General features: G+C 68.7%; 47 protein-coding genes and 8 pseudogenes (2 of these 55 cut by a window edge). 36 read left to right on the top strand and 19 right to left on the bottom strand.

All coding sequences use genetic code 11. From position 1 onward, the window contains the following. Both ACU6WZ_RS08860 and ppgK read left to right on the top strand, forming a co-directional pair. Positions 1-833, top strand: the 3' portion of a protein-coding gene (locus ACU6WZ_RS08860) for a 4-hydroxy-3-methylbut-2-enyl diphosphate reductase (protein WP_447033937.1). Its footprint begins 157 nt before the window's first position; only the last 833 of its 990 coding nucleotides appear in the window; its start codon lies off the left edge, out of view; its stop codon occupies positions 831-833. A 43-nt stretch (positions 834-876) separates the two neighbouring features. After that, positions 877-1,617, top strand: a complete 741-nt coding sequence (ppgK, locus tag ACU6WZ_RS08855; protein ID WP_447032566.1) for a polyphosphate--glucose phosphotransferase — start codon at positions 877-879, stop codon at positions 1,615-1,617. A 426-nt stretch (positions 1,618-2,043) separates the two neighbouring features. Here ppgK and ACU6WZ_RS08850 read toward each other — a convergent pair whose 3' ends face one another. Beyond that, positions 2,044-2,712: a DUF6542 domain-containing protein gene (locus ACU6WZ_RS08850; RefSeq protein WP_447032565.1), complete on the bottom strand. Its 669-nt coding sequence runs from the start codon at positions 2,710-2,712 to the stop codon at positions 2,044-2,046. A gap of 192 nt (positions 2,713-2,904) precedes the next feature. Here ACU6WZ_RS08850 and ychF point away from each other — a divergent pair, with 192 nt between their 5' ends. From ychF to ACU6WZ_RS08830, 4 genes and pseudogenes are all read left to right on the top strand, one after another. Further along, positions 2,905-3,993 carry a redox-regulated ATPase YchF gene (gene ychF / locus ACU6WZ_RS08845; protein ID WP_447032564.1) on the top strand — a complete coding sequence of 363 codons (1,089 nt, stop codon included), beginning with the start codon at positions 2,905-2,907 and terminating at the stop codon, positions 3,991-3,993. Positions 3,994-4,334: 341 nt separating this feature from the next. Then, positions 4,335-4,901 (top strand): annotated as a pseudogene (locus ACU6WZ_RS08840) (PDDEXK family nuclease); the annotation flags it as partial. Positions 4,902-4,947: 46 nt separating this feature from the next. Then, positions 4,948-6,153: an IS4 family transposase gene (locus ACU6WZ_RS08835; RefSeq protein WP_447032563.1), complete on the top strand. Its 1,206-nt coding sequence runs from the start codon at positions 4,948-4,950 to the stop codon at positions 6,151-6,153. Between the two features lie 4 nt (positions 6,154-6,157). Then, entirely contained in the window at positions 6,158-6,400 is a 243-nt protein-coding gene (locus tag ACU6WZ_RS08830; RefSeq protein WP_447032562.1) for a hypothetical protein, read from the top strand. Positions 6,401-6,489: 89 nt separating this feature from the next. On the opposite strand, the gene ACU6WZ_RS08825 is transcribed toward ACU6WZ_RS08830, so the two are convergent. Both ACU6WZ_RS08825 and ACU6WZ_RS08820 read right to left on the bottom strand, forming a co-directional pair. Next, the gene (locus tag ACU6WZ_RS08825) at positions 6,490-7,137 is read right to left on the bottom strand and encodes a dihydrofolate reductase family protein (protein WP_447032561.1); all 648 of its coding nucleotides are present in this window, start codon (positions 7,135-7,137) and stop codon (positions 6,490-6,492) included. 161 nt (positions 7,138-7,298) lie between these two features. Continuing rightward, positions 7,299-7,544, bottom strand: a complete 246-nt coding sequence (locus ACU6WZ_RS08820; protein ID WP_447032560.1) for a DUF4277 domain-containing protein — start codon at positions 7,542-7,544, stop codon at positions 7,299-7,301. Between the two features lie 143 nt (positions 7,545-7,687). Here ACU6WZ_RS08820 and ACU6WZ_RS08815 point away from each other — a divergent pair. Beyond that, positions 7,688-8,026: pseudogene (locus ACU6WZ_RS08815) on the top strand (DUF5655 domain-containing protein); the annotation flags it as partial. Between the two features lie 28 nt (positions 8,027-8,054). Here ACU6WZ_RS08815 and ACU6WZ_RS08810 read toward each other — a convergent pair. From ACU6WZ_RS08810 to ACU6WZ_RS08780, 7 genes and pseudogenes are all read right to left on the bottom strand, one after another. Further along, positions 8,055-8,664, bottom strand: a pseudogene (locus tag ACU6WZ_RS08810) (DUF317 domain-containing protein); the annotation flags it as partial. Between the two features lie 62 nt (positions 8,665-8,726). Continuing rightward, a pseudogene (locus ACU6WZ_RS08805) lies at positions 8,727-9,859 on the bottom strand (DnaB-like helicase N-terminal domain-containing protein). After that, a pseudogene (locus ACU6WZ_RS08800) lies at positions 9,859-10,911 on the bottom strand (DNA cytosine methyltransferase). Before ACU6WZ_RS08800 ends, ACU6WZ_RS08805 begins: the two co-directional pseudogenes overlap by 1 nt. Before the next feature lie 495 nt (positions 10,912-11,406). Then, entirely contained in the window at positions 11,407-12,132 is a 726-nt protein-coding gene (locus ACU6WZ_RS08795) for a dienelactone hydrolase family protein (RefSeq protein WP_447032559.1), read from the bottom strand. A 430-nt stretch (positions 12,133-12,562) separates the two neighbouring features. After that, positions 12,563-13,060: a hypothetical protein gene (locus tag ACU6WZ_RS08790; RefSeq protein ID WP_447032558.1), complete on the bottom strand. Its 498-nt coding sequence runs from the start codon at positions 13,058-13,060 to the stop codon at positions 12,563-12,565. Positions 13,061-13,076: 16 nt separating this feature from the next. After that, positions 13,077-15,227, bottom strand: a complete 2,151-nt coding sequence (locus ACU6WZ_RS08785) for a site-specific integrase (protein ID WP_447032557.1) — start codon at positions 15,225-15,227, stop codon at positions 13,077-13,079. After that, complete coding sequence (locus ACU6WZ_RS08780; RefSeq protein ID WP_447032556.1) at positions 15,224-16,735, bottom strand: hypothetical protein; 1,512 nt, start codon at positions 16,733-16,735, stop codon at positions 15,224-15,226. Before ACU6WZ_RS08780 ends, ACU6WZ_RS08785 begins: the two co-directional genes overlap by 4 nt. Before the next feature lie 128 nt (positions 16,736-16,863). Here ACU6WZ_RS08780 and ACU6WZ_RS08775 point away from each other — a divergent pair, with 128 nt between their 5' ends. Together ACU6WZ_RS08775 and ACU6WZ_RS08770 are read left to right on the top strand one after the other, a co-directional pair. Beyond that, positions 16,864-18,288, top strand: coding sequence for an IS1380 family transposase (locus ACU6WZ_RS08775; RefSeq protein WP_447029810.1), 1,425 nt, complete (start codon positions 16,864-16,866; stop codon positions 18,286-18,288). Between the two features lie 355 nt (positions 18,289-18,643). After that, on the top strand, positions 18,644-19,846 hold the full coding sequence (locus tag ACU6WZ_RS08770) for an ISAs1 family transposase (RefSeq protein WP_447032555.1): 1,203 nt from the start codon (positions 18,644-18,646) through the stop codon (positions 19,844-19,846). Between the two features lie 259 nt (positions 19,847-20,105). Here ACU6WZ_RS08770 and ACU6WZ_RS08765 read toward each other — a convergent pair whose 3' ends face one another. After that, the gene (locus ACU6WZ_RS08765; protein WP_447032554.1) at positions 20,106-20,498 is read right to left on the bottom strand and encodes an ATP-binding protein; all 393 of its coding nucleotides are present in this window, start codon (positions 20,496-20,498) and stop codon (positions 20,106-20,108) included. Positions 20,499-21,503: 1,005 nt separating this feature from the next. Here ACU6WZ_RS08765 and ACU6WZ_RS08760 point away from each other — a divergent pair. The 7 genes from ACU6WZ_RS08760 (at position 21,504) to ACU6WZ_RS08735 (ending at position 25,874) form a co-directional block, all read left to right on the top strand. Continuing rightward, positions 21,504-21,839: a helix-turn-helix domain-containing protein gene (locus tag ACU6WZ_RS08760; protein ID WP_447032553.1), complete on the top strand. Its 336-nt coding sequence runs from the start codon at positions 21,504-21,506 to the stop codon at positions 21,837-21,839. A gap of 248 nt (positions 21,840-22,087) precedes the next feature. Continuing rightward, positions 22,088-22,231, top strand: a complete 144-nt coding sequence (locus ACU6WZ_RS08755) for a cold-shock protein (protein ID WP_514132736.1) — start codon at positions 22,088-22,090, stop codon at positions 22,229-22,231. Continuing rightward, entirely contained in the window at positions 22,186-22,290 is a 105-nt protein-coding gene (locus ACU6WZ_RS29280) for a cold shock domain-containing protein (protein ID WP_514132737.1), read from the top strand. Before ACU6WZ_RS08755 ends, ACU6WZ_RS29280 begins: the two co-directional genes overlap by 46 nt. Before the next feature lie 559 nt (positions 22,291-22,849). Next, positions 22,850-23,053: a cold-shock protein gene (locus ACU6WZ_RS08750; RefSeq protein ID WP_447032552.1), complete on the top strand. Its 204-nt coding sequence runs from the start codon at positions 22,850-22,852 to the stop codon at positions 23,051-23,053. 322 nt (positions 23,054-23,375) lie between these two features. Next, on the top strand, positions 23,376-24,887 hold the full coding sequence (locus ACU6WZ_RS08745) for a DEAD/DEAH box helicase (protein ID WP_447032551.1): 1,512 nt from the start codon (positions 23,376-23,378) through the stop codon (positions 24,885-24,887). A gap of 209 nt (positions 24,888-25,096) precedes the next feature. After that, the gene (locus tag ACU6WZ_RS08740; RefSeq protein ID WP_447032550.1) at positions 25,097-25,507 is read left to right on the top strand and encodes a CBS domain-containing protein; all 411 of its coding nucleotides are present in this window, start codon (positions 25,097-25,099) and stop codon (positions 25,505-25,507) included. 55 nt (positions 25,508-25,562) lie between these two features. Next, positions 25,563-25,874, top strand: a complete 312-nt coding sequence (locus ACU6WZ_RS08735; RefSeq protein WP_447032549.1) for an SCO5918 family protein — start codon at positions 25,563-25,565, stop codon at positions 25,872-25,874. A 105-nt stretch (positions 25,875-25,979) separates the two neighbouring features. On the opposite strand, the gene ACU6WZ_RS08730 is transcribed toward ACU6WZ_RS08735, so the two are convergent. Both ACU6WZ_RS08730 and ACU6WZ_RS08725 read right to left on the bottom strand, forming a co-directional pair. Next, positions 25,980-26,339 carry a GvpU-like protein gene (locus ACU6WZ_RS08730; protein WP_447032548.1) on the bottom strand — a complete coding sequence of 120 codons (360 nt, stop codon included), beginning with the start codon at positions 26,337-26,339 and terminating at the stop codon, positions 25,980-25,982. Positions 26,340-26,620: 281 nt separating this feature from the next. Then, positions 26,621-27,892 (bottom strand): PP2C family protein-serine/threonine phosphatase, encoded by a 1,272-nt coding sequence (locus tag ACU6WZ_RS08725; protein ID WP_447032547.1) that lies wholly within the window; start codon positions 27,890-27,892, stop codon positions 26,621-26,623. A gap of 122 nt (positions 27,893-28,014) precedes the next feature. Here ACU6WZ_RS08725 and ACU6WZ_RS08720 point away from each other — a divergent pair, with 122 nt between their 5' ends. Next, positions 28,015-28,161 carry a hypothetical protein gene (locus ACU6WZ_RS08720; RefSeq protein ID WP_447032546.1) on the top strand — a complete coding sequence of 49 codons (147 nt, stop codon included), beginning with the start codon at positions 28,015-28,017 and terminating at the stop codon, positions 28,159-28,161. 1,140 nt (positions 28,162-29,301) lie between these two features. On the opposite strand, the pseudogene ACU6WZ_RS08715 reads toward ACU6WZ_RS08720, so the two are convergent. Further along, positions 29,302-29,602: pseudogene (locus ACU6WZ_RS08715) on the bottom strand (IS3-like element ISRhosp5 family transposase); the annotation flags it as partial. A 320-nt stretch (positions 29,603-29,922) separates the two neighbouring features. Continuing rightward, positions 29,923-30,903, bottom strand: coding sequence for an AraC-like ligand-binding domain-containing protein (locus ACU6WZ_RS08710; RefSeq protein WP_447032545.1), 981 nt, complete (start codon positions 30,901-30,903; stop codon positions 29,923-29,925). Positions 30,904-31,131: 228 nt separating this feature from the next. Here ACU6WZ_RS08710 and ACU6WZ_RS08705 point away from each other — a divergent pair, with 228 nt between their 5' ends. From ACU6WZ_RS08705 to ACU6WZ_RS08695, 3 genes are all read left to right on the top strand, one after another. Beyond that, positions 31,132-33,474, top strand: coding sequence for a hypothetical protein (locus ACU6WZ_RS08705; protein WP_447032544.1), 2,343 nt, complete (start codon positions 31,132-31,134; stop codon positions 33,472-33,474). Positions 33,475-33,850: 376 nt separating this feature from the next. Continuing rightward, positions 33,851-35,263, top strand: coding sequence for a PrsW family glutamic-type intramembrane protease (locus ACU6WZ_RS08700; protein ID WP_447032543.1), 1,413 nt, complete (start codon positions 33,851-33,853; stop codon positions 35,261-35,263). Continuing rightward, complete coding sequence (locus ACU6WZ_RS08695; RefSeq protein WP_447032542.1) at positions 35,260-35,592, top strand: hypothetical protein; 333 nt, start codon at positions 35,260-35,262, stop codon at positions 35,590-35,592. The genes ACU6WZ_RS08700 and ACU6WZ_RS08695 overlap by 4 nt, the downstream gene beginning before the upstream one ends. Positions 35,593-35,784: 192 nt before the next feature. On the opposite strand, the gene ACU6WZ_RS08690 is transcribed toward ACU6WZ_RS08695, so the two are convergent. Further along, positions 35,785-36,525 carry a DUF6292 family protein gene (locus ACU6WZ_RS08690; protein WP_447032541.1) on the bottom strand — a complete coding sequence of 247 codons (741 nt, stop codon included), beginning with the start codon at positions 36,523-36,525 and terminating at the stop codon, positions 35,785-35,787. A 909-nt stretch (positions 36,526-37,434) separates the two neighbouring features. Between ACU6WZ_RS08690 and ACU6WZ_RS08685 the strand changes: the two genes are divergently transcribed. After that, positions 37,435-37,701 (top strand): type II toxin-antitoxin system Phd/YefM family antitoxin, encoded by a 267-nt coding sequence (locus ACU6WZ_RS08685; protein ID WP_447032540.1) that lies wholly within the window; start codon positions 37,435-37,437, stop codon positions 37,699-37,701. Next, positions 37,698-37,952 (top strand): Txe/YoeB family addiction module toxin, encoded by a 255-nt coding sequence (locus ACU6WZ_RS08680; protein WP_447032539.1) that lies wholly within the window; start codon positions 37,698-37,700, stop codon positions 37,950-37,952. Before ACU6WZ_RS08685 ends, ACU6WZ_RS08680 begins: the two co-directional genes overlap by 4 nt. 149 nt (positions 37,953-38,101) lie before the next feature. On the opposite strand, the gene ACU6WZ_RS08675 is transcribed toward ACU6WZ_RS08680, so the two are convergent. Further along, complete coding sequence (locus tag ACU6WZ_RS08675; protein WP_447032538.1) at positions 38,102-38,644, bottom strand: Uma2 family endonuclease; 543 nt, start codon at positions 38,642-38,644, stop codon at positions 38,102-38,104. 362 nt (positions 38,645-39,006) lie between these two features. Here ACU6WZ_RS08675 and ACU6WZ_RS08670 point away from each other — a divergent pair, with 362 nt between their 5' ends. The 8 genes and pseudogenes from ACU6WZ_RS08670 (at position 39,007) to ACU6WZ_RS08635 (ending at position 51,295) form a co-directional block, all read left to right on the top strand. Continuing rightward, positions 39,007-42,327 carry an RHS repeat-associated core domain-containing protein gene (locus ACU6WZ_RS08670; RefSeq protein ID WP_447032537.1) on the top strand — a complete coding sequence of 1,107 codons (3,321 nt, stop codon included), beginning with the start codon at positions 39,007-39,009 and terminating at the stop codon, positions 42,325-42,327. 513 nt (positions 42,328-42,840) lie between these two features. Beyond that, positions 42,841-43,067, top strand: a pseudogene (locus ACU6WZ_RS08665) (IS701 family transposase); the annotation flags it as partial. A 457-nt stretch (positions 43,068-43,524) separates the two neighbouring features. After that, positions 43,525-44,988 (top strand): xanthine dehydrogenase small subunit, encoded by a 1,464-nt coding sequence (locus ACU6WZ_RS08660; protein ID WP_447032536.1) that lies wholly within the window; start codon positions 43,525-43,527, stop codon positions 44,986-44,988. Then, positions 44,985-47,369 carry a xanthine dehydrogenase molybdopterin binding subunit gene (gene xdhB / locus ACU6WZ_RS08655; RefSeq protein WP_447032535.1) on the top strand — a complete coding sequence of 795 codons (2,385 nt, stop codon included), beginning with the start codon at positions 44,985-44,987 and terminating at the stop codon, positions 47,367-47,369. Before ACU6WZ_RS08660 ends, xdhB begins: the two co-directional genes overlap by 4 nt. Before the next feature lies 1 nt (position 47,370). Beyond that, positions 47,371-48,180 (top strand): xanthine dehydrogenase accessory protein XdhC, encoded by an 810-nt coding sequence (gene xdhC / locus ACU6WZ_RS08650; protein ID WP_447033935.1) that lies wholly within the window; start codon positions 47,371-47,373, stop codon positions 48,178-48,180. A gap of 80 nt (positions 48,181-48,260) precedes the next feature. Further along, a pseudogene (locus tag ACU6WZ_RS08645) lies at positions 48,261-48,413 on the top strand (transposase); the annotation flags it as partial. A gap of 366 nt (positions 48,414-48,779) precedes the next feature. Further along, positions 48,780-50,087 (top strand): phytase, encoded by a 1,308-nt coding sequence (locus tag ACU6WZ_RS08640; protein ID WP_447033933.1) that lies wholly within the window; start codon positions 48,780-48,782, stop codon positions 50,085-50,087. A gap of 137 nt (positions 50,088-50,224) precedes the next feature. Then, on the top strand, positions 50,225-51,295 hold the full coding sequence (locus ACU6WZ_RS08635; RefSeq protein ID WP_447032534.1) for a class I SAM-dependent methyltransferase: 1,071 nt from the start codon (positions 50,225-50,227) through the stop codon (positions 51,293-51,295). 94 nt (positions 51,296-51,389) lie between these two features. Here ACU6WZ_RS08635 and ACU6WZ_RS08630 read toward each other — a convergent pair whose 3' ends face one another. Beyond that, the gene (locus ACU6WZ_RS08630) at positions 51,390-51,824 is read right to left on the bottom strand and encodes a nuclear transport factor 2 family protein (protein ID WP_447032533.1); all 435 of its coding nucleotides are present in this window, start codon (positions 51,822-51,824) and stop codon (positions 51,390-51,392) included. Positions 51,825-51,871: 47 nt separating this feature from the next. Here ACU6WZ_RS08630 and ACU6WZ_RS08625 point away from each other — a divergent pair, with 47 nt between their 5' ends. Beyond that, complete coding sequence (locus tag ACU6WZ_RS08625; protein ID WP_447032532.1) at positions 51,872-52,039, top strand: hypothetical protein; 168 nt, start codon at positions 51,872-51,874, stop codon at positions 52,037-52,039. Positions 52,040-52,408: 369 nt separating this feature from the next. Here the strand turns inward: ACU6WZ_RS08625 and ACU6WZ_RS08620 are convergent, their stop codons facing one another. Next, positions 52,409-53,032 carry a threonine synthase gene (locus tag ACU6WZ_RS08620; RefSeq protein ID WP_447032531.1) on the bottom strand — a complete coding sequence of 208 codons (624 nt, stop codon included), beginning with the start codon at positions 53,030-53,032 and terminating at the stop codon, positions 52,409-52,411. Between the two features lie 232 nt (positions 53,033-53,264). Between ACU6WZ_RS08620 and ACU6WZ_RS08615 the strand changes: the two genes are divergently transcribed. The 5 genes from ACU6WZ_RS08615 to ACU6WZ_RS08595 form a co-directional block, all read left to right on the top strand. After that, entirely contained in the window at positions 53,265-54,839 is a 1,575-nt protein-coding gene (locus ACU6WZ_RS08615; protein WP_447032530.1) for a S8 family peptidase, read from the top strand. 292 nt (positions 54,840-55,131) lie between these two features. Next, entirely contained in the window at positions 55,132-55,887 is a 756-nt protein-coding gene (locus tag ACU6WZ_RS08610) for a GntR family transcriptional regulator (protein ID WP_447032529.1), read from the top strand. A 553-nt stretch (positions 55,888-56,440) separates the two neighbouring features. After that, complete coding sequence (locus ACU6WZ_RS08605) at positions 56,441-56,623, top strand: SPOR domain-containing protein (protein WP_447032528.1); 183 nt, start codon at positions 56,441-56,443, stop codon at positions 56,621-56,623. A gap of 52 nt (positions 56,624-56,675) precedes the next feature. After that, positions 56,676-57,071 carry an NUDIX hydrolase gene (locus ACU6WZ_RS08600; RefSeq protein ID WP_447032527.1) on the top strand — a complete coding sequence of 132 codons (396 nt, stop codon included), beginning with the start codon at positions 56,676-56,678 and terminating at the stop codon, positions 57,069-57,071. Between the two features lie 280 nt (positions 57,072-57,351). Beyond that, positions 57,352-57,671, top strand: partial view of an ATP-binding protein gene (locus ACU6WZ_RS08595; protein ID WP_447032526.1) — the 5' portion only. The gene runs 145 nt beyond the window's last position; the window shows 320 of its 465 coding nt (coding positions 1-320); the start codon lies at positions 57,352-57,354; its stop codon lies off the right edge, out of view.

The following is a 57,671-nucleotide window of genomic DNA, read 5'->3' as shown; positions in this document are numbered from 1 at the left end:
ACGTCGTACAGACCCTGGAGAAGAAGGGCGCGATCTTCGTCGACGTCACGGCGGAGGTCCCCGAAGGATCGATCGTCATGTTCTCGGCGCACGGCGTGGCCCCGACCGTCCACGCGGAGGCCGCCGAGCGCAAGCTCGCGACGATCGACGCGACCTGCCCGCTGGTCACCAAGGTCCACAAGGAAGCGGTCCGGTTCGCCAAGGAGGACTACGACATCCTCCTGATCGGCCACGAGGGCCACGAGGAAGTCATCGGCACCAGCGGCGAGGCCCCCGACCACATCACCCTGGTCGACGGTCCCGAGGACGTCGCGAACGTCTCGGTGCGCGACGAGTCGAAGGTCGTCTGGCTCTCCCAGACCACGCTGTCGGTCGACGAGACCATGGAGACCGTGGACGCCCTCAAGGAGAAGTTCCCAAACCTCCTTTCCCCGCCCAGCGACGACATCTGCTACGCCACGCAGAACCGCCAGATCGCGGTGAAGAAGCTGGCCGAGGACGCCGAACTCGTCATCGTCGTCGGCTCGAAGAACTCCTCCAACTCGATTCGCATGGTCGAGGTCGCCCTGGACGCGGGCGCCCCCGCGGCGCACCTGGTGGACTTCGCTGACGAGATCGACGAGAGCTGGCTGACGGGCGTCACCACGGTCGGTCTCACCTCCGGCGCCTCGGTGCCGGACGTGCTGGTGGACGGCGTACTGGAGTGGCTGGCCGAGCGGGGTTACGGCGACGTCGAGACGGTCAAGACCGCCGACGAGTCGATCATCTTCTCGCTGCCCAAGGAGCTGCGGCGAGACCTGCGCGCGGAGGCGGCGGAGCTCGCCGGAGAGTGACTTTCTGGGGTCACTGTCAGCGCCACCCCGTAACGTTGTGTCCATGAACGTCTTCGGAGTGGACATCGGCGGATCCGGCATCAAAGGCGCACCCGTGGACCTGGAGCGCGGCGCCCTGGCCGAACCGCGGCACAAGGTGCTGACCCCGCACCCGGCGACGCCGGACGACATCGCCGGGGTCGTCCAGGAGGTCGTCCAGCACTTCGGCTGGAGCGGCAGGGTCGGTATCACCTTCCCGGGCGTGGTCACGGACGGCGTCACCCGCACCGCGGCCAACGTCGACAAGGCCTGGATCGACACCGACGCCCGCGCCCTGCTCGGCGACCGTCTGGGCCTGCCGGTCACGGTGCTCAATGACGCCGACGCGGCGGGCATCGCCGAGATGACCTTCGGCGCGGGCGCCGGCCGCAAGGGCACGGTCTTCCTGCTCACCTTCGGTACGGGCATCGGCAGCGCGCTCTTCCTCGACGGCCAGCTCGTGCCCAACACCGAACTCGGCCACCTGGAGCTGCACGGTCACGACGCGGAGAAGCACGCCTCGACGAAGGCCAAGGACGACGGCGACCTGTCATGGGAACACTGGGCGCACCGCGTGCAGAAGTACCTGGCGCACGTCGAGATGCTGTTCTCGCCTGAGCTGTTCATCATCGGAGGCGGGGTCAGCCGCAAGGCGGACAAGTTCATCCCGCTGCTCCAGGGCATCCGGGCCGAGGTCGTCCCGGCGCAGCTGCAGAACAACGCGGGGATCGTGGGCGCGGCCATGGCGGCGGCGGCCGGCTCCTAGCTTGAGATTTTACCTCGCCGCTCGAACACGACCGCAAGTCGGCTTCACGGAACCAGCATGTGCACCGTTTGTCCCGACTTGCTTAGATTTCCGACTGTGCTGCGGGGCCTGCTCGTGCGGCAGGAAGGGCTGGCCGGAGCTGTTCGAATCCGGAGGTTAAATCTCAAACTAGGGGGTGTCTGACGATTCCCCGCGGCGTCGCGGCGTCCGGCACGCACGCTCGCAGCGTTGCCGAAAAGCCCTGGTAGCTCCGCTACGAGGACTGTCCGGCGCCTTGCGATCGCACGCACCGGACGCCGCTCCTTGACCCACGGGGAATTGTCAGACACCCCCTCGTGCCGTGAGGGGCACTAGCTACGGGCTGTCCGCGTCGGGGCCGCGTCAGGGCTGTGTCGGGGGCTGTGTCCGGACCATGAGGGCCGCTGATCAGCGCGCTTTGGCCCTCGCACCGCCCCTGCTGGCCGTGTGCTGCTGGGCGGTGTGCTGCTCGGCCGTGTGCTGCCGAGCGGTGTGCTGCCGGGCCGTGTGCCGGGCGGCGGCCTGTGCCGGGCGCCGGGTCATCAGACGCACCTTGCGTACGGTCGTGATGAGGCCGGCTACGAGCGTCCCGCCGTACAGCCAGCCCGCGTGCACGGCGAGACCGGTCACGAGCGCCATGACGCGGCTGCCGAACCCGTTCGCGCCCCCGGCGATCGGCACCAGCCCGGCCGCGAACGCGATCGGCACGGCGATCGGGGCGGTCACCAGGTCCGCAGGCCGCACCCACAGTGCGGTCACGGCGCTGACCGGCAGGAACAGCAGCCCGTACACCAGTGGTGAGCCGTCGAGGAGGAGCTGGTCCAGGCACCCGAGTACCAGCATCACGGCCGAGGCGAACAGCCCGCTGCCGAGCCCGGTCAGGCGCGGATTGGGCAGCCGCCGTAGCGCCAGGACGACGGGGGGTACGGACCGTGCCGGCTCCGCCGCCACGCGTTGGGCGGTCGCCGCCTCGGTGCGCGTGTCGGTGCGGGCGCCCGGCGGGAGCAGGGGGGTCCGCAGGAGGGGGGTCTGCGACCGTTGCTGGTGACGAGGGGGACGTGTCCTGTGTTGCTCCACCCGGACAACGTAGGTCGCAAGGAGGGACGAATCGGGCGCAGGACACGCGTTTTGGTCGACCTTGGCCTGGCGTTCGATGCGCCGCCCGTACCCCGCCCTCTGTCCCTCCCGTCGTCGGCGCCCTCGGCCGCGCCCGTAAACTGGGCGATCGGTCCACTCCCGGGCCAGTCCTCACTCCAGGAAGTCGCCAACGTGTCGCTCACGATCGGAATCGTCGGCCTGCCGAATGTCGGCAAGTCGACCCTGTTCAACGCCCTGACCAAGAACGACGTGCTGGCGGCCAACTACCCGTTCGCCACCATCGAGCCGAACGTCGGCGTCGTCGGCGTACCCGACCCGCGCCTGGCCACCCTGGCGGGGATCTTCAGCTCCCAGAAGATCCTCCCCGCGACCGTCGACTTCGTCGACATCGCCGGCATCGTCCGCGGCGCGTCCGAGGGCGAGGGTCTGGGCAACAAGTTCCTGGCGAACATCCGCGAGTCCGACGCGATCTGCCAGGTCATCCGTGCCTTCAAGGATGAGAACGTGGTCCACGTCGACGGCAAGGTCTCGCCCAAGGACGACATCGAGACGATCAACACCGAGCTGATCCTCGCGGACCTGCAGTCCGTCGAGAAGGCCGTCCCGCGCCTGACGAAGGAGTCCCGCCTCCAGAAGGAGAAGGTCGCGGTCCTGGCCGCGGTCGAAGAGGCGCAGAAGATCCTTGAGGCGGGGACCACCCTCTTCGCGGCCGGCATCACCGCCGCCACCGAAAAGGGCCGCCTGCTCCACGAGCTGCACCTGCTCACCACCAAGCCCTTCCTGTACGTCTTCAACGTCGACGAGGACGAGCTGGTCGACGAGGACTTCAAGAACGAACAGCGCGCACTCGTCGCCCCCGCCGAGGCGATCTTCCTCAACGCGAAGATCGAGTCCGAGCTGATCGAGCTCGACGACGACGAGGCCCTGGAACTCCTCCAGTCGATGGGTCAGGAAGAACCCGGCCTCGCCACCCTCGGCCGCGTCGGCTTCGCCACCCTCGGCCTCCAGACGTACCTGACGGCAGGCCCCAAGGAAACCCGCGCCTGGACCATCAAGAAGGGCGCGACGGCCCCCGAGGCGGCCGGTGTGATCCACACCGACTTCCAGAAGGGCTTCATCAAGGCCGAGGTCATCTCCTTCGCCGACCTCGTCGAAACCGGCTCGGTCACCGAGGCCCGCGCCAAGGGCAAGGCCCGCATGGAGGGCAAGGACTACGTCATGCAGGACGGCGACGTGGTGGAGTTCCGCTTCAACGTGTAGTGGGTGACTTACCACCACGTCGCTGATCTGGCAAACATGCAGGTCAGAAGGGGTCCGACTCTCCGGGGTCGGGCCCCTAGCTTTTTCCCGTGCTGGGATGGTGCTGGGAGATCTGACCCCTCGTCACCTCTCATCACCCCTGCTCACCCCTACCGTGCTGGGATCGTGCTGGGATGCCGGTGAGGCTCCCGTGCTGGTTCGTGGGCCGCAGCTTCGCAAGAGGGGGGATCGGGTACCGACGAGTGACCTGCGCTCACAACTTCTTCACGGCTCCGAAGGCCCTCGCGGAAACAAATCCGCACCTGCCCGACGTTCTTGATCTCCGAATCGAGGAGGGGAAGGTGTCGGGCCTGAAGCTGTTCCGCACGACGAAAAGCGGCGTGACCGAGGTCACGCCGCGTCTTGCTGAGGTCGAGGCGGATGTGCAGGGCCTCGTCGAGGCGCACATGGAGACGCTGCTGGGCGTCCGTTTCCTGGCGAGCGAGTACGGCACGGGGCCGGTCCACGGGGGCCGGATCGACTCGCTTGGCCTGGACGAGAACGGGTCGCCGGTCATCGTGGAGTACAAGCGGGGCGTCGACGCGGGCGCCATCAACCAGGGGTTGTTCTATCTCTCGTGGCTGATGGACCACCGGGCGGAGTTCGAGCACCTGGTCCGCGACCGGCTCGGGGCTACGGCCGCGTCCCAGGTGCTGTGGAGCGGACCGCGTCTGATCTGTATCGCCGGCGACTTCACGCGCTACGACGTTCACGCCGTACGCGAGCACCGGAGGTCGATCGACCTGGTCCGCTACCGACTCTTCGGCAGCGACCTGTTTGGCCTTGAGACCGTGGCGTCCGTGAGTGGCGGGGCGCAGGCACCCCGCCGTGCGCGTCGGCAGGCGGTCGCACTAGCCTCAATACCAGTGACTTAAGGTTTGTCGCTGGTAGGGTGCCTGTTCAGGAGGTGCCGGGATGCCACGCCCTGGGCAGGTTAAGTCTGAGACGGATGAGCGGTTGTCGGACCGGATCGCGATCGGGTTGCTGACGCGGTCGTTTCCGCCGGAGCTGGTGGATCGGATCGTGGAGGAGAGCGGGCGGTCCGGGCAGCGTCAGCGGCTGCTGCCGCCGCGGGTGGTGGTGTACTTCGTGCTGGCGATGTGTCTGTTCTCCGGGCAGGGGTACGAAGAGGTGGCCCGGATGCTCACGGAGGGGCTGGCATGGGCGCGGCGCTGGTCGGGTTCGTGGCAGGTGCCCACCACCGCCGCGATCTCCCGGGCGCGGGTCAAGCTTGGACCGGAACCGCTCAAGGCGCTGTTCGAGCAGTCTGCCGGGCCTGTCGCCACGCGGGCTACACCTGGTGCCTGGTACGGGAGTTGGCGTCTGATGGCGGTCGACGGGACCACGTTCGATGTGCCGGACAGTGCGGAGAACGACGCGCGGTTCGGCCGCCCGAAGACCCACCGGGGGGAGCGGTCCGCGTTCCCGCAGGTGCGGGTGGTGGCCCTGGCCGAGTGCGGCACCCACGCGATCACTCACGCAGCCCTTGGACCGTTCACAACGGCCGAGTCGGTCCTGGCAGCGGAACTGTTCGAGGCCCTCGGGGTGGGTGACCTGCTGATGGCCGACCGGGGCTTCGCCGGCCTGGTGCAGTGGCGTGCGGCATCGGCCGGCGGTGCGGATCTGCTGTGGCGCATCAAGTCCAACGCGGTGCTGCCCGTGCGCCAGGAGCTGCCCGACGGGTCCTATCTGTCCGACATCGCCGCTGCGGGCGACCGCAAGCGCGCCGACGCGACCATCGTGCGTGTCATCGAGTACACCCTGGACGACCCGGGCCGCCCGCAGCGCGACGCCCCGTACCGGCTGATCACCACCATCCTCGACCATGAAGCGGCGCCTGCAACGGAGTTGGCGGCCCTTTACAACGAGCGTTGGGAGATCGAGACCACGCTGGATGAACTCAAGACACACCAGCGCGGCCCCGCCCAGGTCCTGCGTTCCCGTTCGCCCGACGGCGTTGAGCAGGAGGTCTGGGGCCACCTGCTCGTCCACCACGCGATCCGCCAGCTCATGCACACCGCCGCCGAAGGCATCGACACGGATACCGACCGGCTCTCCTTCACCCGCACTCTCCGCCTCGCCCCACGCCAAGTCACCGCGCAGGCGGCCTTTTCCCCCTGAGCGCATGGCCGCAGCACTCACGGACGGACTCCACGAGATAGCCCGCCACCTGCTACCCAAGCGCCGCCGACGGTCCCATCCCCGCGTCGTCAAACGCAAAATGTCCAACTTCGGCGTCAAACGCGCCAAGCACCAGCTCTGGCCCCAGCCCACCCTCGATCCAACCGACGCAGTAGCCATCGCCCCGCACTACAAGACCGCCCCGATCAACCCACCGCTCCAAGTCCCACCCGTCCGGGACTCTTAAGTCACTGGTATTGGGGCTAGCACGCCGCTGGGCGGCGGCCATGCCGCGGGCGCCGGTGACGGAACCCGCGTCGGCTGGCTGGTCCGGCCTCACTTCCGCCAGAACAGGTGGTGCGTCACGCCGCTCGGGCTGGGCACGACGTCCTGGTGGAACCGGTCGAGCAGCTCATCGGAGGACTCCCACAGCCGGGCCCCGGAGCCGAGCTTCGTCGGCACGACCACCACATGCAGGGTGTCGACGAGGTCGGCATCGAGGAACTGCCGGATGATCGTGGCCCCACCGCCAAGCCGGACGTCCTGGCCCTGCGCCGCCTCCTTCGCCTGGGCGAGCACCGCGGCCGGGTCGCCGTCGACGAAGTGGAACGTGGTGTCGGAGAGCGTGAACGACGGGCGCTTGTGGTGCGTCATGACGAACACCGGCGTGTGGAACGGGGGCTCGTCACCCCACCACCCCTGCCACTCGTGGTCCTGCCAGGGCCCGCGCTGCGGCCCGAACTTGTTGCGGCCCATGATCTCGGCGCCGATGTTGCGGGCGTAGTCCCGGGTGATGTAGTCGTCGAGACCTCGGCTGCCACCGGGTTCGGAGCGGTTGATGGGTGGGTGGTCGGTGGCAATGGCCCAGGCGAACATGTTCCCCGGATCGGCATGGCCGAACGGCTTCTCGAGGCTCTGGCCCTCGCCGGCGCCGAACCCGTCGCTCGAGACGGTGAAGTTCTGGACCCGCAGCAACTGGCTCATGCCGCTCCTCCTGCTTCGCGCTTTCTGATCACTTGACGAACGGTAGACCGGCAGGGCCGGGAAAACTCATCGCCGCATCGTGCAGTTCTCATCGAGCTCCCGCAGCCGCGCGCCGGGCGACGACTCCCCGGTGGTCGTCCCCCGGCGCGGCCGCGTACGGCTCACCGGGCGAGCGTCCAGCGGGAGCGGAGGGTCTTCCGGCCCTTGCTTTCGCCGCGGGCGGCCGCGGCCTGGCGGGCCAGCTCCGGGTTGGCCACCAGCACCTCGATCACCTGGCCGTGTGTCAGCTCCGCCCGGGGATCGGGCGGGCAAAGGGCATCGACGATCCCCGCAACATCCAGCCGGCGCAGAAACTCGGCAGCGACGGGCAGAGCGCCCAAACGCTTGGTCACCACGGACTCGATCACGCACTCCATACGGGGGCGTTCCGTCCGTGGCCGCGGGGACCGGGAAGTCATCGACACACCCGGACCAACGTTGACAGGCCCGTGCCGGACACTGCCCGGCCCCGCTCTCCAGCCGAATCAGCGACCCGCGAAATACGGGACTAGCGGCAGCCGACGTGCAGGGTGCGTCGATGGTCGAGCTGGCGAACGCGGTGGACGAGGCGCTGCTCGGTCTCGGGGGCGGCGTGAACCGCGTTGAGCGCAAGCAGTACCGGGCGTATCAGCGGCTGCGGAACTTCGCCTGCCTCTGCCCGCCGCAGAAGACCAAACTGCTGGTCTACCTGAAGGTCGACCCGAAGCACGTCGATCTCGTTCCCGGGTTCACTCGGGACGTGTCCGGGCTCGGCCACCACGGGACGGGCGACTTGGAGGTGCAGCTCCGCAAGTCGAGGGACGTGGAGCGTGCGCAGGATCTGTTCCGCGCGAGCTACGCAGCAGCGTGATCGCTCGCCGGTACCTTGTGGCGAGTGAGGTTCGCGCCTGGGCGGCGGCGCGCTCGGTGTCGGTCAGGGGCGCCGGGTCCGGGGCGCATGGCCGCGCCGTGGACCTTCTCGAAGGTGACCAGGGCCTGGGCGGGCGAGTCGAAGGTATCGGCGACCTGTCGCAGGTAGTCCTCGCCGTGGAGGTAGACGCTCTTGCCTCCGTTGAGGTACGTGCCGACCGCGACGGTGGTGTGGCCGTCCTCGGCATGGGCGTGGATCAGGAGGTGGCCGTGGCGGATGTCGTCATGGATCTTCTGGGCCTCGTTGGAGACCTCACGGATCTCGCTGCGGGTGCACCAGGGCATCGGATAGTTGGCCCAGGTCCATTCTTCGTCTATCGCCTCGCGCAGCCCGGAGGTGATCTCGGTAGTGATCCCCTCGGCGTTCAGGGCGTCGACGGCCTGCTGCGCCCAGTAGGGCTCCTCGCTGTCGATGCGGACCAGCACGAGGGTGTTCTCCGCCACCACTTCCCAGCCGTCGGCCTCCAGAGCCAGGTGCGCGATGTGGGCCTGGGGGCCGGTCAGGGCGGCGGTCACGGCACTGGAGTGGGTGGGGTGCGTGTCGAGGCGGACGTGCGCGTGGATGGAGAGTGTCGTCACGAAGGGTGGCTCTCTTCTGCCGTTCGCCGGGCCGTGAGGGGCCGACGAACGGCGGGTGCGGGTCAGCGGGAGGTGCGCGCGGCGGGCGGAGCTGTGGTTCGCGGCGGTCCGGCCCGGGGTACGGCCGTGGCTCTCGCGGACTTGGGGCGACCGGGCCGGAGGGCTGGCGCAGGTGAGGAGGAGGTGGCGTGCTGCCACCGAGTGCGGGCGGCCGACAGGTCGGCGAGCGCGCGGCGGCTGCCGACGACGACGAGCTGGTAGGGCGTGGTGGCCGGGTCCTGGGCGAACGCCTCGATGCCCTGGCCGGTGTGGTGAGCGGTGGCGAGGACGGAGCGCTGCAGGACGCGCTCGCCCCAGTGCTCCGGGGAGCCGACCGGTCCGGCGAGCATTTCCAGCAGCTCTCGCGGGTCGGTCCCTCTGCCCAGGAGGCCGCGGTGCTGGGCTTCCCAGAGGACGGTTACGGGGTCGACGGGCGTGCCGCGGCGGATCAGGGTGTTCAGCACTGCCACAGCCCGGCGTGCAGCGGGTGCGTGAAGTCGCCGGGGGCCAGCCACCGCATCTGCTCGATACCGCTGGAGTACGCCGTCGCGGTCGCGAGCAGCAGCCGCTCCTCGTCGACCGCTTCCTCGTCGTGGGTCGTGAGCGGTGGAGGAACACAGGTGCGGGGCAGGGAGCCGGCGTGCGGAGGGAACCGGGCGGCGATGTCGTCCACCACGGTGGCGAGGGCGTCGGCCTCATCGAGGGCGGTGGCGACGCGCTGCGGGAGCGAGGTGTCCCGAGCGGTGTGCATGAGGCGTTGGGCGGCGGCGAACAGACGGCGCCGGGCGTGCTCAGCCCCGACCATCCCTGCGTACGCGGGCGCGTGCCGGGTCCAGGGGCAGACCTGGATCAAGGCGTGCAGGTAGGGCGCGGACAGGACGCGCGCCTCCTTGCGGGCGGCGGTGAGCACGGCGTCGAGCCACTTCGTGTTCTTGGCGTGCTCGGCCGGGTCGGGGGCTGGCAGGGACCGGATCGCGGCGAACAGGGCGGCGTGTGCGGCGGTGGAGAACGCGTCGGGGCCGATCCCGGTCACGTCGTGAAGGCGCTGTGGTTCGAGCAGGAGAGCGCCGAGGAGGGCCTGCTCGACGTGGAACACCGGGTGCGGCGGCGGGATCGCGTCGAGGTCGTCCTCGTCGGGTTCGGGGGTGTGCGGCATCAAGCGGCCAGAGTGAAGTCGTCGGGATTGAGGGGAATGTTCACGTGCGGGGCGAGGAGATGGGCCGCGAGCAACGGGGGTACGGCATTGCCGATCTGCGAGAACTGCTGGCCCTTGTTCCCGGCCCAGGGGTAGTCGGCCGGGAAGGTCTGCAGCAGGCCGGCCTCGCGGGCGGTGATGCGGATCGGCTCCGGGACGGGCGCCGACACCGCGTTCTCCCTCTAGGAGGAGGGAGGTTCGGCGATCCAGGTGCATTCGTTCGCGCGGTGTCCGAAGAACAGAGTCCCGGCCGGCTCGGAGACCGGGCGAACGGTGGCGTTGGCCTGGTTGTTGCTGCGCAGGGACCAGGACCACCGGTGCGCCTCGGCGGTGAAGGTCGGCGCCGGAGCGCTTGCGGCACGGTTCTCGCGGGTGCCGTGCCGGGCCGCCCATCCCGCGCCTTCGCGGCGGGACTGCGGGACGACCCCGTCCGGCCGCGGGGTCCAGGTCCCGCGCTCACGGGCGTCCGACAAGGTCTTGCGGGAGCCAGAGGGGAACGGTTCTGGTCCGCCGCCGGGTCCGCCGCCGGCGCAGACGGTGGGAACGGGCCGGTCGGTGGCGCCCCATCCCAGGGCCTCGGCCATGCTGACCCAATGGGCGCGGCCCGGGCCGAACAGGGATTCAGGCTCGCCGACTTGGACATGGGTGGGTGCGGGTGGCTGGGCAGTGCGGACTCGCGAGGCGAGCAGGATCGCCCGCCTTCTCGTCTGGGGTACTCCGTAGTCGGCGGCGTTGAGAATGCCCGTCCACACGGAGAAGCCCCAGCGGCGTAGTACGGCCGCGTAGTGCTTCCACAAGGGCAGGACGTCCGGGACCTCCTCCATGGCGACCCACTCGGGCTCGCCGACCGTGTTCAGGGCGTGGAGGTAGCGCATCGGCTCGGCCGCGAGCAGGGAGCGTTCGTCGCGGCAGGCGGCGAGAAGGCGTTCGCGGGGGTCGCGTCCTGCGGCGAGATTCTCGACGGCCTCGTGCACGAGCGGCTGGTCCACCAGGCCGAGGCGTTTGCCGGCCATGCTCCACGCCTGGCACGGAGGGGAGGCGATCAGCCCGCGTGTCCGGCCGATGAAGGGCCAGGCCGGATACATCGCCACGTCGGTTCGGAGGGTCAACTGTCCTGCAGCCGTACGGGTTTTGCAGGCCCACTCGTCCCATTCCAGGCCGATGTCCCGCACGCCGAGCACTCCCAGGGCGCTGCTCCAGCCACCCGGGCCGTTGTGTCAGCAGAGGCCGTGTCCCCCGCAGGTCGTGTCGCTTTACATCAGGGCCGGGCTTCGGTGCGTGTCGCGTTCCAGCGAGCCATGTTGTCCCTTTTCTGGCTGTTGCCTGTGGCGGATGTCACGTCTCGTTGGGGGCTGGCGTGGGGTGCGGAGCCGGTTCCCGCCGCCGAGTGGGAACCCTCTCGCAGAGCACCTCGTCATAATTTTGAGCTGCGGCGATGTCCCACAAACCGGAGCCGGTGGCGGTCGACCGGCCTGGCTCGCGGCCCGGAATCGCGGTTGCTGACCGGATCACTCCGTTACGGCCAGGCACTCGGCGAGCAGGTCGATGACGTCGCGCCAGGCTCGCTGCGCGTGCCGTGGGTGGTAGCCGACGCCGGGGACCACGGGGTGGTCGACCGGCGGGTGGTGGAAGGCGTGCAAGGCGCCGCCGTAGACCACGAGGCGCCAGTCGACGCCCGCGGCCTGCATCTCGGCGGTGAACGCGTCCCGTTGCGCGGGCGGCATGATCGGGTCTTCCGAACCGACCCCCGCCCACACCGGGCAGCGAATGCGCGCTGCCTCGCCCGGTCGGCCCGTGGTAGTCGCGTTGACTGTCCCGATCGCGCGCAGGTTGACGCCGTCGCGCCCGAGTTCGAGCGCGACGGCGCCCCCGGTTCCGTAGCCGACGGCGGCGATCCGGCTGGGGTCGGTCCGCGGTTCGGCGCGCAACACGCCGAGCGCCGCGTGGCCGATGCCCCGCATCCGGTCGGGGTCGGCGAGCAGCGGCATGCAACGGGCCAGCATCTCCTCGGGGTCGCCCAAATAGCGCCCGCCGTGAAGGTCGAAGGCCAGCGCCACGTATCCCAGCTCGGCGAGAGCATCGGCCCGGCGGCGCTCGACGTCGCTGAGCCCCATGCCCTCTGGCCCGAGCAGCACCGCGGGCCGGCGTTCGACTCCGGCCGGGAGCGCGAGGTGCCCGATCATTGTCAGACCGTCGGCCGGGTACTCGACGGTGCGCGTTGTAATCGTCGTCATGAGACTGGACTGTAGTGATCGTCGAGCCCGGTCAGGCCGGTGTTCTGCCGCCGGCAGAACAAGCGCGGGTGTGCCTTTGAAATGCGGCGATGGCTCACAAGGTTCGTCACCCCCGTTCCTGCGGCAGCTTTATCGGATCACCTGCCCCGGCCACGGTGCTGGAGGTGGACCTGCCGGGTCTTCCGCCGGGGCATATCTCGTGCTGGACGAGCAGGTCAACGGCGCCACCACCGCCTACGCCAGCCACACAGAGGTTCGAATGGTGCACGACGCTGCCTGAGCGGGGAGCTCTGACCGGGCTACAGTCGGCGGTCGGTGCTTGGCGTCTGCCGCGGGCAGGCCGCATCGCTCCGCCGGGCGCTCAGGCGGCGGGTCCGCCGGGGAACAGGGCGCGGGGTTCGAGGTCGGGCCGCATTCTCAATGCTGTCGGTCAGCTGCACGATTCGTATGGCGCCGTACTACTGCGGGCGGCAGGCAGGCGGCGGACGTTGCCGAGGGCTGCCGCCTGTTCCCGCACCCGCTCGATCTCGTCGTGCTGGGCCGCGATCCGGGAGATGGCGAGCGTCTTGAACGCGGTGAGCTCGGCTAGGGCTTCGTCCCGCTTGGTGACCCGTTCCTTGAGCTCGGCGACCTGGGCCTTGAGCCGTTCGATCTGCGCGGCCCGTGGGTCGATGACCTCGCCGGCCTCCTGCAGAGCCGCGAGGCGCCGCTCGAACTCCTCGGCGAGGTGCTGGTAGGGCCCAGGGCGGGTGGTGCCGTCACGGTTCTTCTTCGGGTAGAACGCGGTGCGGGTGACCCCGGCTTCGGTGGCCAGGGTCTTGAGGTCGGTACTGCCGCCGGGCGGCAGCTCGCCCTTGAGGAGGCGGTCCATCGCGGCCCGGACAGCCTGTTCGTTGCGGACCCGGGTTTCGGCGCTGATACGTGCCATGGTGTCGATTCTCCGTTCACGCAGTGGCGTCGATCTCGGCCAGGACCTTCAAATCCCGGTTCAGATCGGCTTGGAGGCGGGCCTGCTCGGTCTTGTGGCCACGGCCGATGGACTTGATGAACGTCTGCTTCGTGCTGGCGCTGTCGGCCCAGACCGGGCGGTGGCAGGGATGATGGGTCGCCTGCGGGCAGCGCGAGGAGTCACACAGACCCGCGAGGGGCTTCGTCGCGTGCGGTGTGCCGGCCAATTTCAGGCACAGGGCCTTGGAGGGGTCGATGAACCAGCAGTAGTTCGCCACCCCCAGGTGCAGTACGTCTGCTCGTGATGCCAGCAGTGAGCGGACCTCTTGATCACTTTCGACGACGCTGGGGTCCTCGGTGGCCGCGCGGATGAGCTGCCCGTCGACACTGGCGAAGAAGTCCATCAGGTCGCGGGCGCCGGGGCCCGAGGGAAGCTGCCCGTCCTGGTAGCGTCGGTACTCGGCCAGAATGAGGTCTTGGTTGCGCTCGCTTTCCTCCGCGTTGACCTCGGCGAGGAACTTGGACTGGGCCCCTCCCGGGCGAGCCGCATAGCCCTCCGTTGTGACGACTGACAAGTGCTTGAGCTGCACTTTTGCGGCCAGGAGGCCGCCTGGCCGATAGGCGATCTCCAAGGCGAGTGTGCGGCGGAGCATCCTCAGCGTTGCCGGTCCGGCGGGAATCGCGGCAAGCCCCAGTGCCTGTCCGGCCGCGCTGTTCACCCACCGTCGAAACGTGGCGAAGCGCGTCCTGTCCAAGGGGCCGGAGAGCAGTGGATCACCGATCTCGGCGTCAGGGCCCAGGAGTTGTTCGGCGACTTCCGCCGCTTGATACGCCTCCTTGACCACGACCCATTCGTCCGCGACCCCGCCCAGGGGCTTTGCTTTGACGACGCGGCTGGCCAGCTTGTAGCGCGCCAGCCCCGGGCCGACCTCCACCGTGGGAACGCGGCAGCCGACGTTCATCTCCCGCAGCTCGCTATGGCGCATCCCGGACAACGCGACGATGACCAGGTGAGATGCGGTCTTCACCACCCCGGCGAGCGTACGGAAGTCCCGCTCACCGAGCGGACGCGACCAGCGGACATGGCCCTGGCCGTCAGCTCCCTCCACCAGGGCGGCGTCACGGCAGAACGGCTCTTCCACTCCGACCACTTGAAGGGCCTGTTCAAGGGCCGGACGTATCAGCGGGAGCACCTCGTGGTCGAAGGCCCCCGAGCCCGACTCGTAGGCCAGCGCATAGAAGTTGACCTGGGCCAAGGGGTCGTCCTGGTCCCGGGGCCGCTTCTTCGCGCTGCTGGGAAGACGGTCGAGCGGGCGGTTCTCGGCGATATGACGCCGCAGGACGTCCTCCATCGCGGCGAGGTCCAATCGGCCCCGGGGCAGGGCCGCCGTGACCGCATCCTGCGTCCGCTTCCTCGCCCTCTCCATCAGGAGGGGCGGTGCCAGGGTCTGTACCAGGTAAAGCGCGGCGGCCAGCAGCGGCTGGAAGACCTCCGCCGCCACCGGCTGGATCTTGTTCTCCTTGTTGCTGTTGTTCGTGCCGACGGCCGAGCCGGCGGACTGCCCATTGAACGGTCGCAGCCCCTCGCGGTAGCGGTCGGTGGTGAACACCTCGCCGTACCGCACAAGGCCCAGGATCACCAGGACAACCTGGTGGTGGACGCTCTCGCGGTAGCGCGTCTTCTTACCGCCTGGCCGATGGGTGGCCCGGTACTGGGCGAAGGACTTGCAGTGATGGTCGGTGACCTCCTGAAGGGAACTCACGCCATGCGAGGTCAGCCAGTTGAGCCAGCGGACCAGCTCGAGCATCTCCGCGTAGAAGCTGTTGATGGCCTTGACCGTCCGGTTCGCATGCGGCAGGACGCGGACAGCTTCATGCCCGGGAGTCATCATCGCCGCGGCGTACTCCTTCGCGACCGTCTTGAACCGCGGGTTGATGATCCCGGAGAAGTCGAGGCGCCTGGCACACATCGCCACGTACGCGGGAATCCCGATGACCTGCGTGAAGTCCCAAATATCGTCCTCGAATACCGAACGGGGCGCCCCGGCGGGCAGCGCGAAGCCCGCCAACTCGCACAGGTCCGCGCCTGCGAAGAACGAGCGGAGGGCCACGGCAGACCGGGAAGTGGGCAGGGTCGGTTCACTCATCGGGTGCTCTCCTCGGGCAGCAGCGGGATCTCGTCGTCGGTGTCGGCGACCGCGGAGGCCGCCCGGGCGAGCTGGGCGGGGTCGTACTTGTCCAAGACCTCCTCGATCCGCTGGGCGTAGTGGCCGAAGACGGCCATGAACTGGGCGGCGGGGAGCTGCTGCCACTGCCGGGCGAAGAACGCCTTCATTCGCAGCAGGTTCGCCGCGTGCCCCGGGGCGAACAGCGCCAGCGGGCACAGCAGACAGACCCAGGGGCGCGCGGGGCACGGCTTGCCCTTCGGCCCGTGCAGCCCGGCCAGTGGGTCGGCGCATGAAGCGACGAACACATCGCGCTGACCGCTGACGAGCTCGGCGATCGCCGCTTCGTCCAGCTCCAACTCGCTGACCAGCTGGGGAAACTGCTCGGCGAGGTCGGCGATCTGCTCTTCGGTCAGCACCATCGGCGGCCGGCTCTTGCGGAGCAGGTCGCCCTGGGCCTGCGCCACGATCTCCTCGAGCGCATTCTGCTGGGCCTCGGTCGTGGCGGACAGGTAGTGATCCCCCTCCACCGCGGGGGTGTGATTGGGGTCGATGGTCGCCCGGCTGCTGCCGAACCATGTCGCACGGTCGCGATGCGATTCGAAGGTGGTGCGGATGACCTGCCGGTGCACCCGGATCGGGGCGCCCTTCGCGTCGACGACCCCCTGAGCGCGTATCCACTCGGTCACCGTGCTCTTGTAGGCGCGCGAAACCCGCCACGGGCCCACTGCGTGCGGCCCCGCGCCGGAGGGTTCGAACCGCAGCCACAGCCCATCACGCATCTCGGGCGGGCAGTGCTCTCTCATCGGCGCGGAATAGTCCAGCCAGCGCTCCAGCAGCCGTACAGCCTTGGCGGACAGCGTCAGGCTCTCGTGCGTGGTGCGTCCCTTGAGGTAGCGCACCAGCACCGTGTGCTTCCCGGCCCAGTCCAGGTCCTTGATCCCCAGGTCGTCAATGCCGTCGGGCACGATCCCGGTGTAGACACCGAACAGCAACTGGTAGGCGATCATCACCCGGGGGCCGGGGAACAATGCCTCGCGCGCCGGCTTGATATGGCGGCTGAGGTCGCGTCCGATCCGGTATCGGGACTGTTCCCGCGACAGGCCGAGCGGCTTGCCCAGATCCTCGACCGTGGCCGGCCCGGTGCGGAGCATCTGCCAGCAGATGTTCTCGCGCGTCCAGCCGTTCACGTACGGGTCGCGGCCGGTTTCCGCCTCGGCCAGGGCCGCCTTGTGTGCCGTCCACGACTCCTTGATGATCTTTCGGCACGCGTCGGCCAGCCCCTGCCAGGCGACTTCGTCATACGGTTCGAGCGGGCTGTATCCGGGTTCCCTGTTGTAGTGGCGTCCGCCGACCAGTACGCGGACATCCGAGGGCAGCAGCGAGGTCTCCGCGTCCAGAGCCGCGAGCATCCGGCGGCTCTCCGACTCGCGCCGGTTGCCCGCCCCCCACCACAGTTCCGCCAGTCCCGCGCGGGTCAGCCCCGCCACCCCGCCCTGACCCTGACCATTCAGCGGAATTGCCCGGCCTGACGGCCGGGTAGCAGAAAAGGTGTCCTGACCTGCGAGGATGCGACTGTCGAGGAAGCATCGGTTGCAAGAATCAGGACACCTTTCTGGTGAGCGAGCGTACAGGGTGGGACCGGGGCCTGGTCGTGGGGGCTGACGGGAAGGGGCTGGTCGGGCATGCCGGGGTGGTGCTGCTGCGGCGGCTGGCGGACCGGTCGGGGCTGACGGAGGCGCTGGCTGGGGTGTTCCCGGTGGGCGGGCCGGGGTGGCGGGATCGGGCGGTGGTGTTCGTCCAGCTGGCGATATCGATCGCGCTGGGCGCCCGGAGCGTGGCGGAGGCCGAACAACTCGCCCTGCATCACGAGCGGATGACCGGCCCGGGCGTCTCGGACTCCACTGTGTACCGCACCCTGGACCTGTGCGATGCCGACCGGCTCGCGGCGATCGCCCGCGCCCGGGCACGGGTCCGCCGGATGGTGTGGTCGTGGCTGGCCCTGCGGCCCGGCGGCTTCCCTTGGCTCACCGTCGCCGGAAAACGCCTGCACAACTGGGTGATCGTGGATATGGACGCCACGATCATCACGGCTGCCTCGAAGAAGGAGCGGGCGCGGGCGACCTGGAAGAAGACTTTCGGGTTCCATCCGCTGGCCGCCTGGTGCGCGAACACGTCCGAGTGCCTGGCGATGCTGTTGCGGCCGGGCAACGCCGGCAGCAACACGGTCGCCGACCACCTCACGGTCCTGGCCGACGCGCTCGCCCAGATCCCTGGCTCCTCGGCCGCGAAACTCCTGATCCGCGTCGACGGCGCCGGCGCCACACACGGCCTGCATGAGCACCTCATCGGCTTGAACACCCGTCGGCGCACGGTCCGTTTCACCACCGGCTGGACCATCACCGACCTCGACGAGCAGGCCATCGCCCGCCTGCCCGAGACGGCCTGGGAGGTCTCCCTGAACCAGGACGGCACCCTCCAGGAGGACTACGGGGTCGCGGAGTTGAGCGGCCTGAGCGCACGCGAGGGCTGGGACAAGGGACTGAGGCTGATCGCCCGCCGGGTCAAGCCCTCCAGCCGCCACCTCGCGAACCTGACCGACTTCGAGAAGAAGACCGGCTTCAAGTACTCGATCATCGCCACCAACATCCGCAAGATGACCCGGATCCCCGGCTCCCACCAGGCACAGTGGCTGGACGCTCTGCACCGGCACCACGCCGTCGTCGAGGACCGGGTCCGCACGAACAAAGCGATGGGGCTGCACAACCTGCCCTCGAAATCCTTCACCACGAACCAGGGCTGGATGCTCGCCGCGAACCTCGCCGCCGACCTCGACGCCTGGCTCCGCCTCCTCGCCCTGCACGACCAGGACGGCCTGGCCGACGCCGAACCCGACACCATGCGGTTTCGGATCTACCACCTGCCCGCCCGTCTCGCCGCCCATGCCCGCCGCCGGCACCTCCGCCTCGCCCCCGACTGGCCCTGGGCAGAAGCGTTCGTCCTGGCCTGGCAGCGCCTGACTGGCCTGACCACCGTCACCTGACGAACAGACCCGCCCCGACGAAGACCAGGAAGGAGAGCCCCGCACCACCCCGGGACCGTGGAACCCGGCGCAGCCGCAGCGACACGCGAAGACCCTGACCGCGAACAGCGGGGACAAACGGGGCGAAGTGATCACCCTACGAGGCAACGATCACCGCGGAAGGATCGAGGTTGGAGCAGAGAATGGTGATTGGTGATCTCGCAGGGGCATTGCATAGTCGAGGTTGGTCCGGTTCGCCGGGATCATGGGTGACGTGGCGTCATGTCCGGTGTGCGGCAGAGGGGTCCGGACAGCAGAGCAGGCACGGGGCCGGTGATCATGTGGTTGTCGAGACCCATGAGAACCGAGCGAGACCGTGCCTGCCCGAATATCATCGCCCATCCCCACCGCCCTGGAGCAACTGGGCTCCCAGTCTGCTCCTCTTGCCCCGGGTGACATCGCTGACCTGCGCCGATTCTTGATTCTTGTCGCTGATCCCCGTGATGCGCGGGGGCGTCGGTATCCGGCCCTCTCGTTGCTCTGCGCCGCTGTCGCGGCAGTGTTGACCGGCGCCCGGTCGCTCATCGCGATCAGCGAATGGATCACGGATGCCCCGCAGCAGGTGCTGGACGTCCTCGGTTTCGGCCTCGACCCGTTCACGGGGCTGCGGCCGGTGCCGCACGCCGCCACGGTGCGTCGTCTGTTGCAACGCATCGACGGTGACGCGCTGGACGCGGCGATCAGCGCATACCTGCAGGCCAGAGCGGATCCTCCGCCGTCGACGGAGGAGAAGCGGCCGGTGCGGCGGGCCATCGCGGTTGACGGCAAGGTGGTCCGCGGATCGCGAACCGCAACGGCCGCGGCGATCCAGTTGCTGGCCGCGATGGAGCACCACGGCGTGGTCCTCGCCCAGCGGCAGGTCGCCTCCAAAAGCAACGAGATCCCCTCCTTCGCACCTCTGCTGGACGGTCTCGATCTGGACAACACGGTGGTGACCGCAGACGCCCTGCACACCCAGCACGATCACGGGGCCTATCTGACCGGCCGCGGCGCCCACTACGTGGCCGTCGTGAAGAAGAACCATCCAGGTCTGCACGCGAAGGTCAGGAAGTTGCCCTGGAAGGACATTCCGCTCGGACACCGCACCCGCGACCACGCCCACCACCGCGACGAGATCCGCCGGCTGAAGGCCGCCGCGTTCGCCCACATCGACTACCCCGGCGCCCGCCAGGCGATCCAAGTCGTGCGCTGGCGCCGCGAGATGAACACCGGCAAGCTGACCATCGAGCGCGTCTACCTGATCACCAGCCTGAGCCCCTTCGACGCCACCTGCATCGAGCTCGCCACCTGGATCAGAGGCCACTGGGGCATCGAGAACCTCCTCCACCACGTGCGCGACCGAACGTTCCGCGAGGACGACTCCAAGATCCGCACCGGCACCCTGCCCCGCACCATGGCCAGCCTGCGCAACCTTGCCATCAGCGTCTTCCGCCAGGACGGCCAGACCAACATCGCCGCCGCCCTCCGCCACACCGGCCGCGACTACCACCGACCCCTACGAGCCCTCGGCCTCACTTGACGAACCCGGACAGATCTCGATCTTGCAATGCCCCTGGGTGATCTCGGCTCTGATAGCCCGTTCTCTATTACCTCGCACGTGGAGTGCGTGGCAATTATTGAACCTGTTATGGGGGCGGGCTGACCTGTGGGTTTGCGGCCTAGCTAGGTGGCCCCGGGTTCGCTGATTCCGGCCTCGGGGCGCATCGGTACAGCGGCCATATGCGAGATCGATCTCGGGGAGGCCACCCGTCACGTCGGCCGGCGCATGTGCCTTTGCGCTACAGGGCGAGAAGGGCGCTTACGGTCTTCCCGCCGGACGGCCGGGGGGTAACCGCAGTGGCGCGGGCGAGGCGGTTGACCATGGGCCAGCCGAATCCTCCGGTGCCCCCGTTCAGGTCGGGAGTGCGCATGCGTGGCGCCTGCGGACTGCTGTCATGCACGGCTACCTCGATGCTGTCCGGGTGGGCGGTCAGGTCCAGGGTGCAGGTACCGGCGCCGTGGCGCAGGGCGTTGGTGACGAGCTCAGAAACGACGAGGACCACGGTGTCGGCAGCCTCGGCTGCGATCGTGGGTTGTGCGAGGCCGTCGAGGAAATCCCGGGCCCTCTCGCGTGCGTCGGCGACGGATGTCGCGGAGCGGACGGGTGCGACGTTGACGCTCATCGTGTCCATCAGGTCACCCTGGTCTCTGGGTCGTCAATGCCGGAATGCCGGGTCCTGTCTGCCCGGTGCTTGTGCCCCGGCCCGCGGCGCGTTAACCGCATGACGCCCCGGCTGCGAAACGTGCCCGGCCGGTCATCCATGCAGTCGGACGGGAAGCTGTGGTGTTCGCGGCGTAGAGGCTGCGTATCGGCACTGCTCGGAGCGGGTGCCCCCGGCTGGAGTGGAACCGCCGCTTGCCCCCTCTACGGCTGATGTCGACTGTCTCTCTGCCTGACGCGCGGAAATCTATGTCGGCTGGTGTAGACATTGGGTGGTGGGGTGGTTATGGTTTCTCTCGTAGCCGAGATCGAGCAGGGCCCGGCAGAGATGAACTGCCGGGCAGAAGTACCCGCAAGTGCAGTGCGCAGGACGGTGCGGTGGTGGAGTTTCGAAGCCAGAGCGGTTGCAGGACGGCGACGGGGCTGACGACCGGACCGGGTGGCCAGCAGTGATCAGGGGCCGCCGTGAGCAGTACCGCAGGTGCAGTTCGGTAAGGGCAGTTCGCAGTATCAGCAGTGCGGTTGATAATGGTTCCTCGGTAAAGGCGTCGGCTGTTGCGGGCGCGCGTGCCGGGAGGTTCGGCAGTGGGGTTCTAAGCCAGAGCAGATGCAGGACGGGCGACGGGGCTGGCTGCCGAAGAGTGGCGCTGTTGAGGGCCACCAGCAGTTCGCAGTATCAGCAGTACGCAGTTCCCGCTTGGTAAGTAGTTCATCCAGAGGGAAAGAACGGAGGAGTTGAGCACCATCAGGATCGCCCGGGTGAAAGTCTTGGGCCCGGGTACCGCAGGACATCGATAGTGAGGTGGTCTCCGGTCAAGCAACCGCGATCCCCGTATCCCCGACGCCGTTCAGGTCGGGTCTGCGGAAACAGAAGGCCGACGCAGGATCAGGGTCGGCAGATGGTGTAGCAGTTCCTTCGGGGCCCTGGTGCCACATGGCACCAGGGCCCCTCCACGCGTTCCACAGAGAGGTGCAAGTGACAGCAGACGACTCGTTCGGCCGTCTCGATGACGACGACTATCCCGCCTACACCATGGGTCGGGCCGCCGAGATGCTCGGCACCACCCAGGGCTTCCTGCGCGCCATCGGCGAAGCCCGCCTCATCACGCCGCTGCGCTCTGCGGGCGGCCATCGACGCTACTCCCGCTACCAGCTGCGCATCGCCGCCCGCGCGCGCGAACTGGTCGACGCTGGCACCCCCATCGAGGCCGCCTGCCGCATCGTCATCCTCGAGGACCAGCTCGAAGAAGCCCAGCGCATCAACGCCGAACACCACCGCGCCGCCGCATCGTCCGGTCCGCCCGTGGCCTGAGGCAGTGCGCCCGCTGGGTGCCGGCGGGTCCCCGCACACCCTTTTGAGGGTTTGACGCGTGGGTCGTTTCCTCTGGTGACAGAGCGTGCGGCCGTATAGCGTCTGCGTCAACTGTCATGGTTCGAAAGTTCCCATTCGCCCACGTCTTCGGCGTGGGCGTTCTGCTGTGCTGTGCCGCAGGAACCAGGGCGATCACCTCCGCCTTCCGCACGTTGCGGAGGCTTCACATCGGCTGGAAGGCATGAGACATGGCTACGGGAACTGTGAAGTGGTTCAACGCGGAGAAGGGCTTCGGCTTCATCGCCCAGGACGGCGGCGGCCCGGACGATTCGCCCATTACTCCGCGATCAACTCCTCGGGCTTCCGTGAGCTCCAGGAAGGCCAAGCCGTGACGTTCGATGTCACCCAGGGCCAGAAGGGCCCCCAGGCCGAGAACATCAACCCCGCCTGACCTTCCCGCCCGCGCTCGGAGCGTACGGCTGCCCCCGGCAGGTCCCCGACTGTTCACGCCAACAGCGGGCGCCGGCCTTCAGTCGACGGTGGCCGGATCTTGGGCGAAATGTGGCCAGGGCCGCGCAGCAACTGCTGCGCGGCCCTGATCTGTGTCGAGACCGGCGCACGGGCCGGCGTCGGACCCCATGGGCAGGGCGGCGCCACCCGGAATAGCTGTGCCCTCCGGGCTGTGAGCGGCGACCGCTCCTACTGAAACGCTGCGCTCCGGGTGGGGCAATATCTATGACCGTGAGGTGAGGGTTCAACGCGCAGTGCGGGGAGTGTTTTTATGGCAACTAGCAGAGGGGAGTTATGTACCGCCCATGGGCCGCTACCTCATGCTACTGTCGATCTCAGTTGCAGTTGTGGTTCCCAAAACTTCAAGCGTCTTCGCCGGTATTTCCCGGCCACTGGAAGCTTTTTCGTATTGCCGGTCTTTTTCCGGATGGGGCATCATCGCGGCGACCCGGTATCCGTGCATCGCGGGTCCCGGCGTACTGCCCTAGAGGAGATATATCGTGGCGTCAGGCACCGTGAAGTGGTTCAACGCGGCCAAGGGTTTCGGATTCATCGAGCAGGACGGTGGGGGCGCTGACGTGTTCGCCCACTTCTCGAACATCGCCGCTCAGGGCTTCCGTGAGCTGCTCGAAGGCCAGAAGGTCACCTTCGACATCGCGCAGGGCCAGAAGGGCCCGACGGCCGAGAACATCGTTCTCGCCTGACGCTGACGCGCACTTCGTAGCTGGGCCCGCACCCCTCGGGGTGCGGGCCCCAGCTACGGGCATTTCGCGCAGCGGTGTCACCTGAACACCGCCCTTATCCCTTTCCCCCTGGGATCCGCGCCTCTTCGGAGCTGCAACCGGTCGACGTCCGGGATTTCACGTCCGCATGACGTCACCCATTTCGTCCCTTGCGCCCCACGCTGGATTCACTGCAAGCCAGATTCTTTTTCGCATTCCATTCGGCCCGTTCTTGTGATTCCCTGCACTGCTTTTCCGTTGCGGGAATTCCTTGGTGCGTGCCGCGTATCAAGGAAGGTTCTCGATGAACCCCACGCGTACGAACAGCCGTTCCTCCAGCCGCAGCCGTACCGACGGCCCCGCTTTCGGCTCCAGCGCCGGTTCGAGGCGGGGCGGTCGCTTCGGCTCGTCCGCCCCGAGCCGTTCAGGGGGTCCGAGCCGCTCGGGCGGCCAGGGCCGGCGGCCCGCAGCGGTGCAGGGCGAGTTCGCCCTGCCGCAGACGATCACTCCCGCGCTGCCCGCGGTCCAGGCGTTCGCCGACCTCGACATGCCGGGGCAGCTGCTGGCGGCGCTGACCGCGCAAGGCGTGAGCGTCCCGTTCCCGATCCAGGGCGCGACCCTGCCCAACACCCTCGCGGGCCGCGATGCCCTGGGGCGTGGACGCACCGGGTCCGGCAAGACACTCGCCTTCGGCCTGGCCCTGCTGGCCCGCACCGCCGGACAGCGCGCCGAGCCTCGCCAGCCGCTGGCTCTGATCCTCGTGCCGACGCGTGAGCTGGCCCAGCAGGTGACCGACGCACTCACCCCCTACGCCCGCTCGGTGAAACTGCGCCTGGCCACGGTCGTCGGCGGAATGTCTATCGGCAGGCAGGCCAATGTGCTGCGTGGTGGCGCCGAGGTCGTCGTCGCGACGCCGGGCCGGCTCAAGGACCTCATCGACCGCGGTGACTGCCGACTGAACCAGGTCGCGATCACCGTCCTGGACGAGGCCGATCAGATGGCCGACATGGGCTTCATGCCCCAGGTCACCGCGCTCCTGGACCAGGTCCGCCCCGAGGGCCAGCGAATGCTGTTCTCCGCCACCCTGGACCGCAACGTCGACCGCCTGGTCCGCCGCTACCTCACCGACCCGGTAGTCCACTCCGTCGACCCGTCCGCAGGCGCGGTCACCACGATGGAGCATCACGTGCTGCACGTCCACGGCGCCGACAAGCACCGGACGACGACGCAGATCGCGGCGCGCGAGGGCCGGGTGATCATGTTCCTGGACACCAAGCACGCCGTCGACCGACTGACGCAGGACCTGCTCAACAGCGGTGTCCGGGCCGCCGCCCTGCACGGCGGCAAGTCACAGCCGCAGCGCACCCGGACCCTGGCCCAGTTCAAGACCGGGCACGTCACCGTGCTCGTGGCCACGAACGTCGCCGCCCGCGGCATCCACGTCGACAACCTCGATCTCGTCGTCAACGTCGACCCGCCGACCGACCACAAGGACTACCTTCACCGCGGTGGCCGCACCGCGCGCGCCGGCGAGTCCGGCAGCGTCGTCACCCTGGTCACCCCCAACCAGCGCCGTGACATGACCCGTCTCATGACCGCCGCCGGCATCGTGCCGCAGACCACCCAGGTCCGCTCGGGCGAGGAGGCACTCAGCCGGATCACCGGCGCGCAGACCCCCTCCGGGATCCCCGTGACGATCACCGCCCCGGTGGCCGAGCGCCGTCAGCGCAGTACGTCCTCACGCGGCCGGCGGAGCCCCGCTTCGGCGGCCCGGCGCGTGACCGTGCGGCAGTCCTCCTTCGACGCGGCGGCCTAACGGCCTGGTGCGCGATAGGGGACGGGCTCGCGACGCCGGCTACGGCACCTCGCCGCGTTGGCGAAACGCCCTAATAGCTCCTATGAGGACGCTCCGCCGCCTTGCGATGCACCGCATCCGACGCCGCGGGCTGATCCGCCCCCTATCGCGCGCCAGGCCGTAAGAACTTCGTGATCCGGAAGTTGACCCACTCATGCAGGAGGCACCTTTTGACGCTGGTTCAGATGCGGCCCCGCTCGACGAATGCCACCCCCCTGCACCGGACGGTGGCCGACGCCATGGACACCGCCGGACCGCAGGTCTGTGACGACATGACCGTCGAGGTGGCCCTGTCCGTCATGGCCAGTGCCCGCACCGGGCACCTGCTCGTCTGCGACGACAGCGGCCTGTGTACCGGACTGGTCACCCAGGCCCAGCTCACCACAGTCCGTGACAGCTCCGCGTACACGGACCGGGTCCAGCTACGGGACATTCTCCGCGATCAAGGGCCGTTCACCTCGCCCGTGACCACCATGGCCGAAGCCGAGCACGCGATGCGCTACCGCCAGGTCGATGCCCTGCCTGTGGTCGACGAACACGGCAGCGCCTTGGGCATCCTCGCCCTCGCTCTTGCCCGCTGAACCGCCTCACCCGCGGCAGAACCATCCCCCCTCGTTCTTCTCCCTGTGAGGCATCATGCGCTGTGTCATCGCCCGCTTCCCGTTCGACCTCACCAAGAGCGGCGTCCTGGAATCGATGAAGGGCATCCGGCCCGAGCAGGCTTGTGGCGAGTCCGTGATCATCGGCCGACGTACCTACCCCGTCAAACAGGTCGGCCAGGTCGTCACACGCCAGGACCGCCGCGACTTCAGCGCCGGCGAAGTCCTGCGGGCCATGACCCAGCTCGGCTTCACCTGCCGCGAACTTCCCCAGGCCGCCGCGCCCACACGGGTTCTCAACCCGATGCAACAGGCTTCCGCGATGCTCGGCGCCCCTGCGGCAGCCTGACCGACAGGCAGGCGAGAGCCGCCGTCAAAGCAACGCTGAGGGTCCGACCGGAATGCGCCGGTCGGACCCTCACCGCGTGCCCGGGTTCCTTGGCGCGGCAGTGGGTCAGTGGTCGGAGTAGCTGAAGTCGCCCATGGTCCAGGCACTGACGTCCTCGAGCGCCACGCGGTACATCCCTCCCGTCTCCGGGATTCCCACCTCGCCCTGCAGAATCCGCGCCACATGGAAATGCAGATGCGTGGGCGGCCCTTCCTCGCGCGTCGCAGTGGTGAACACGGCGGAGAAATCGCTCAGGCGGGCCGAGTTCGCCAGAACCTCTGACACCCGCTGCCTCCAGACGGCTTCGGGAGCCAGCCGCCCGGTGATGACAGCACCGCTGGCGACCACGGTCAGAGACATCTGATTGCTGTGCCCGGACTCCACCAGGGCGGCAACGTCAACAAGCAGCGCGTCAGGCTTCGACATGAGGTCGATTCTATTTGCCGACCATCCGGCTGCCTTCAGAGGGGGCGCTACCGGGCAGGAGGGCGCTGAGGTCTTGTCCCTGGAGCCGCTGGGGGTGCCTGCGGGCGGGCCACCAAGATTTCCCCACGTACGGGCAGTTGGATTTCCCACCATTCGGCGACTTCTGTAATCCCAGTCTGGTAGCTGGTCCGAGGGGAGCAAGTCGGCATGCATCCGCGTCGAGTTGGTCTCCGGGCCCGGCGCGGACTCCGGCGCCGGGATGATCCTGGCCAAGGGCGACTTCAACTTCGAGGGTCTGCAGGCTCCGGGGGTGCGGTTTGCTGTCCGACCGTGGGGGAGGCTTCGGTGAGGTCAGCGCCGTGGTCGGCGTCGCGGCGGGTGGACTCAGTGCCGTACCAGTCCAGGCACATCACGGTGGCGTCATCCTGCAGGAGCCCGTCATGGGCATGAACGACGTGCTCGATCAGGACACGGGCGGCCTCCCGGGGGTGCAAGTCCTGAGTGTTCTCGATGAGGGCAGGCAGATCGAGGTCCGCGGCGCTGCGCTCCAGCATCCCGTCGGTGAGCATGATCAGCCGGTCCCCTGCCTGCAGGTCCAAGCGCTGGACCGTGTAGGTGTGCGGGGCCAGGAAACCGAAGGGCATGTCGATGGTCGGCACGATCTCCTCGACCTTTCCCCCGCGCAGACGCAGGGGCCAGGGGTGGCCGGCGTTGACGAACTCGGTTCGACCGTCGTGCAGGCTGATACGCAGCAGTTGTCCGGTGACGTAGCGGCCGCCGCTGTGCTCGGCCATGGCCTGGTCGGCCATCTGTGCTTGTTCGGCGAGGTCGGCTCCCTGCCTGCGGGCGCGGCGCAGGGCGCCGACGAGGAGGGTGGCGAGGAGGGCGGCGTCCACGTCGTGGCCCATGGCGTCGGTGACTGACAGTTGGACGTGGTCGCGGTCTATGACGTAGTCGAAGGTGTCGCCGCCGACGAACTCGGCCGGTTCCAAGGCGCCGGCGACCGCGAACTGGGCGGCTTCGCAGGCCAGCGACGTGGGCAGCAGCCGGTGCTGGATCTCGGCGGCCAGACTCAGCGGGGTGGTGCGCCGGCCCCACTGGTACAGGTCGGTGAAGGGCCGGTTCGCGATGATGATATATGCCAGGGCGTGGGCGCTCCGGCCGATTTTCAGCAGGGTGTCCGGGCCGGGGTGGTGGGGCAGATAGAGCTCCAGCAGCCCGAGCGCGTCCCCGCGATTGGTGACCGGCGCGATCACCCGAGTCCAGGCACCGCCCCCTTTGGGCTCCACGTGCGGTCGTTGAGTCCGGATCACTTTGTCGTAGACGGTGCCGGAGACGGCGATCGGATCTGCGGGACGCTCCAGGTCGATGTCGTCCGCGGTGCCCAGGCGGACGACGGAGGTGCCGGTGAAGTCGGTGATCAGGAACGACACCGACCGGGCCCCGAGCTGTCTTCGCAAAGTTGCGGCTACGACGTCGACGGACTCCACCGGCGGCGCGGCCTCCGCCGCGGCCAGTGCCTCACCTAGCCCGTCCGTTCCGCTGTCCCGCATGGGGGTGCCCTTCCCAGTATCGTGCTCGCCCCAGTACGTACCCGGTGACACGACTTTTCTGGCGAGCACGAAAAAGCAAGCTACCCCACTGCGGGAGCGGGTTCGCCATCCGGTCGAGCGGGGTGCCGACGCGGAACTATCTGTTCTCGCTGCGGCTGCCGTACTCGGGCAGGGCCGCTGTGCACCGCGAGCCGGTCGGCAAACGCACGGCCGCTGCGGTGGCGTTTGCCGACGACCCAGGCGGGGACACCACCGGACACCAGCCCTGATTGGCAGCTGGGCTGAGCGGTGCCGGGGGGATGAGGTGGCCGGGAAGGCGGTGAGTACCTGGTACTCAGGGCGGCCGGTCGGCGTGGGGGAGTTCGTAGACGTGAGCGGCCGCCCCTTCAGAGGCAGGGGAGGAGGCCGGGGTGTGGTCGTGATCGACTTCCCAGGTTGGCAAGGGTGCGGCGTGGGTCCGGGCGGTGGGGAGGGTGCCAAAGCAACCCTGTTACACCAGGCCGTTAGGTGCCTTCAGTCGAACCGACTCGGCTGCGCCTTCCACGGGGCCTCCCCTGCCAGGTGGAGCTGGCGCAACGTGTTTTCCGTCTCGTGCCTGAAGTGTTCGGGAGAGGCTAGACGCTGCCACAGCGGGTCGGGGCGGCAGGGGACGGTGGCGCCGCGGGCTGCCCATTCCTCGGCGAGCCGACTGTACAGAGGTGTAGTCCGGTTCGCGGCTTCTTCGGAGGTCTGCCCACGGGGGTGTGCCGGGCTGCGGGAAGGCCCCCGGTGCGCTTGTTCCGGAAGACGAGCACCCGCTCTGCGCTTGCCGCTGCCAGCCGGTGCGCTGCGGCTTGAGTCCGTCCAATGATCATCCGTCACATTCGTCAGAACGATTCTTCCACCCCTTTGGACACCGTTTCCGGTGTTCTGCGGCTGACCCCGACCACTGTTCTGGCCCCTGAGAGGGCGCGCACATAGGTGACCCGGCCGGAAACCGGATGGCTCCGGTCGTTGGACGCTGCGGGTGGGGTTTTCCCGCCCCCGCGGATACCCCGAGCCGCCCGGGGCCGGCCCCCGGGCGACCTTGACACGCTCCGCCCTCGCCGGCGGGCCGAGAGGGATTACCTGGGCAGAGAGCTGCCGAGGGGCACGGAGAGCCGGCAGCTGACCGGCGCGTTTTGCCTCTTCGCTTACGGCCTGGTGCGCGATAGGGGACGGGCCCGCGACGCCGGCTACGGCACCTCGCCGCGTTGGCGAAACTCCTAATAGCTCCGCTATGAGGACGCTCCGCCGCCTTGCGATGCACCGCATCCGACGCCGCGGGCTGATCCGCCCCCTATCGCGCACCAGGCCGTTACTGAATTTGATTGGGTGATGTCGGGGCCATTCGCCGGCGTCGGCGGTCGTGAGGCGGTCGATGCCCCCCGGCCGATACGGGAAGCTCCCTCCCGTGTGCCGGCAGCGGCCTTGAGGGCGTCGGCGATCGACCATCCCAGCAGGCGCTCGGAGCACAGGTTCAATACCGTTGCCAGGTACAGGATCTGGCCGTCTCCCGCCGGGAGATAGATTATGTCCCCTACGTACTTCTGGTTCGGTGCGGTGCGGTGAAGTCGCGTTCGAGTAGGGTCGGCAACGGGACCGCGTCGGGCGCGGAGACGGTGGTGGGACCTTTTTGCGCTGGTGCACCCCGGCGATCCCGCAGCAGCGCATCAGCCGGGCGACGCGTTTGAGCATGTGAAGTCGATGCGGCAGCGCCCGCCTCGGCCGCCTGCCGGTCCGACAGGCCGAGCAGGAACTGCAGCACACAGACGGTGGCCAACTGGGCGCCCGTCGCCCGGGTACCAGTCGGCGAAATCACCACAGCCCAGTCGAGGCGGTCTCACCCATATCGCCGTCGTACCGCGGCGGGGGCGGAGAGACAGCGGGCACCTCGATGACTGCATCGGTCTACGGAACGGCCCGAGCATGCCCGGTGATCATGCTGCCGCACTGGAAAACCAAAGATCCCTGACAGAGTCAAGCTCAACGAGCAGTCGTGTTGATGAAGCTCAGGATCCCCGCGCTAGAGGCGCTGCGTGCAAGGCCCGGTATTCGCTGGCCGACATCCCCGTGGCGGCCCGGAACGCGCGGGCGAACGCGTGCGGTTGGGGGTAGCCCCAGCGCGTGGCGATCGCGTGGATCGTCAGATGACGCAATGCCGGATCGGCCAGATCCCTGCGGCACCGATCCAAGCGCTGCTCGCGGATGAAGGTGCGCGGCGTGGTGCCGTTGTCCTGGAAGACCCGGTGCATATTGCGCAGCGAGACATGGTGCGCGCTGGCCAGCGCCTCGGGGCCCAGGTCCGGGTCGGCCAGATGCTCGGTGACGAACGCGCTCATCTTCAGGAACGTGCCCTGCTGCTGAGACTCGCCGTCCCCGTCCCGGGGCGCGTCGTCCTCCTGGGCCAGGACCGCCGTCAGCAGATCTACCGCCGTTGCCCCGAGGCGCGCCGCCTGCTGCGGGGTGCAGTGCGGGTACTGCTGTGAGAGTTCCACCAGAAACTGTCCGAACAACCGCCCCACCCCCTGCGTCCATGGCCGCGACAGGCCGCACAGCGCGGTGAACCGCTCGTGCGGCAACCGCAACAGGCTCTTGGGGAACTGGAACAGGAGCGCCTGCCCGGGTGTTTCGCCCGCCTGGGTGTCGAAGGGGCGCGAGCTGTCGAAGAATCCCATGTCGCCTCGGCACAGCAGGGAACTCTGCCGGTTCTGCGCGATGCCGATCTCGCCGCCCGTGGCCACGGCCACGTGGTACATCTCCGGGTCCGACTGGCGCACAAGTCGCGGTGTGCGCTGTGCGACGAGCGAGGCGTACGAGAGCGTCGACAACTGTCCCACGCCCAGCGGCATGATCTCCATCCGGGCACTGAACCGTGCTGTCTCCAGGAACTTCACCCGCTGGGTGACCTGGGCCAGTGCCATCGTCTCAACCCATGCGGCGGGCCTTTCGGCTACGGGGACCTCGACGGTGTCGAAGACGATGGGATGCATGCCTGCTCCGGCGATGGTGAGGGGATCCGGGGACTCAGCCAACTGCAGTGGCGGGTGAAGTGGAAGTGCGTTCCACGCCAACCAGTGTGCGCATGGCGCCAACGACAGTCCGGAATCCACTCGGCGAGGATCTTGGTTGCCCCCTCCCGGGATGCCGGGGGGTCACCGGGGGGGGCAGGACCACACACGACGAGGCGCCCGTGCCGACGGCACGGTGGAAGGAACGGCATGCGACTGTACCTCGGGCGACGCCTGGGACGCGGCGCGGCGGCGTTGGGGCTGGTTGTCACAATGCTGGCCGGCGGGGGCGCGGTGCCGGGCGTCTCGGCCGCCGCGGCCGCTGAGCCAAAGCCCACGCCCACATCCCCGGGGAACGACCCACGCCCACCGGGCTCGGCCACGGGAACGGACCTGTCCAAAGACAAGCGGTACCAGGGCAAGAACCTGCTGTTCCACCCGCTGCTGCTGCCGATCGTGGACATGCGCCTCGACTTTCACCGAAGGCTGGAGACCGATCGCGACGAGGCGTTCAACGCGTACCGCAACGGTGCCGTCGAGCTGATCAATCCGGTCGGCCTGCCCAGCCAGACGATGACGAGGATGCTGACGGAACGGGCTGCCGCTTCCGCCGACCACGCCTACTGGCGGAACTCTGTCGTCTGGCTCGACTCGGTGGCGTCCTTCTTGCCCCGGGCCGTCGAGGCCAAGCTGCGCGGCGACGGAGTAACCCAGCTGCTGGCCGTGAGCGCGCTGAACCTTCCTGAACAGGAGGAGGCGACCTCCTCGAAGGTCGTTCCGCGAGAGCATTCGGAGGCCGTCATCAAGCGTCACCTCCAGGACTACGGGATACCTCCGAGCGCTCGGGTGTTCGGTGCCTCGGAGCGACAGCAGTGCGCGCTGTGCGCGGGCCTCTACCCGCCGGGCATGCCGACCTACTTCGCCTGGCGCTACGGCTTGTCCGTCGGGGAGACGACGGAACAGCAGCGCCAGCTCGCCGCCGTCGGGAAACGGATCGACCAGAGCCCGAAGTGGCGCGCGGAGGAGACACGGCGGACCAAGGAGAAGTTCACCGACCTGAGACGGACCCGTGCCGCCGTCGCGAGGCAACAGATCGAGCTGGGGCTGGATGCCGTCAAGAAACTCGACACAGAGCACCCGAACTCCACGGCGAGCGCGGCCCTCCGGCTCTTCGCTCACCCCCTCGACCCGATCGGCAAGCCCTGCCCGCCGGCCTCTGCCCCGATGAGCCTCGCGGCGTTCCGGGGTGCTGGACCCTGTGACGAGAGCGCGGGCGAATCTTCCCCGGCGGGCGGTGACGCCGCCACGTCCACCGGCCTGGGGCAGACCCTTTCCGGCCCCTCCACGGCGCCCGGCGGCATCGACTTCACTACGATGGAACTGCGCTACCTGGCGGACCCGGGGGACGGCAGCGGCCTGCAGTACTCCTTCGAAGCGGGCCGCGACCCACTGCGCGGAGACGCGCGCACCAGTACCGGAATGGACGCTGCCACCCTCAGCTCGGACGCCTTCTTCGTGTGGCTGTCGCTCCGCCCCAGGGACTTCTGGGTCAATCTCAATCCTGACGAGCCCGACCGCATCGTCGATGCCCGGCTCGGTTCCACCGACGCCGGCCGCGTGCTGCTCCAGGCCGATTTACGGATGAAGAAGACCGTTGGCACGCTGATCCATCCCGACACCGGGGCCGGCAAGGAGCTGTGGAACCGCGTCAAGGGGCAGTGCCTGTCGTTCCGCACCTGGATCGTGCCCGCGCCCGCCTCCGTCCACCAGGACGGCGACAAGCTGTACATTCTCGACGCGCCGCTCGACGTAAAGATGGATACCCAGTACCTCAAGTCCCGTGGCGTGACGCGTGGGCAGAGTTGCCCACGCCAGGACGCGGCCACTGAGGAGCACAACGAGCAGGTGTACCGCGCTCTGGTGCTGCCCGCGCTGAAGAGGGCCATCAACACCGACACGGACTACGCCGACCTGCGCCGCGTCTACCTGGCCCGGGTGGCCGCCGAGTGGTACCGAAACCTGAGCCGCACCCGGCACACCACGTACGGCGCCCTGGTCGACCGGGGAGACGCGAGAGCCTGGCCAGGCAAAACGTCCTGGAAGCCCACCGACACCTTCGACGAGTACGTGAAGTCTTACACCAAGGGCGAGTTCAAGCTCACCCGGCGCACCAGTCAGGGCAACGCGGACTACGTCACCACCTACACCTACGGGGGTGTGGACCTGAGCACGGTGCCGCTGCGCGACGCTCCGGCGGCGGCGTTCGCCGCGAACGTGGAGCGCTCGCTGCACGCCTCCGACGTGCCCGGCGCGGGCGATTCGATCTGGCTCGGCGCGCCCACGCCCCGACAGGCCGCGGGCCTGGATGCAGCGGATGGGGCGCTGTCCGCTACCGCCCTTGCCCTCCGCGTGCTGCCCGCGCTGCTGGTGCCGGTGGCGGGGTTGCTGTGGTGGCGCAGACGTCGCCTGGGCGCCGCCGGTTCCGCCAGCCCTCTGCGCCGCGCGGCCGTTTCGGGCCCGCGCGTCCCGTCCCGTACTCGGAGGCCCCGATGACCCACCCCGGCCCTCAACCGCCCGGATCGCCGGAGCCCTCCGGCCCGCCTCAGCGCCCGCACATCCGGCTCATGGCCGCCGTCGGCGTACTCGGTGCGGTGGCGCTCGGGCTCGGCGCCCTCGCCGGGTTCACCACCGACTCGCCAGTACCGCTGCCGGAGAAGATGCCCACCATGCCTTCGCGGCCCGGCACGCTCCCACTGCCTTCCGATTTCCCAACCAGCTTGCCGTCGGACTTCCCCACCGCTCTGCCATCGGACTTTCCGACCTACCTACCGTCGGACTTTCCGACCGCTCTACCGTCGGACTTCCCCACCGAGCTGCCGTCGGACTTTCCCACAGCACCCTCCGGTTCCACCCCGTTCGGAGGCACCCGATGACGCTACCGCCGCCACCCCCGCAGACCCCTCGGGACACCTTCCGGCGCCCCTGGCGGATCGCCCTGGCCATCGCTCTCGTGCTTTCCGCAGCCTTCGCCATGGCACAGGTGCTGTACTGGGCCGCGCCGGAGATCCACTCACCGCTGCCGTGGATGCGGATCTATCTGCTGCCCCAGCCGCCCGCGTTGAAGCTAACCCGAGTGTTGCTGTACACGGGCTGGGGCATCGCCCTGCTGCTCACCCCGGTGCTGTACGCCGCGCACCGCTCCGGCTGGGTGCACGTCGTGCGCGCCTGCCGGGCTGCCGTCCTGGCCGTGCTGCTGCTGCCGTACACCGTGATGGCGCTCGATGCTCTCTCCGGTGCCCCGCTGACCGCGTTACTGTGCCTGCCGACCTCCGGCGTCGCGCTTTTGATCGTGCACCGCGCCCAGCTGTACCTACGGCTGCCCGCCCGCCTGACGCTGGTTGCCTTCGGCTGGGGCGCGCTGGTGGGAGCCGGATTCGCGATCGTCATGGCGATGTGGTTCGCCTGGTACGCGGGCGGATACCTCATGGACTTCCAGCACCCGCGCGGCTCGATCCGCACGCTCCTGACACTGTCCGCGCTCAATGCGGACCTCTTCGCCGAACTGGGCAAGGCGGCCGGCGTCGCCCTGCTCGTCCTCGTCTTCCGACGGTACGCCGACGGGCTGGTGCCCGGACTGGTGCTCGGAGCCGCCGTGGGCATCGGCTTCAACCTCACCGAATCCGTCCGCTATGTGGCGGAGATCGAACCCGGCCAAGCAGCCGCCCAGTTCTGGACCCGCCAGGTCGTAGGGCTGCTGACCGTGCACACCGCCTTCACCGCGCTGGCGGGGGCCGGGTTCGGCACGGCGGTGAGGGCCACCACCCGCCGGGATCGGGTCACCGCGTGCGCGGGAGGCCTTCTCGCCGCATTCGGCGGCCACTTCCTGCTCGACACGGCCATGCCGCTGCTCGACCGGTGGCGCAAGGACCTGTTCGCCGACGACGCGGTGCTCGGGGTGCTACTGGGCGTGCCGCTGGTCACTCTGCTCGCCACAGGCCCGTTCGTGGTCGTCTGTGTCCTGCTTCTGCGGCGGGGTCTGCGCGACCAAGCGGCCGAGCTACGCGCGGCTCTGCCGGTCGAGACTGCGGGCGGCGCCCCCGCCGTGACACCCGCCGAGTCCGAGCTGTTGCTGTCCCCGCGCCGTCGCCTGCTGCTCGAACTGCGGGTGTGGCAGCGCGACGGCACCGCCGGGCTGCGCCACCTGATCCGCCTCCAGCAGGCCCAGTTGCGCCTGTTGGCCGCACCGCTGGCCCAACAGTGCGAACACGTCATGGAGTTGAAGGGCTTCCCGATGCGTCCGAACGTCCATCCGGCCCGTCCCGAACAAGGAGTCCCGTCGTGACACGATCCCGCACCGCCCGGCCTCTCGCCCTGTTCGCCCCGCTCCTCGCGACGGCCTTCGTGCTGGTGACGCCGGATCTTGCAGCCGCGCAGTGCGCCGCGCCCAACTACCGGGGCGGCCGGGCGCTCCCGAGCGGCGGCTGCCCCACGCACGCCGCCGCCACCGCCTCCGCCGCCGTCTGGGCCTTCCTGGCACTGGCGGCCGTGGCATGGCTGATGCTCACGATGCGCCGGGCGCGGGCCGTCACGGACGCGGACCTGGCGGTCGTCGACGCCGGCTTCGCAGCCGGCCGGGAGGAGACACCGTCCTGGCAGGACGACGCCATCTGACGCCACCGGGCGAGGGAGGGCCGACCGTTGCTGGGACGCCACGGAGGGCTACATCCCCCGACAGGAGTGGAAGTCCTTCGAGTGGTGAGTGCCGGCGGCCCTTCCCGGAGTGCCTGCCGACGGGCCGGCCTCTCGTGCCCACAGCGGCCATTTTTTCCTCCGACATCACCCTTTCAACTTCAGTAGCTTGTGTCAAAAGTCTTGTCTGCGGTGGTCCGCTTCCTGGAGGGCACCCTTGTGTGTCTCCGCGGCCTCGGCGGACCGACCCGCGCGGGCGCAGAGGTCGGCCGCCAGCAGCCGGTTGAGGGCGCTGGGGTTGCTGCTTTCGGCGTACTCCAAGATGTGCAAGAGGGCTGAGAGCTCGCCCTGGCGAAGGTACAGATGCGTCAAAGAGTCGGAGGCGCAGGAGACCAGCGCCCGGTGTATGCGGCTTTCATAGGCACGCCTGTGAAGCTCGGCGAAACGGATCTGGGGTTCCTCGAACAGGCAGGGCTGGGCGGGAAGGTAGGAGGCCAGACTCTCCAGCAGCATCGGGAGGTCCTGACCCTCCTGACGGTAGTACGGCTGATCGCTGCTGCCCGCCCCGGCCGGATCGAGACGGAAGGCGTCGACGAAGGCCGCGACGAGCTGGGGCTCGGGAAGCAGGCTGGCCTGGGGCCACCGGGCGCCGGACAGAAACCGCTCCTCTCTGTCGGCGGTGTAGAGACACCAGCCGGACGTGCCCGCCCAGTGAAGCCCGCAGTCGCCTCCGCCATGCTGATCCTGGAATGCCTGAGTGAACGAGATGCCGGCCTCGACGTCGAGGTACTCGCCCTCCGTGTCGCGCCAGGGGCCGCAACTGTGAATCCCGGTCACCGGCAGACCCGCTTCCAGGAGGCGCCCGGCGACAGCAGCGGCATAGTGGCCCGCCCGCCTCGAGAGCTCAGCTGACATCTGAGGACTGGTTTCGCAAGCCACGGAACTCTCTCTCCGCTGTCGGGATCGGACGCTGACGTCGCCGTAGATCCTGCCGCGCCGCATGGCGTCCGACGCAGCGGGGGCGCGGCAACCCCGTACCGGCTCGCGCCCCCGGTGTACGGCGACTGGCGACGATACCGGCCTGAAATCGGCGCGGCCCGAACGACATCGCTGAGGGTCGGCCTCGCACGTCGTGCCCGCTCGGGGCTCCGGCGTCCTCTGCTCAGGTAGCTGTCGCTGGTGCGGGGGCGAGGGCGAAGAGATCGACACCGCCACCAACACGGTGACCGCCACCGTCGGCGTCGGCAACACCCCGCTCGGGCTGGCGACGGCGGTGGTGGGTTCCGCGCCGGCCGACCTCGACATTGACCTGACCGCCCAGGCCAACCTGCTACCTGCGGGTCTTCGACCTGCATGGCAGCTCTGGGCTCCCGTCTCAGGACGAGGTCACCACGCTGCATGTGGGTGACGTCATGGATGCCCATCAGGAACTCACTGAAAGCGTTCCGCCGAACCGGTGACAGAGTGGTCCCGGCTGCCTCCTCAGTCCGCAGGCAGTCCGCAGGACACTCGAAAGCGACCGTCGCAGGCCAACGCAACCGAACGGTGAAATGCCTGGTCAGAGGTTCGCATGGGGCTCCGTCGCAGGTCAGGATCGGCGCGCAGGCATTCCGCTTCAACGTGTGAGCGGATGTAACAACACCACGTTGACGGCCTGGCGAACTTGCAGCTCAGACGGGTTCGGCTCCACCAGGGGGCGGCCCCTGGGGCGTTTCCGTGCTGGGATGGTGCTGGGATTCCTGCCCCCTCGCCAGCTGGACCCCGCGCCCAGGGGGGCCCAAAGTGGTACGTTATCTCGTACCACTCACTGAAGGGGGTCGAGGCATGTCCATTACCGCGAGCGAGGCCCGCAAGGATCTCTTTCCGTTGATCAAAAAGGTCAACGAGGATCACGACGCAGTCGAGATCGTCTCGAAGCACGGGAACGCCGTTCTCATCTCGGCCGAGGACTTTGCCGCTTTGCGGGAGGGGTCCTATCTGCTGCGCTCGCCGGTGAACGCGCGCCGTCTGCTCAAGGCGTACGAGAACGCGTTGTCCCACATCAATGTCTCGGAGCGTGAGCTGATCGATCCTGGCTCGGGTGCCGCGTGAGACTCGTCTTCGAGGATCAGGGCTGGGAGGACTACACGTCCTGGCTCAAGAACGACCGCAAGATGCTCGCTCGGATCAACAAGCTCATCGAGGACGTCAAGCGCGACCCGTTATCGGGAATCGGCAAGCCCGAGCCGCTTAAGTACCACTTGCCGGGAGCTTGGTCGCGGCGGATCGATGACGAACACCGCCTCGTCTATCTGGTCGCCGACAAAGAGATCATCATCCTCGCCGCTCGCTATCACTACTGACCGAGGAGTGGTGGACGGGCTCGCGGTGCTGGGATACCTCTCCCGTGTTGGGAACGTGCTGGGATGGGCCCCTCGGAATCAACGTTTCCGCAGGTCGCGGCTCTGCGATGGACATTCCGCTTCAATGTCGCCCGGTGTCGTACGCGGCGTCAGCCAGGCCGGCCCGGTGCGAGTTTGTCGAGATCCAGGCTGATCTCGAACGGAAGGGGCCGCCGTAGCGCGTGGCGGTAGATCCCGGCTGGCGCGTACGAGCCGGTCGGGGCGTCAAGCTCATAGTCGTGGACGGGAGGGACGGTGTTCTCGTCCTCGATGCACCAGTAGTGCCGGATTCCCGCCTCGGCGTATTTGCGCAGCCTGACTGTGCGGTCGCGGTGGGCGGACTCGGGCGAGACCACCTGGATGACGAGCTGGATGTCCTCCGGCGCGAACCAGGTTCGGTCCGCGTCGTGCGGGGCGGTTGTCAGAATCTCATCGGTGGCGGAGAAGAGATGTACCTGCCCGCGCACGGAGTCGCAGATCTGGGCGTACAGGGTCTCGGGGGTCAGCCAGTCGTCGAGTCCCAGCCCTCGATCACCAAGTCCTCTGGGCGTGAGGGCGTCCGACACCACACGGCCCAGGGCCTCTGCGGCGATCGCCCGGCGACGGGTGTCGCTGTCCGGTCCGGCCCGTCCTTGTCGCCGTGGGCGAGTCATTCCTTCGCGGAGTCTCTCTGCCCGACCTTGACGGGCCGTCAGTTCGATGGCGAGACCAGGGCAGATCCGTGAGCGGTTCTCGGCCACTCTCTTGTTCGGTGGTTGAACAGTTACCGCAGGACAATTGATGCTCGGTGTCTGGCATTCTTGGGCATACCGGTCAATGAGTTCGGCTGGTTCTGGCACGTTTACGGTTTTCGGGCCGAGAACTCGTTCGTGTCGTGTGAAGGCCCCGTGGCAGCGTGTGAGTCTCCGGTGGCCGTAGCGGTCGCTGTGTCTCTTGTGTCCCGTGGGGGGATTGCATGGTTTCGCGCGCTTCCGGCGTGCCGTTTCGGCGTGTCCGTATATCTGGCAGAAGTTCTTTGACCGCCGCCCTGGTGGTGGTCGCGCTCGGTGTTTCCGCACTGCCCGCTCTCGCCGCTCCGGCGAAGGACCCGGCGCCTGTCTCCGCGTGGGGGCCGGGTGGGCCCAAGACGCAGATGCCGGAGGTGAAGGTCGGCTCCAATAAGCCGGTACCCGCCGAAGCCCAAGAGCCCGCATCCGAAGAGGTGGCGGCGTGGCGCGAGGCGCAGAAGGAACGCGCCCGCACTCCGGTTCCGGAGAAGGCTGGTACGGCCGCGGCCCGCTCGTCCGTCGCACCGCTGACCTACGTGCCCGAGGGGCAGGGGGCGGTGCCCTGGCACCAGATCTCCGACTTCCGGATCACTGACTCGTTGGTGGCGCGGGTCAATTACTCCAACGGCAACCTGATGCTGGCCGCGACCGACTTCGACATCGCGGGCGTGGGGCAGACGCTGCGCCTGGCACGGACGTACAACTCCTTGGACGCCCCGTGGGGCAAGGTGTCCCAGCGGTGGTGGCAGGAGTACGAGCGCTACGCGGAGATCTTTACCTCCGAGGTCGTCATCTACGACGCCACCGGGACGGCCGTCCGTTTCACGAAGGAGTCCAACGGCGCATTCACCACCCCGAAGGGCTACTCCAAGGATCTGAAGAAGAACGCGGACGGCACGTACACGCTGACCGACCGCAAGTCAGGCTCCAAGGACACCTACAACGCCGGCGGCACGCTGACGAAGGTCACGGACAAGAACGACGGCACCATCACGGTCACCCAGCATGACGAGGGTGGTGAGCACAAGGGGTTCAAGCTCACCGAGACCCGCTCCGGGCGTTGGGTGGATCTGCTGAAGACCAACGCCTCGCAGTGGCAGGCCAAGGACCACACCGGCCGCACCGCCGTCTTCGACCTCAACCCGTCCGGCGACCTCGCCAAGACGACGGACACCGAGGGCAAGGCCACGCAGCTCGGGTACGACTCCTCGCGCCGCCTGACGAAGATCACGACCCCGGAGGGTCGGGTGACGGTCTTCACCTACGACGACCAGAACCGCGTCACCTCGATGCTGCGGGCTACCGACTTCAACGGCTCCGGCCACACCGGCCCCACCTGGACCTACAAGTACTCCGCCTCCACCCCCTCGGCGGCCGGCACGACCACGGTCACCGACCCCGAGCAGCAGGCCACCAAGTACGAACACGACGGCGACGGCCAGGTGAAGGAGATCACCGACGCTCTGGACCACTCCCGCTCGAAGACGTTCGACGCGAACCGCAATGTCGAGACGGCCGCCGACGCGATGGGGACCGGGGGTGTGGGCGGCAACGTCACCACCTACGGGTGGGACGGACGCAGCAACCCCACTTCCTCGAAGCTGCCCACCGGTGCCACCGCCACTATGACGGGGTACCAGACGATCGCGGGTGCGGATCTGCCGAAGTCGACGACGACGGCGGACGACGAGAAGACCGACTACACCTACGACACCGCGGGCAACACCAAATCCGTCGCGGTGACCGGCACCGGCGGCGGCAACCAGACCTTCGACTACAACCCCGCCACTGCCACGTGCGGTGGTTTCGAGGGCCAGCGGTGCAAGGTGACCACCAAGATGATGTCGACGAAGTCGGTGTACACCACCTTCACCTACGACGCCAAGGGCAACCTGAAGACCGTCAAAGCCCCCGCACCCCTGGGCACGACCACCTACACGTACGACGACCTCGGCCGCCCCGCGACGGTCAAGGACGCACGCGGCATCACCGTCATCTACACCTATGACAACCGCGACCGCGTCACCAAGGTCGACTCCACCAACTACGCCACCGTCACCTACGCCTACGACGGCGACGGCAACCTGCGCCAGCGCTCGGACGGCACCGGGGTAGTGGAGTACAAGTTCGACCCGCTCTCCCGCGAGACGATCCGCACCCTGCAGGACGGATCACAGACGACCCTGACCTACACTCCCGCCGGCAATGTCGACACCTACCAGGACCCGGCCGGCCTGACCGACTACACCTGGAACAAGGTCAACAAGCTCAAGGAGTTCAAGGACCCCAAGGGCAAGGTCACCGTCTACGAGTACAACAACAACGACGTCCGCACCAAGACGACCTATCCTGGCAGCACCGTCCAGGAGGTCACTCCGGACAAGTCGGGCCGCCCGGAGAAGATCAAGGCCACCAGCCCCAAGGGCACCCTGATCGACCTCGCCTACACCTACGCCAGGGACGACGGCAACGACGGCGGAAAGATCCGCACCACCACCAACACGGTCGCGGGCACCAAGACCACCTACAGCTACGACAGTGCCGGGCGTTTCTCCTACGCGGCCGAGAACAAGGGCGCCACTCTCAACTCGTCGTGGCAGTACTGCTACGACCTGGCCGGCAACCTCACTTCCCAGGGCGTCGACAAGGGCTGCCCCCGCGGCACCACCTACACCGTCAACGACGCCCAGCAGATCACCGCGAAGGACGGCTCCACCACCAACTGGTCCTACGACAAGATCGGCAACGAAACCGCCGGCGCCTCCACACCGGAGGGCACGCGCACGGGGGTGAAGTGGACCGACTACTCCCAGATGACCTCCATCACCGTCGGCAGCAAGACGTATGCCGGCCAGTACGGCTCCACCGACCAGTCCGAGCGCATCAAGCTGGGCGACACGTTCTTCCACAACGGGCCCCTCGGCCTGTCTGCAGCGAGCACGGCCGGGGTGGACTCAGGATTTAACCGGGAGCCCGGGGGCACGCTGAACTCCATGACCCGCGGGGGGAAGAACTACTACTACTTGACCGACGCACTCGGCAGCGTCGTCGCCCTGGCCGACGAGGCCGGCACGAAGGTCAACACGTACGCCTACAGCCCCCGCGGCGTACAGCACACCACCACCAACGAGCAGGTGCCCCAGCCCTACCGGTTTGCCGGCGGCTACCAGGACCCCACCGGCCTCTACCACTACGCGGCCCGCTACTACGACCCCAACATCGGCCGCTTCACCACCCCCGACCCCTCCGGCCAGGAACAAAACCCCTACCTCTACGCCGAGGGTGACCCCGTCAACCGCATCGACCCGCAAGGCACGCTCAGCCTTGGCGGGGTGATGGACACCGTCGGTAAGGCCGGGGACGCCGCCGCTGCTGGTGAATTCGTCGGCCAGCTGGCAACAGGAGATTACAAAGCCGCTGCTGGGACGGCGATCAGCTTCGCTGCCGACAAGGCCTTCACCGCCGGCTGCACCTACGTAACCGGCGGAGCGGGAGCAATCCCCTGCGCTGTCGGTGGAATGGCAGTCGGTGAGGCCACAGATGCGGCCTACGAAGACGCCACAAGCTAAATCAGGAACCTCTGGTTCTGCACCCAACTAAGGAGCTCTCGTGCGATCACCCGCTGATTCGGCCGTACTGGCCTACAAGGGGCTTGATGGTATTCCTCTCTGGCTGTTGGGTGGAATTGTCATCCTGGTTTTCGTCATAGTCGGAGTCGCGCAGGCCCGTAAAAGGAAGTAAGACCTGAACTCCCAGCAGTGGGCGGAACCCATCTTGGGTTCCGCCCACTGCCATGCGAGCCCGCTACACTTCCCACCCCCAAGCCGTTGACCAGCGCAAATGAAGAAGTCCGGCTGGAGTACTAGTTACTCCAGCCGTAGATCGTGATCTTCGTGGCTGTCGGGTGGCTGGATGGGGTCGCGGTCGTGTCGGCCGAATGGGAAGTCGTTGGCTCTCGGCCACATCGCAGCCATGGCTCCCAGCGAGTCCGTCGCGCAGCACCGGCGTGCTCGCCGAAGGTGGACACCCTGACAGGCCGCCGTCGATGGACTCTGACAGCCGCCGGCAGATGATCGTCCGCGCTGCCCTTCCCCTTGAGGGAGCTCGTGCTGGGGTTGCTGTCGGGCCCGCCGCGCAAGAACTGCTGACGCTGGCCGAGCACGCCTGGCATGCCACCCCCCGATGGCCTGTAGCACCTGCTGGCGGGGGCCAAGTGGGACGCCGATGCGGTCCGCGTGGCGTGCTGGTAGTCGACGAAACCGGCGATATCAGCAAGAGCAGCACCACGGTCGGCGTGCAGCGCCAGTATGCGCTACTGCGCCTGCACTGCGTGCAGGAAGAGGAGAACTGCATTACCGTGAGAAACACCGCCGAGCATCTGATCGGTTTGTCCAGATTCATGTATATTGTTACTGATTTCCGTGCGTCGGCTTGACCGATGGGCCCGCGGCAACGTAATTTCGAGCACCCGACCCGTGAACCGTTGAAAGGAGGCGAACTCGGATGTTGACCATCTCCGACCTGCATCGCCTCGCTCAGCGGACCGCCTGGGTTCCGGGTCGTGTAGCACACGGCTGCTGAGTAGCCCCCTTTTCCGGAGTGCCCGATTGCGGCCCCGGCACCTTCCCATCTCTGTAAGCGCCTGCGGCACGTCGTTGCGTGCTGATTTGCGCTCTGGATTCTCGAGCTGCGCCACCGAAATAGAAAGCTCCTGAAATGGCGACTAGGACAATCAGATCGACCGCGCACCGAAATGAGGATGTGCCATGGTAGCGGCGCGGATCACGGTCAATGAGAAAGAAATACCGATTTCACCGGCCGCGCCCCACACCACGGTGCTGGATTTTCTGCGCGAGCGTGGCCTCACCGGCACCAAGGAGGGCTGCGCCGAGGGTGAATGCGGCGCCTGTTCGGTGCTGGTGGCCCGTCCCGGGGTGAACAAGCCCACTGACTGGGTGGCGGTCAACGCCTGCCTGGTCCCGGTCGCGGCGCTCGACGGTCAGGAGATCATCACCTCCGAAGGTCTCGCCACCGCCGGTGAACCCGGCATGCCGCCCACGCTGCACCCGGTGCAGGAGGAGATGGCGGTCCGCGGCGGCTCCCAATGCGGTTACTGCACACCGGGGTTCATCTGCAGCATGGCCTCCGAGTACTACCGACCCGACCGCTGCGCGCACGCGGAATCGGCCGACAGCACCGACTCCGAGCACGGTCCGAACGGTTTCGATCTGCACTCGCTGAGCGGAAACCTGTGCCGCTGCACCGGTTATCGCCCGATTCGCGATGCCGCGTACGCCGTCGGTACGCCCACCGAGGACGACCCCCTGGCACAGCGTCGCGATCAGTCCCCGCCCGAACCGGTTGCCACCGAATACACCCAGGGCGACAGCGCGTTCCTGCGGCCGGGCACCCTGGCCGAAGCGGTGCGGCTGCTGCGCGAGCGGCCCGACGCGGTGGTGGTCGCCGGAAGCACCGACTGGGGCGTGGAGGTGAATATCCGTTCCCGCCGGGCGAATTGCGTGGTCGCGGTCGACCGACTGCCCGAACTGCGGGAGCTGCGAGTCGAATCCGACTACGTCGAGATCGGCGCGGCACAGACGCTCACCGAGATCGAACGCCGCCTCGACGGCAGCGTCCCGCTGCTGGCAGAGCTGTTCCCGCAGTTCGCATCGCGGCTCATCCGCAACAGCGCGACCATCGGCGGCAACCTGGGTACCGGCTCCCCCATCGGTGACAGCCCGCCGGTGCTGCTCGCGCTGGAGGCGTCGCTGGTGCTCGCCGATGCCGACGGTGAGCGCGAGGTCCCGCTGGCCGACTACTTCACCGGCTACCGGCAGAGCGTGCGCCGCCCCGGCGAGCTGATCCGCGCGGTGCGCATCCCGCTGCCGCTGTCGCCCGTCACGGCCTTCCACAAGATCGCCAAGCGGCGCTTCGACGACATCTCCAGCGTGGCGGTCGCTTTTGCGCTCGACATCGAGGACGGGATCGTCCGCAAGGCACGCATCGGCCTGGGCGGCGTGGCCGCCACCCCGATCCGCGCCCTCGCCGCCGAGGCGGCCCTGGAAGGCAACGCATGGACGGCGGAGACCGTCGAGGCCGCAGCCCAGGTGCTGCAGGCCCAGGGCACACCGATGAACGATCACCGCGCCAGCGCCGGCTACCGCTCCGCGATGCTCGGCCAGAGCCTGCTCAAGCTGTACGCACAAACCACCGAGGCGGTGTCGTCATGAGTCATTTGTCCGAGCGCCCCGAAAAGCCTGTCGTCGGCGTTTCGATGCCGCACGAGAGCGCGAGCCTGCATGTCACCGGCACCGCGCTCTACACCGACGACCTGGTCTACCGCACCAAGGACGTGCTGCACGCCCACCCGGTCCAGGTCATGAAGGCCCACGGCAGGGTCACCGCGCTGCGCACCGAGCCCGCGCTCGCCGTGCCCGGTGTGGTCCGCGTGCTGACCGTTGCCGACGTGCCCGGCGTCAACGATGCCGGCATGAAGCACGACGAGCCGCTGTTCCCCGACGAGGTCATGTTCTACGGCCACGCGGTCGCCTGGGTGCTGGGCGAGACCCTGGAGGCGGCCCGGCTGGGTGCGGCGGCCGTCGAGGTGGAACTCGACGAACAGCCCTCCCTGGTCACGCTGCAGGACGCGATCGCGGCCAACAGTTTTCACGGCGCCAAGCCCATGATGCTGACCGGCGACGTCGACGCTGGCTTCGCCGACTCCGCGCACGTCTTCACCGGCGAGTTCCAGTTCTCCGACCAGGAACACTTCTATCTCGAGACGCACGCGGCGCTGGCCCATATCGACGAGGCCGGGCAGGTGTTCATCCAGAGCAGCACCCAGCACCCGTCGGAGACACAGGAAATCGTCGCGCACGTGCTCGGCCTGCACAGTCACGAGGTGACCGTGCAGTGCCTGCGGATGGGCGGCGGCTTCGGCGGCAAGGAGATGCAGCCGCACGGGTTCGCGGCCATCGCCGCGCTCGGTGCCAAACTGACCGGTCGGCCGGTCCGGCTGCGGCTCAACCGGACTCAGGACCTGACCATGTCCGGCAAGCGGCACGGGTTCCACGCCACGTGGAAGATCGGCTTCGACTCCGACGGCCGCATCCAGGCCCTGGAAGCCACCCTGACCGCCGACGGCGGCTGGAGCCTGGACCTGTCCGAGCCGGTGGTGGCCCGCGCGCTGTGCCACATCGACAACACGTACTGGATTCCCAACGCGCGCATCGCCGGTCGCATCGCCAAGACCAACAAGGTCTCCAACACCGCCTTCCGTGGCTTCGGCGGACCGCAGGGCATGCTGGTCATCGAGGACATCATGGGCCGGTGCGCGCCGCTGCTCGGCCTGGATCCGATGGAGTTGCGGGAGCGCAACTTCTATCGGCAGGGCCACTCGACGCCGTACGGACAGCCGGTCGGTCATCCCGAGCGGATCTCTGCCGTCTGGCAGCAGGTCAAGGACAACGTGGGCATCGCCGATCGGAAGCGTGAGATCGCGGCCTTCAACGCCGCGCACCCGAACACCAAGCGGGCGCTCGCGCTCACGGGCATCAAGTTCGGCATCTCGTTCAACCTCACCGCCTTCAACCAGGCCGGCGCGCTGGTGCTGATCTACAAGGACGGCTCTGTCCTGATCAACCACGGCGGTACCGAGATGGGCCAGGGCCTGCACACCAAGATGCTGCAGGTGGCCGCGACCACGCTGGGCATCCCGCTGCACAAGGTGCGGCTGGCCCCGACGCGTACCGACAAGGTGCCCAACACCTCTGCCACCGCCGCCAGTTCCGGGGCGGATCTCAACGGTGCGGCGGTGAAGAACGCCTGCGAGCAGTTGCGCGAGCGGCTGCTTCAGGTGGCCGGCACCCAGCTGGGTGCGAACGCCTCGGACGTGCGCATCGTCGAGGGCGTCGCGCGCTCCCTCGGCAGCGACAAGGAGCTGGGCTGGGACGACCTGGTGCGCACCGCCTACTTCCAGCGAGTTCAGTTGTCGGCGGCCGGTTTCTACCGGACCGAGGGTCTGCACTGGGACGCGAAGACGTTCCAGGGTTCGCCGTTCAAGTACTTCTCCTATGGCGCCGCCGCGGCCGAGGTGGAGGTGGACGGCTTCACCGGCGCGTACCGCATCCGGCGGGTGGACATCGTGCACGATGTCGGCGACAGCCTGTCCCCGATGATCGACATCGGTCAGGTCGAGGGCGGTTTCGTGCAGGGCGCGGGCTGGCTGACGCTCGAGGACATGCGCTGGGACACCGGCGACGGGCCGAACCGCGGCCGGCTGCTGACCCAGGCCGCGAGTACGTACAAGCTGCCGAGCTTCTCGGAGATGCCCGAGGAGTTCAACGTCACGCTGATGGAGAACGCCACCGAAGAGGGCTCGGTGTACGGGTCCAAGGCCGTGGGTGAGCCTCCGCTGATGCTGGCGTTCTCGGTGCGAGAAGCGCTGCGGCAGGCCGCCGCTGCATTCGGGCCCGCCGGAGTCAGCGTGGAACTCGCCTCCCCCGCGACGCCGGAGGCGGTGTACTGGGCCATCGAAGCAACCCGCAGAAGCGACGTGCAGAGCAACGGCAGCGAGATCCGCACCACCACAAGCGCTTTGAGCAATGCCTGACATGACCTGGGTGGCCGCGGTCGCGCGGTTGCGAGCCCGCCGGGAAGCCGGCGCGCTGGTGACCGTCGCGACCGTGCGCGGCCACGCGCCCCGCCGGGCCGGTGCCAAACTCGTTGTGGGACGGACCGAGACCTGGGGTTCGATCGGCGGCGGCAACATCGAGGCCGTCGCGATCGATCGGGCCCGCGAGCTGATCGGCATGCCCGATCCGGAGCCGGAGCTGATGGAGTTCGCCCTCAACGACAAGGTCACCAACCGACACGGCGTGCAATGCTGCGGCGGAGCCGTCACCGTACTGCTCGAACCGCTGCCGGTGGTCCCAGCGGTGGCGATCTTCGGCGTCGGGCACGTCGGGTTGGAGCTGGCACGTATCCTGGCCCGCCACAACCTCGATCTGCACCTGATCGATACCCGCCCCGACGTACTCACTGACGAACGGCTCGGCGTGCTCGCGGATGCGGTGGCGCAGATCCACGTGCACCACACACCGCTGCTCCCGGAGGAGGTGCTCGAGGAGCTAGCACCCGGCACCCACATCCTGATCATGACCCATGATCATGCCGAGGACGCCGCACTGTGCGACGCTGCCTTGCGCACCACCGATCTCGGCTCGATCGGATTGATCGGCTCGGCCGCCAAATGGGCGCGGTTCCGGCACCGCCTGGCCACCGAGGGCGGCCACGACGCCGCCACCATCGACCGGATCGAGACACCGATCGGAATGACCGAGATCACCGGCAAGGAACCCGCCACGATCGCGGTGAGCGTCGCGGCAGACCTGCTCCGGACCTTCGAACAGGACCGCCACTGAGCGGTGCCGAACGCGGTTGCCGCGGTCCCCGTACGCTCCAGTAGCCGCCGATAGCGCGTGAGGTGGCACAGACCAGGCACGGCAGCCTGGCACAGTACATCGGCACCGCCGGTCGGATCGAGAATTCCCAGGTCGGGGTCTACCTCGCCTACGCGACCTGCCGCGGGTATGCGGCCATCGACCGGGAGCTGTACCTGCCGCGCAGTGGGACAGACGACGCCGGCCGGTTCCGCGTCGACGCCCTGGCCATGCTCGCCCACGCCTTCCCCGCCGCCACCCGAGCCGCCGAGCACGCCCACCATCCCCGCCCGCAGGACCTCAATTCCACTGTCCTGCAACGAGATCCAGCACCCGTTCCTCAGCCTCGTCCTCCAGCCCCGCCCCGCCCACGATTGCGCCCGTCCCGAGGGCGCGTCGTGCGGCGGAGCCCAGGTGCCCCGCGCCGGGCAAGCGCGTGGCGCAGGGGCATCCGATCGAACGGGCGCGGACCGTTCACCCATGCATCACGCGCACAGCGCCCGCCGTACCGGAGGCGGTCGCTCGGCAACTGCACGCTCACGCACGGCTGTTGCCATGTTCCCGACAGTGAGGACTTCGCTGTGCACAGGCCCCACCGCCCCGCCCGTTCCGCCGTCGTCACCGTCACCGTCCTGGCCGCCGCGCTCGCCGCGCTCGCGGCCGGGCCCGCGCAGGGCCGCGGCTCCGCCTCTCTGCCCGCCGTCACCCCGCGGGCCGAGACGGCCACGCTGTACGACGACGAGGCGGGCGGCAGCGCCAACGCCGACGACCCAGCGATCTGGCGCAACGCCGCCGATCCCGGCCGCAGTCTGGTCATCGCCACCGCCAAGGAGGGCGGCCTGCGGGTGTACGACCTCGACGCCCGCCAGGTCCAGACGATCGCCGCGCCCCCCGCCGCCGGGCCCGAGGACGCCCCCGGCCGGTTCAACAACGTCGACCTCGTGCACCGCCTGCGCCTGGTGTCCGGCCGCGCGGACGTCGCCGTCACCAGCGACCGCGGTCACGACCGCCTCCGTATCCACCGCATCGCCCCCGGCCGCCCCGGTGGCCCGCTCGTCGACGTCACCGCCCCGCAGGCCCCGCCCGTCTTCTCCGCGGGCCAGGACGAGATCAACGAGCAGCGCACCGCCTACGGCCTGGCCACCTGGACCGACCCCGCGTCCGGTCGCTCGTACGCCCTGGTCAGCCGCCGCGAGCGCACCAGCATCGCCCTGCTGGAGCTGATCCCCACCCGCGCCGGCACCGTCACCTACCGCAAGGTCCGCACCCTGGATCTGCCGTCCGCCTTCCGCCTCCCGAGCGGCGCCTCTTGGACACCGTGCGGCGAGCCGGGCGAGCTGCCGCAGGTCGAGGGCATGGTCGCCGACCCGGAGAACGGCACGCTCTACGCCGGGCAGGAGGGCGTCGGCATCTGGCGCCTGCGCGCCGACCTCACGGGCGTCCCGAAGCTGATGGACAAGGTGCGCGAGTACGGGGTCCCCGGCACGTACGACGAGGAGACCGAGGAGTGCGCCGCGGGCGCCGACCGCGGCTATGGCGGCAAGCGGCTGGCGGCCGACGTCGAGGGTCTGACCCTGCTGACCGAGCCGGGGGGCGACGGCTACCTGCTCGCCTCCAGCCAGGGCGATGACACCTTCGCCGCGTACGACCGCGAGGTCGGGGACGCCAACGAGTACGAGGGCGGCTTCCGCGTCACCGCCACCCGCGCCATCGACGGCGCCGAGGAATCCGACGGCGCGGCGGTCCTCAACGCCCCGCTGGGCGCGAAGTACCCCCACGGCCTGCTCGTCGTCCAGGACGGCCACGCCACCCCCACGGACGGCGACCGCGAGGGGACCGGCTTCAAGTTCGTGGACCTCGCCGACGTCCTTGACCGGATTGACGACTGACCGTACCCGGCCAGCAGTTGCCTCTTCGGTGCGCGCTGCCCGCAGCGTTCCGGCGGCGTAGCATCGAAGGGCGGGGGCAGTACGCCGGGACGGTCGGGACGCCGGGCGGGACATCCCTCGGGGCTCAGGAGGTCGCGATGACTGAGCAGGCGCTGGACCGTGCGCGGCAGGCGCAGTTCGCGGAGCGCATGACGCAGGTGCTCAACGACTCCTGTCTGGGTTACCTGTGCAGTCTCGGCCACCGCACCGGGCTCTTCGACGTCATGTCCGGCCTGCCGCCGTCGACCAGCGCCGAGATCGCCGCGGCCGCCCGCCTCGATGAGCGGTACGTGAGGGAATGGCTCGGCGGGATGACGGTGGGCCGGGTCGTGGAGTACGACCCGGCCACGAGCACGTACCTGCTGCCGCCCGAGCACGCCGCCTCCGTCGTCCGGGCCGCCGGGCCCGACAACATGGCGTCGTTCATGCAGGACCTCGCTCTGCTGGGCGGCGTCGAGGACAAGGTGCTCGACGCGTTCCGACGGGGCGGCGGCGTCCCGTACGACGCCTATCCGCGGTTCCAGGAGCTCCAGGCCGAGGAGACGGCGCGGGTGTACGACGCCGCCCTGGTCGACGCGATCATTCCGCTCGCGCCGGGTCTCACCGAGCGGCTGAGCACCGGCATCGACGCCCTGGACATCGGCACCGGCCAGGGGCACGCGGTCAACCTGCTGGCCGCGGCCTTCCCCGCGAGCCGGTTCCTCGGCGTCGACATCTCCGAGAAGGGCATCGCGGCGGCGCGCGAGGAGGCGTTGCTGCTGGGCCTGGACAACGCCCGCTTCGAGGTGACGGACACCGCCGAACTGACCCGTACGTACGACCTGATCACCGCCTTCGACGTCATCCACGACCTGGCCCGCCCCGCGCTCACCCTGTCGGCCGTCGCCGGGGCGCTGCGGGACGACGGGGTCTTCCTGATGGGTGACATCGCCGCCTCCAGCAAGCTGGAGGAGAACATCGACCATCCGCTCGGCCCCACGCTCTACGCCTTCTCCGTCTTCTACTGTATGACCGTCTCGCTCGGTGAGGGCGGCGCGGGCCTCGGCACGGTGTGGGGGCGGCAGACGGCGCTGCGGATGCTGGCGGAGGCGGGATTCGGCCAAGTCGAGGTGCGCGAGGTGGAGGGCGACATCCTCAACGTCTACTACGTGGCCCGCAAGGGACGCTGAGGTCCGGGCAGCGGGCTGCGCCGGGGACGGCGGGCGGCGGCTGCGCCCGTCGAACCCCAGGCACGCGCGGTTGTGGCACGCGCGGTTGTGCTTCTCAGGACGGCATGTCCGGCATGAGACCCAGCTGCCCGTAGAAGTCCAACTGGTCGAAGTACAGCCGGTAACTGACGATCTGCCCGTCGTGGACGGCGGCGAAGTCGCAGCCCCTGATCTTGACTTCCCGCTGTGTCGGTTCCAGGCGCTCCCCGGATGGCAGAACCATCGGCCCGGTGTTCTTTCCGCTGAAGAACCCCTCGTCGATGGCCGTGCTGCCCGATTCGAACTTGGTCACCGGCTCGTACGCGCCGTCCGGCACCGCGTCAATCATCTGCCCGAAGTACTCGCCGATGGCCTCCCGCCCCCGGATCTCCCCTACGTCCGGCGTGACGGCGACGGCGTCCTGGGCGAAGCACTCCATGACGGCCTTGACGTCCTTGGTCGTGGTGAACGCCTCGGTGAGCCGATCCATGACCTCACGTGGCTGCCCCATGATCCACCTCCTGCTCGGTGTGGTACTATGTTCCATTTTCTCACAAAATGGCGATCCCTGTTCTGGCTCCCGCACCGCACAGCGGCACCACGACGGTGTGGTCGGCCGGAGGTGGTGTCGCCCGCAGCGCCGCCCAGCAGCGTGCCGGTGTCGACCGGGACCACGACCGCGTCCGGGAGGCGGCCGCCGAGGTCCTCGCACAGTTCGTATCGTAGGTCTTCGTGCCGTGCAGGAAGACGGGGTTCACAACTGCTGGGCGAGCACATGGTTTTAGCGAACATGAACACGATGGGGTGGACGGTGTGACGTTCTGCGGGTGTGTCCGGTGGGGGGTGCGTGACGTTCTCGGTGCGATCTGGGACGCGGGGTGTGGCGTCAGCAGTCGGGGCCCCCGTTTCACCAGAGAGATGGCTCGGGGCCTCCCCGTCGCCTCTGGTCACACCCACATGGCCAGGTCGTAGGGATTCCGCCCGCCCGGGACGGACCGCATACACGGTATGCGTCGCCACCCGGGACGCGAAAGCGGAGGACCAGTGCGCCCAAGACCGTTCGGGGCGGGCCGGCGAGACAGGACTCACTCCTGCTCACCGCCCAGGAACGGTTGTGGACGTGGCTCGCATAGTGCCAGGCTCCGCCGCCGCCGCGCGGGCCGCCGCGGCCGTGGCCTCGCGGTCGCCGGGGACCACGGTCAGGTGCGCGCCGTGCGTGCGGATCTGCTCGGTCTTCTTCGGGGAGGTCGCCTCGGGTGCGTACACCGTGCACGGCAGTCCCGCGCGTGCGCAGTACGCCGCGATCGCCGTGCCCGCGTTGCCGCTGCTGTCCGCGATGGCGCGGGACACCCGGTCGGGGCCGAGTCGGCGGGCGAGTTCGGCGAGCATGACCGCGCCGCGGTCCTTGAAGGACAGTGTCGGCATCAGGAAATCGAGTTTGGCCGAAACGGATCCGCTGAGGGCGACGAGCGGGGTGCGGCCCTCGCCGAGGGAGAGCGGGGAGGGCGTCGCGGCGCCGCCGAACGGCAGCGCTTCGGCGTAGCGCCACAGTGAATTGACCCGGCCCGCCAGGGACTTCAGCGGTACGGGCGCGGCCGGCGTGAAGTCGAGGTCCCACGGCCCGCCGCAGGCCGGGCAGCACCAGGCCAGGGATTCCGGGGCGGCGCGCGTGCCGTCCGCCGGGCAGAAAAACGTGGTCCGGGGCTCGGGAGTCGTCATGACCCCAGGGCGTAGGCGGTGGCTTATGACGCGGGCTCATGTCAGTTGTGTGGCCGACACATTGCGGCGATGCGGCAGGCCGGTCCGCACTCTTGTGGGATTCCTATGGATGCGCCAATCTTTCGCCTGGCAGCAAGGTGTGAGCCACAGCACAGTCCCCGAAGTGCTGCTTTGTCATGCCCCTGTCGGTCGGCCCCCCATCAGCGCACCGCCTATGAGGAGGACCCCTCACATGTCCGTGTTGCGTAGTTCCCGGCGAAGACTTGCCACCATCAGTGCCACCGCCGTCGTAGCCCTCGCGCTCGGCGCCGCCTCCGCCCTCCCGGCCACCGCGGCGGACGCCGCCGAGGGCCGGATCCTGAACGCCGGAGCCCCCGGAACCATCGCGGGCAGCTACATCGTGACCCTCGACGAGTCGGCGGCCGACGCCGGTTCGGCCGAGGGCAAGGCGCTGGCCAAGGAGTACGGCGCCAAGATCAAGAAGACGTACAGGGCTGCCCTGAACGGGTACGCCGTCGAGCTGTCCGAGGCGCAGGCGAAGAAGTTCGCCGCGGATCCGGCCGTCGACTCCGTCGTGCAGAACCGCACCTTCACCGTCAGCGGGACCCAGCCCAACCCGCCGTCGTGGGGCCTGGACCGTATCGACCAGAAGGCCCTGCCGCTCAACCAGAGCTACACCTACCCGGACCCCGCAGGTGAGGGTGTGACGGCGTACGTCATCGACACCGGCGTACGCATCACCCACAGCGACTTCGGCGGCCGCGCCTCCTACGGCTACGACGCCATCGACAACGACAACACCGCGCAGGACGGCCACGGCCACGGCACGCACGTCGCCGGTACGGTCGCGGGCGGGGCGTACGGCGTGGCGAAGAAGGCCAAGGTCGTCGGCGTGCGCGTGCTGAACAACCAGGGCTCCGGCACCACCGCCCAGGTCGTCGCCGGCATCGACTGGGTGACGCAGAACGCGGTCAAGCCGGCCGTCGCGAACATGAGCCTCGGCGGCGGCGCCGACGCGGCGCTGGACACCGCCGTACGCAACTCCATAGCCTCCGGCATCACCTACGCGGTGGCCGCGGGCAACGAGTCCACCGACGCCTCCACCAAGTCGCCCGCACGGGTGAGCGAGGCGATCACGGTCGGTGCCACCACCAGCAGCGACGCCAAGGCCAGCTACTCCAACTACGGCAGCATCCTGGACATCTTCGCGCCGGGATCGTCCATCACCTCGGCCTGGAGCACCAGCGACTCGGCGACGAACTCCATCTCCGGTACGTCGATGGCCTCGCCGCACGTCGCGGGCGCGGCCGCGCTGTACTTGGCGAACAACCGCACCGCCACCCCCGCCCAGGTCTCCTCCGCGCTCACCTCGGCCGCCACCACGGGCGTCGTGACCGGACCGGGCAGCGGCTCGCCGAACCGCCTGCTGTACGTCGGCTCCGGCGGCACCACGCCGCCGCCCGGCAAGAGGTTCGAGAACCTGACCGACTACACGATCAGCGACAACGCCACCGTGGAGTCGCCGGTCACCGTCAGCGGCGTGAGCGGCAACGCCCCGTCGGCGCTGAGCGTGCCGGTCGACATAAAGCACACGTACATCGGTGACCTCAAGGTCGACCTGATCGCGCCCGACGGCACCGCGTACACGCTCAAGGGCTACGGCACGGGCGGCAGCAGCGACAACATCAACACCACGTACACGGTCAACGCCTCGTCGGAGGCGGCGAACGGGACGTGGAAGCTGCGGGTCAGTGACAACGCGGCGCAGGACGTCGGCAGGATCGACTCCTGGGCGCTTCAGTTCTGACCCCGACCGGCAGGCTGAACAAGTGAATGAGTGAGAGCGGAGGCGGCTGCTTCGGTGGCCGCCTCCTGCTGTTGGGGGTGCGGTCTGACGCTAAGTCGTCGGACGGGCGTGCGGGGAGCGGAGACCGGGCCGAAGGCGGCCGGGACCGAGGGTGTCCGGGACGGCCCTATACCCGGGGTAAGGGCTGCGTAAAGACAAGTCATCACTTCGGGTGAGACTTTGGCCTGTGCTTGCGGTCAACAACCCACGGTTGCCAAGCTGTTGCTGTCTGTCAACCTGATGGGAGTGGCCAGTGACATTCGGTGAGCAGCCGGCCTATCTGCGCGTCGCGGGCGATCTGAGGCAGAAGATCGCCAACGGTTCCCTGCCACCCCACACCCGGCTGCCCTCGCAGGCCCGCATCCGCGAGGAGTACGGCGTCTCCGACACGGTCGCCCTGGAGGCGCGCAAGGTCCTGATGGCCGAGGGTCTGGTCGAGGGCCGATCGGGCTCGGGCACGTACGTACGCGAACAGCTCGTCCCGCGCCGAATCTCGCGGGCCGGGCACCGGGGACCCGGCGGCCCCTCGACCCCGTTCCGCCAGGAGCAGTCGGAGGCGGGGGCGCGCGGCACCTGGGAGTCCGCCAGCGAGCAGGAGGAGGCCGCCGCGGATATCGCCAAGCGGCTCGGCATTCAGGAGGGCGACCGCGTGATGCGCACGCGGTACGTCTTCCGGGACGCGGGTGAGGCGATGATGATCTCCACCTCCTGGGAGCCCCTGGCTGTCACCGGGCGTACGCCGGTGATGCTGCCCGAGGAGGGCCCGCTGGCCGGCTGCGGAGTCGTCGAGCGGATGGCCGCCATCGACATCGTGGTGGACAACGTCGTGGAGGAGGTCGGCGCCCGCCCCGGCCTCGCGGAGGAGTTACTCAGGCTGGGCGGCGTACCGGGCCATGCGGTCCTGGTCATCGAGCGGACGTACTACGCGTCGGGGCGGGCGGTCGAGACGGCCGATGTGGTGGTCCCGGCCGACCGGTACCGGGTCGCCTACCACCTGCCGGTGAAGTGAGTCCGGGGGCGTCTCGGGGCTTAGACCGTCCGGCAATTGGGGGGGCGTCGCGGTGTTGGGGCACGCACCTCGCCGCGTTGTCGTCGCTCACCATGGCTCCGCCATGCCTCAATCCTCCGCTTTGCGATGCACGCACCCCAACACCGCTCCTTCACCCACCCCCCCAATTGCCGGACGGTCTTACGGCCTGGTGCGCGATAGGGGACGGGCCCGCGGCGTCGGCTACGGCACCTCGCCGCGTTGGCGAAACGCCCTAATAGCTCCGCTATGAGGACGCTCCGCCGCCTTGCGATGCACCGCATCCGACGCCGCGGGCCGATCCGCCCCCTATCGCGCACCAGGCCGTTAGCCGGTCGGCCTCAACTGCCGGGCGGCTGGGGGGAACAGGGGGGCGTGCTCTTCGGAGTGCGCCCCCTTCGGTATGGCTGGATGCATACCTCTTTGTGTAAATGCGTATGCGCTGAGTAAAGGTCAGGCGTACGCTCGGGCATATGCGGATTGCGGTTTCCCGGAGATCCTTAGAGGCGAGTGCACCGGCGGACGGAGGCGCACGATGAATGACAGCGGCGCTGTGCTCCCGTGGCAGGTCATACGGCAGGACGACAGCGGCCACCGATACCGCGTCGGCAGGTACGCCACCAGAGTAGAGGCCCAGAAGATCGCCGACGGCCTCGACGGCCGCGGTCACAAGCAGCTCTACTGGGTCGAGCGCATCGGACAGAACGCCGCCCAGTAGGGCCGGGTAGGGTCCGGACCGACGGGTTCGGCGAGCGAAAACAGGACTTTCTGTGCTGATCGACACGGTGGCCTGGGTGCGCATCGAGGACGGCCGCATCCTGTGCGCCCGCCCACGCGGTAAGGACGTCTTCTACATCCCGGGCGGAAAGCGCGAGGGCGCGGAGAGCGACCTGCAGACGCTGGTGCGCGAGATCGAGGAGGAGCTGACGGTGCTCCTCGATCCGGACACCGTGGCGCACGTCGGGACGTACGAGGCGGCGGCGCCCGGCCTCCCGGACGGGGCCGTGGTGCGCATGAGCTGCTACACCGGGGAGTACCGGGGGGAGCTGGCCGCGAGCAGCGAGATCGAGGAGACCGCCTGGTTCTCGTACGCGGACCGCCCCCTGGTGCCGCCGGTGGATCAGCTGCTCTTCGACGACCTGAGGGCGGCCGGCCGGCTGGTCTGAGCCGCCGCTGTCGCTGCGGCTGCTGCCGCCGCCCCTGCCCTGCCGCCCCCGCCCCGCGGGCGCCGTCACGAAGTGGCGCATGCGGTCGCCCCCTTGAAGAAAATCACCGCTGACGCGCGCGGATGTGGATTACGGTCTGCGGATTGCCGTCTGCGAATTACGGTCGCGGGACGCTTCGTGCCGAGACCGGGATAGTCCGGCACGCATATGGGGTATGTGCTGATTAACCCCTCGAAAATGGGCGTGGGCGTGGGTCGTCTGCTGGGACGGGATCTGGGATGTGGTCGGCGTGATCGACACCGACGGCGACTGCGCCGAGTGGACGTTCCCCGCCGAGCCCGGTGTCGCCCGAACCGCCCGCCACGCGGTGCGCGACGCCCTGCGCGCCTGGGGACTCCTCGACGCGGTCGGTGATGTGACGGTGTTGCTGGTCAGCGAGCTGGTGACCAATTCCGTACGGTACGCGTCCGGGCCGATCGGCGTCCGCCTCGTCCTCGTCCGCCCCGCGAGCCCCGCAAACCCCGCAAGCCCCGAAAATTCGGAGAGCCCGCCCGGCGTACGCCCCGTCCTCCTGGTCGAGGTGTCGGACCCGCTTCCCGA

Source organism: Streptomyces hypolithicus (assembly GCF_052934925.1).
This window is presented reverse-complemented; position numbering and strand designations above follow the sequence as displayed.

Coding starts and splice junctions, on each gene's coding strand:
- ppgK (WP_447032566.1), top strand. CDS start 877: ATGAACGTCTTCGGAGTGGACATCGGCGGATCCGGCATCAAAGGCGCA.
- ACU6WZ_RS08835 (WP_447032563.1), top strand. CDS start 4,948: ATGCCACGCCCTGGGCAGGTTAAGTCTGAGACGGATGAGCGGTTGTCG.
- ACU6WZ_RS08830 (WP_447032562.1), top strand. CDS start 6,158: ATGGCCGCAGCACTCACGGACGGACTCCACGAGATAGCCCGCCACCTG.
- ACU6WZ_RS08825 (WP_447032561.1), bottom strand. CDS start 7,137: ATGAGCCAGTTGCTGCGGGTCCAGAACTTCACCGTCTCGAGCGACGGG.
- ACU6WZ_RS08795 (WP_447032559.1), bottom strand. CDS start 12,132: ATGACGACGATTACAACGCGCACCGTCGAGTACCCGGCCGACGGTCTG.
- ACU6WZ_RS08790 (WP_447032558.1), bottom strand. CDS start 13,060: ATGGCACGTATCAGCGCCGAAACCCGGGTCCGCAACGAACAGGCTGTC.
- ACU6WZ_RS08785 (WP_447032557.1), bottom strand. CDS start 15,227: ATGAGTGAACCGACCCTGCCCACTTCCCGGTCTGCCGTGGCCCTCCGC.
- ACU6WZ_RS08765 (WP_447032554.1), bottom strand. CDS start 20,498: ATGGACACGATGAGCGTCAACGTCGCACCCGTCCGCTCCGCGACATCC.
- ACU6WZ_RS08755 (WP_514132736.1), top strand. CDS start 22,088: ATGGCTACGGGAACTGTGAAGTGGTTCAACGCGGAGAAGGGCTTCGGC.
- ACU6WZ_RS08745 (WP_447032551.1), top strand. CDS start 23,376: ATGAACCCCACGCGTACGAACAGCCGTTCCTCCAGCCGCAGCCGTACC.
- ACU6WZ_RS08735 (WP_447032549.1), top strand. CDS start 25,563: ATGCGCTGTGTCATCGCCCGCTTCCCGTTCGACCTCACCAAGAGCGGC.
- ACU6WZ_RS08730 (WP_447032548.1), bottom strand. CDS start 26,339: ATGTCGAAGCCTGACGCGCTGCTTGTTGACGTTGCCGCCCTGGTGGAG.
- ACU6WZ_RS08725 (WP_447032547.1), bottom strand. CDS start 27,892: ATGCGGGACAGCGGAACGGACGGGCTAGGTGAGGCACTGGCCGCGGCG.
- ACU6WZ_RS08710 (WP_447032545.1), bottom strand. CDS start 30,903: ATGCATCCCATCGTCTTCGACACCGTCGAGGTCCCCGTAGCCGAAAGG.
- ACU6WZ_RS08705 (WP_447032544.1), top strand. CDS start 31,132: ATGCGACTGTACCTCGGGCGACGCCTGGGACGCGGCGCGGCGGCGTTG.
- ACU6WZ_RS08700 (WP_447032543.1), top strand. CDS start 33,851: ATGACGCTACCGCCGCCACCCCCGCAGACCCCTCGGGACACCTTCCGG.
- ACU6WZ_RS08690 (WP_447032541.1), bottom strand. CDS start 36,525: ATGTCAGCTGAGCTCTCGAGGCGGGCGGGCCACTATGCCGCTGCTGTC.
- ACU6WZ_RS08685 (WP_447032540.1), top strand. CDS start 37,435: ATGTCCATTACCGCGAGCGAGGCCCGCAAGGATCTCTTTCCGTTGATC.
- ACU6WZ_RS08675 (WP_447032538.1), bottom strand. CDS start 38,644: ATGACTCGCCCACGGCGACAAGGACGGGCCGGACCGGACAGCGACACC.
- ACU6WZ_RS08660 (WP_447032536.1), top strand. CDS start 43,525: ATGGTAGCGGCGCGGATCACGGTCAATGAGAAAGAAATACCGATTTCA.
- xdhB (WP_447032535.1), top strand. CDS start 44,985: ATGAGTCATTTGTCCGAGCGCCCCGAAAAGCCTGTCGTCGGCGTTTCG.
- xdhC (WP_447033935.1), top strand. CDS start 47,371: ATGACCTGGGTGGCCGCGGTCGCGCGGTTGCGAGCCCGCCGGGAAGCC.
- ACU6WZ_RS08635 (WP_447032534.1), top strand. CDS start 50,225: ATGACTGAGCAGGCGCTGGACCGTGCGCGGCAGGCGCAGTTCGCGGAG.
- ACU6WZ_RS08630 (WP_447032533.1), bottom strand. CDS start 51,824: ATGGGGCAGCCACGTGAGGTCATGGATCGGCTCACCGAGGCGTTCACC.
- ACU6WZ_RS08625 (WP_447032532.1), top strand. CDS start 51,872: ATGGCGATCCCTGTTCTGGCTCCCGCACCGCACAGCGGCACCACGACG.
- ACU6WZ_RS08620 (WP_447032531.1), bottom strand. CDS start 53,032: ATGACGACTCCCGAGCCCCGGACCACGTTTTTCTGCCCGGCGGACGGC.
- ACU6WZ_RS08615 (WP_447032530.1), top strand. CDS start 53,265: ATGTCCGTGTTGCGTAGTTCCCGGCGAAGACTTGCCACCATCAGTGCC.
- ACU6WZ_RS08605 (WP_447032528.1), top strand. CDS start 56,441: ATGAATGACAGCGGCGCTGTGCTCCCGTGGCAGGTCATACGGCAGGAC.